The sequence below is a fragment of the Aeromonas sp. s8 genome (assembly GCF_040907785.1).
GTDB lineage: Bacteria > Pseudomonadota > Gammaproteobacteria > Enterobacterales > Aeromonadaceae > Aeromonas > Aeromonas veronii.
This window is the reverse complement of the sequence record NZ_JBFOCL010000049.1, coordinates 1-57671: the sequence shown is the minus strand read 5'-3', so window position 1 is coordinate 57671 and position 57671 is coordinate 1. Positions and strand designations below refer to the sequence as shown.

Here is a 57671-nt window from a genome sequence, read left to right as displayed (position 1 = left end):
GGCGCTGGGGGCCGAGAAGGGGCTCACCTTCGGGGTGAAACTCACCAATACCCTTGGCACCATCAACCGCAAAGGGGCGCTGCCGGGGGATGAGATGTATATGTCCGGCCGGGCGCTGTTCCCCCTCTCCATCAACGTGGCCGCCGTGCTGTCTCGCGCCTTCGAGGGCAAACTGCCTATCTCCTACTCCGGTGGTGCCAGCAAGTTCAATATCGCGGAGATCTTCGAGACCGGTATCCGCCCCATCACCATGGCCACCGACTTGCTGAAACCAGGTGGCTATCTGCGCCAGATCGAGTGCCTCAAAGAGATAGATGCGTCGGACAGCTGGGGCATGAGTCAGGTGGACGTGGCCAAGCTGGAGGCGCTTGCTGCCAAGGCGCTCACCATGGATTACACCCAGAAGGAGTGGAAGTCCGAGGATCGCATCGAAGTGGGGGGCGGCCTGCCGCTGACCGACTGCTACGTGGCGCCCTGCGTCACTGCGTGCGCCGTGCATCAGGATATCCCCGAGTACATTCGCCTGATGGGCGAGGGGGAGTATGTGGCAGCCCTTGAGCTGATTTATCAGCGCAACGCCTTGCCTGCCATCACCAGCCACATCTGCGATCACCAGTGCCAATACAACTGCACCCGTCTCGACTACGATAGCGCGCTCAATATCCGCGAGCTGAAAAAAGTGGCGCTGGAGCGCGGCTGGGAAGGGTACAAGGCCCGCTGGCACAAACCGGCAGGCAGTGGAGACAAGCATCCGGTGGCGGTGATTGGCGCCGGTCCGGCCGGTCTCTCCGCCGGCTACTTCCTGGCCCGTGCCGGTCACCCGGTCACCGTGTTCGAGCGCGAAGCGGATGCCGGTGGCGTGGTCAAGCACATCATCCCCGAGTTCCGCATTCCGGCCGAACTTATCCAGCACGACATCGACTTTGTTGCCGCCCACGGGGTCAAGTTCGAGTTTGGCTGCGATCCGGCGCTCACCGTCGACAAGCTGCATGCCCAGGGCTTTAGCTATGTCTTCGTCGGCATTGGCGCCGACAAGAATGGCGGCATGCGCCTCGAGGGGGGACACGAGCGGATTTACAAATCCTTCCACTTCCTGCGCAGCTTCAATCAGGGCAAACCGCTGCCGCTGGGTCGCCATGTGGCGGTGATCGGTGCCGGCAACACCGCCATGGACTGCGCCCGCGCCGCTCTCAAGGTGCCGGGTGTCAGCGATGTGACCGTGATCTACCGCCGCAGCGAAAAAGAGATGCCCGCCTATCGCGAGGAGGTTCTGGAAGCGGTGGAGGATGGGGTGCGTTTCTGCTTCCTCACCAATCCGGAGCGTTTTGAGAAAGATGGCAAGCTCACCGTGCGGATGATGGCGCTGGGGGATCCTGACGAGCAGGGCCGCCGCCGTCCGGTGCCCACCGAGCAGACTGAAGTGATGCAGATGGATGCCCTGATCACCGCCATTGGCGAGCAGCCTGACTGCGAGGTGCTCAAAGCGATGGGCATTCCTCTTGGCCGCGATGGCTGGCCCGAGGTGGATGGCCAGACCGGCGAAACCAGCCGTCGCAACGTCTTCCTGATCGGTGACGTGCAGAGCGGCCCGTCCTCCATCGTCGGTGCCATCGGTGGTGCCCGCCGCGCCGCGGATCTGGTGCTCTCTCGTGAGCATATCGCCAGCCAGCAGAGTGAAGTGACCATCCAGCCGTCGGGCAAGGATGAGATCTACCGTCGCAAGGGGAGCATCGCCGTCACCATGGTTGACAAGAGCGAGCGCGATGCCTTCGTGGCGCAAGAGGCGCACCGTTGCCTCGAGTGCAACTACCTCTGCAGCAAGTGCGTGGATGTCTGCCCCAACCGGGCCAACGTCGCCATCGCGGTGCCGGGCTTCAAAGACCAGTTCCAGACCCTGCACCTGGATGCCTACTGCAACGAATGTGGCAACTGCGCCCAGTTCTGCCCGTGGCAGGGCAAGCCCTATCAGGACAAGGTCACCATCTTCAGCCTGCCCGAGGACTTCGACAACAGCCGCAACCCCGGGTTCTATCTGGCTGACGGTGGCGAACTGCGGGTGCGTCAGGATGGCGAGACCTATCGCCTGACCATCGACGCCCAGAGCCGGATCAAGGATGCGCCAGCGGCCCTTGGCGACATGTGCCGCATCATCAGCCATGTCCACGCTCATCACCACTACCTGCTGGGGGCCGTCGAGGCCTGAGCGAACCACGAATAAGCGAAGGAGCACACCATGTTTATTCTGAAGAACGTCACCGCCGTCCAGCTTGAGCCGACCCGGGTGCTGGAAGGGGTGGATATCGCCATCGAAGGCACCCTTATCAAAGCGGTGGGGCCCAATCTGCGGGCCCTCTACCCGGAGGCCAACTATCGGGAGATGGGTGGCAAGCTGGTGATGCCGGGCATCGTCTGTGCCCACAACCACTTCTACTCCGGCCTGTCGCGGGGGATCATGGCCAACATCGCCCCCTGCCCGGACTTTATCTCCACCCTGAAAAACCTCTGGTGGCGGCTCGATCGGGCGCTCGATGAGGAGTCGCTCTACTACAGCGGTCTCATCTGCTCGCTGGAGGCGATCAAGAGTGGCTGCAGTACGGTGATCGACCACCACGCTTCGCCCAACTTCATCAAGGGCTCGTTGAATGTATTGCGCAAAGGGTTTGTGGAGGCGGGTCTGCGCGGCATGACCTGCTTCGAAACCACGGATCGCAACGGCGGCCTCGCCGAGCTGCAGGCCGGGGTGGAGGAGAACATCCTGTTCGCCCAACAGATCGATGCGGCCAAGGCCAAGGGGAACGAACCCTATCTGGTGGAGGCCCATATTGGCGCCCACGCCCTCTTCACCGTGTCCGACGAGGGGCTGGCCATGCTGCGCGAAGCGGTGCAGGTCACCGGTCGCGGTCTGCATATCCATGTGGCGGAAGACCGCTACGACATGGCCCACGGCCACCACCACTATGGCAAGGAGCCCATCGCCCGGCTGGACGCGTTTGGCCTGATCGACAGCAAGACGCTGATCGCCCACGGCATCTACCTGAGCCCGTCCGACATCGAGCTGCTCAACAGCCGCGATGCCTTCCTGGTGCACAACGCCCGCTCCAACATGAACAACCATGTGGGCTACAACATGCACCTGCCGGAGTATCGCAATCTGGCGCTTGGCACCGACGGCATCGGCTCCGACATGCTCGAAGAGCTCAAGTTCGCCTACTTCAAGCACAAGGATGCCGGCGGGGCGCTGTGGCCCGACAGCTTTGCCCGCTTCCTCTGGAACGGCAACACCCTGCTGGAGCGCAACTTCGGCGCCAAATTTGGCCGCCTGGAGCCGGGTTACAAGGCCGACCTCACCATTTGCGACTACGACGCACCGACCCCGCTGGCGCCGCGCAACCTCGGCGGCCATCTCGCCTTTGGTATGGGATCGAACAGCGTCAACAGCGTGATGGTGGAGGGGCGCATGGTCTATCAGGATCGCGAGTTCCCGTTCGATGTCGCGCCCATTTACGAGCAGGCCAGCAAGGTGGCGAGCCGCCTGTGGCAACGGATGGATCAGCTGGCCTAAGGCCACCTTCCACAGTTTTGGACCGGATTGCCCGCCCTGTGGATCACCCCGGCGGCGGGCAGCAAGAGTAAGGACGACACATGATTGAGCAATTCTTCCGACCCGAGCAACTGGGTCAGGCTTTGGAACTCAAGGCCAGTTTCGGCAACGACGCCGTCTACATGGGAGGCGGCAGCAAGCTTAACGCCGCTCCGACTCGCACCGACAAGAAGGTCGCTATCTCACTGGACAAGCTGGGACTGAACCAGATTGAGCAACAGCATGGCCAGCTCCATATCGGCGCCACCGTCACCCTGCAGACCCTGAAAGATGATCCCCGTACTCCGGCCGCCCTGTGCGAGGCGCTGGGGTTTGTCTACTCCCGCCATCTGCGCAATCAGGCCACCATTGGCGGCGAACTTGCCTGCCAGCAACAGGATTCCCCTTTGCTGCCGGTACTGCTGGTACTCGAAGCCGTGGTAGTGCTGGAGAACAACCTGCTGCAACCCATCGACGCCTATCTGGCGGGGCAGCGCAATGCCTTGGTGCTGGGGATTGTGCTGCCGGAGCCTGAACTGCGCTGCGCCACCCGCCGCATCAGCCGCAACGCCGATGGCTTGGCGGTAATGACCGCCGCGGTAGCCCTCGACAGCATTGGCGAAATGCGGGTAGCCGTCGCTGGCGTCACCCCGCAGCCGATGCGCCTGCGGGATCTGGAGCGCCGTGAACTGCACGATGCCGCGCTGGAGGCCGCCGTGAGCGAGCTGATCTCGCCCCGTGAGGATCTGGCGGGAAGCGTGAGTTACAAGCGGTATATCACCGGTGTAGTGGTGGCGGATCTGCTGGTGGACTGCCAGCAGCAGGAGGTACAGGCATGATGGAACTCAACTTCACACTGAACGGTGCCCTGCGCACCGTCATCACCCCGGCTGGCGAGAATGTCCAGCGGGTGCTGTTCAACCAGTGCCGGATGCACTCGGTGCGCAACAGCGACGACGGCTTCGGCTTCGCCGGCTCCGACGCCATTCTCTTCAATGGCAAGGTGATCAACGGCTCCCTGCTGATCGCCGCCCAGCTGGATGGATCAGAGGTGCGCACTGCAGAGTCCCTCGGCAGCTGGAACCAGCTCAGTCTGGTACAGCAGGCGATGGTGGACGTGGGGGTGGTGCAGTCCGGCTACAACGATCCGGCTGCCGCGCTCATCGTCACCGACCTGCTTGATCGCCATCCCGAGCCCACCCGTGATCAAATCGACGATGCCCTCTCGGGCCTGTTTCACCGCGATGGCGGTTATCAGCAGTTTTATCAGGCCATCGAGCTTGCCTGTTCACGGATGAAGGATCCCGATTATCTGTGCCAGATCGCCCCGGAATTTCGCGACGATCTGCGCCATATCGGCAAGAGCTGCCCGAAAGTGGACGCCGCCAAAATGGTGCAGGCCAAGCCCTGCTATGTGGAGGATCGGGTCACCGAGGATGCGCTGATCATCAAGATGCTGCGCAGTCCCCATCCTCATGCGGTGATCACCAAACTCGACGTGAGCCGCGCACAAGCGCTGCCGGGCGTCGTGCATGTCATCACCCACCTCAACTGCCCGGATGTGTTTTACACCCCGGGTGGCCAGAGTGCTCCCGAGCCATCACCGCTCGATCGCCGCATGTTCAGCCGCAAGGTGCGCCATGTCGGTGATCGTGTTGCCGCTGTGGTAGCCGAGAGCGAAGCCATCGCATTGGCAGCCCTGAAACTCATCGATGTCGAGTATCAGGTGCTGCCAGCGGTCATGAATATCGATGAGGCGATGGCCCCCAATGCTCCTCTCGTGCACGACGAGCCCATCGTCTACATGGCCGGTGCGCCGGCGGATCTCGAGCAGCAGAACGCCTGCTCGGTGCGTCGCGGCGACGAGCACATGATCATCAACTTCCCCATCGGCTCCCGCCCGCACGAGAACCTGGCCGCCAGCGTCCATGGCCAGATCGGTGATGTGGCCAAAGGCTTTGCCGAGGCGGACGAGATAGTCGAACGCACTTACGAATCGACCCAGGCCCAGCAGTGCCCGACCGAGCCGCACATCTGCTTCACCTACATGGATGGGGAGCGTCTGGTTATTCACGCATCCACTCAGGTGCCGTGGCACGTGCGCCGTCAGGTGGCGCGCATTGTCGGCATGAAGCAGCACCAAGTGCATGTGATCAAGGAGCGGGTAGGGGGCGGCTTTGGCTCCAAGCAGGATATCCTGCTGGAAGAGGTATGCGCCTGGGCCACGAAAGTCACCGGCCGTCCGGTCACCTTCCGCTATACCCGTGAAGAGGAGTTCATCAGCAACACCTCCCGCCACGTGGCCAAGGTGAAGGTCAAAATAGGGGCCAAAAAAGATGGCACCATTACCGCCATCGACATGGATTTTCGCGCCAACACCGGCCCTTACGGCAACCACTCATTGACGGTGCCAAGCAACGGCCCGGCGCTCTCCCTGCCGCTCTATCCGTGCGACAACGTGCGCTTTACCGTCAACACCTACTACAGCAACATCTGTCCGACCGGGGCCTATCAGGGTTACGGCGCGCCCAAGGGCAACTTCGCCCTGACTATGGCCATTGCCGAACTTGCCGAGAAACTGGGCATCGATCAGCTCGACATGGTGGAGCACAACCGGGTGCACGAAGGGGACATCCTCAAGGTGCTCGGTGCCATCGGCGAGGGCAAGATGCCCACTTCTGTGCCCCACGCCGCCAGCTGCGCCCTCGAGCCCATCCTCAAACAGGGTCGCGAACTGATTGCCTGGGATAGCCCCAAACCCGCTGACGGGGATTGGCGCATCGGCCGTGGTGTCGCCATCATCATGCAAAAATCGGGGATCCCCGATATCGATCAGGCCAACTGCATGGTCAAGCTGGAATCTGACGGCACCTTTATCGTCCACTCCGGTGGCGCCGATATCGGCACCGGCCTCGATACCGTGGTGGCCAAGCTGACCGCCGAGGTGCTCGGTTGCCCGCTCAGCGATGTGCATGTGATCTCTGGCGACACCGACCATGCCCTGTTCGACAAGGGGGCCTACGCCTCGTCAGGCACCTGCTTCTCCGGCAACGCGGCCAAGAAGGCGGCCGAGAACCTCAAGGAGAAGATCCTGTTCCACGGCGCCGCCATGCTGGGCGAACCGGTAGCAGATGTTGAGCTGGCGTTTCCGGGTGTGGTGCGCGGCAAGCTGGGGGAGGTGAGCCTCGCCAAGCTGGCCCACAAGGCCGAGACAGGTACCGGCTTCGGCATTCTGGTGGGCACCGCCAGCTACATCACCTCTGAGCTTGCCTTCCCGTACGGGGCCAACTTCGCCGAGGTGGCGGTCAACGTCAGAACCGGCGAGATCCGCCTCGACAAGTTCTACGCCCTGCTCGACTGCGGTACCCCCATAAACCCGGAGCTGGCCCTCGGCCAGATCTACGGGGCGACTATGCGGGCCATCGGCCACACCATGAGCGAGGAGATCTGCTATGACAGCAAGGGCATCCCGCTCACCCGGGATCTGAAGAGCTATGGCGCGCCCAAGATTGGCGACATTCCGCGCGACTTCCGGGCTTTCCTGGTACCGAGTGATGACAAGGTCGGCCCTTACGGCGCCAAGTCCATCTCGGAGATTGGGGTCAACGGCGCGGCGCCCGCCATCGCCACCGCCATCCACGACGCCTGCGGTGTCTGGCTGCGCAAGTGGCACTTCACGCCGGAGCAGATCCTGCGTGAACTGGGCAAGCTGGAGCAAAAAGTGTCGGCATAACAAAAGAAAAGGTGAGGGGCGGGCGCCAGCTCGCCCCCAGCGCCTGACGGCGGAATGAGTACTCCGCCTACATTCTGTGTGATGGGACAAACACGATGTCTAAAACAACACGCAAGCACTCGGATCTCATTTACGAGCTGGAAGACAAACCCCCGTTTTATCAAACCCTGATGGGTGCAGTGACCCATCTGCTGGCCATTTTTGTTCCTATGGTAACCCCGGCGCTGATCGTCGGCGGCGCCCTGGGTCTCTCCACCGAGACCACCGCCTATCTGGTCTCCATGGCGATGATCGCCTCCGGTATCGGCACCTGGCTGCAGGTAAACCGTTATGGCCCTATCGGGTCTGGGCTGCTCTCCATCCAGTCGGTCAACTTCTCCTTCGTCACCGTGATGATCGCGCTCGGCGGCGCCATGAAAAAAGATGGCATCCACGAGGAGCTGATCGTCTCGACTCTGCTCGGGGTCTCCTTTGTCGGTGCCTTTCTGGTGATGGGCTCCTCCTTCGTGCTGCCCTATCTCAAGCGGGTGATCACCCCGACCGTGAGCGGGGTCGTGGTGTTGATGATTGGTCTGAGCCTTATCAAGGTAGGGATCATCGACTTTGGCGGCGGCTTCTCCGCCATGAGCAGCGGCACCTTTGGCAAATACGAGCACATCGGGCTGGGGCTTTTGGTGCTCTGCGTCATCGTCGCCTTCAACTGCAGTCGAAGCCCACTGCTGCGGATGAGCGGCATTGCCATCGGCCTGATGGTGGGTTATGCGGTGGCCCTGATGCTTGGTATGGTGGATTTCTCCGCCCTTGAGAACCTGCCGCTTATTACGGTGCCTATCCCGTTCAAGTACGGTTTTTCCTTCGACTTTCACGCCTTTATGTTGGCGGGCACCATCTATCTGTTGAGCGTGCTGGAGGCGGTGGGGGACATCACCGCCACCGCCATGGTCTCCCACCGGGATATTCAGGGCCCCGAGTTTCAAAAACGGCTCTCCGGCGGCGTACTGGCGGACGGTCTGGTCTCGGTCATTGCCTCGGCACTCGGCTCTTTGCCGCTCACCACCTTTGCCCAGAACAACGGCGTCATCCAGATGACCGGGGTGGCGTCACGCCATGTGGGCAAGTTTATTGCCGTCATTCTGGTGCTGCTGGGGCTTTTCCCCGTAGTAGGGCGCTTCTTCACTACTATCCCGTCACCTGTGATGGGGGGCGCCATGGTCATCATGTTCTCCATGATCGCCATCGCCGGTGGTCGCATCATCATCAGCCACGGTTTCGATCGGCGGGAGACCCTGATTGTCGCCACCTCGCTGGGTCTTGGGCTTGGGGTCTCCTATGACCCGAACGTCTTCAAGGTGCTGCCGGCGGGTATCTACATGCTGGTGGAGAACCCCATCTGCGCCGGCGGCATCACCGCCATCATCATGAATCTGGTGCTGCCGCAAAGCCGCAAGCGCAAGGCAGCCGTCAGGGATGCCGAGGCGGTGGAGGTGATCCAGCTGAGCGACAAGCCGGATGTGATCTTTACCGCCCGCAGTGCGGGCCAGCCATCGGCCAGCAAGGGTGAGGGTTCACCAGAGCCAGTACCCGGGGAGGCGGTGGCGCCACAAGTGGAACGGATCTGACGGTTAAACCGGCAAAAAACGTCAACAGAACAAGAAAAACAGGGAAACGGTTATGAAAAACGACAACTCTGTCAAAGCGGTACGCGGCAGCTTCTTCGATATCACCCGGGTGGTGGATCAGCCCGAGGAGATTGAGTCCAACGCCCGTCTTATCGAGGATGGTCTGCTGATCATTCGCAACGGTTGCATCGACTGGTTCGGTGAGTGGGAGGAGGGGAAAGATCGCATTCCGGCCGAAGTGCGGGTGCGCGATTATCGCGGCAAGATGATAGTGCCGGGCTTTGTCGATACCCACATTCACTATCCCCAAAGTGAAATGGTGGGGGCCTATGGCGAGCAGCTGCTGGAGTGGCTCAACCGCCACACCTTCCCGGCCGAGCGGCGCTACAACGATCTCGAGTATGCCCGTGAGATGTCCACCTTCTTTATCAAGCAGTTGCTGCGTAACGGCACTACCACGGCGCTGGTGTTCGGCACAGTGCACCCCGAGTCGGTAGACGCCCTGTTCGAGGCGGCTAGTCGAATTAATATGCGGATGATCGCCGGCAAGGTGATGATGGATCGCAATGCGCCCGATTATCTGCTCGATACCGCCGAGAGCAGCTATGTGCAGAGCAAGCAGCTTATCGAGCGCTGGCACGGCAATGGTCGACTGCTCTATGCCATCACACCACGATTTGCACCCACCTCGACACCCGAGCAGCTGGCGATGGCGCGGCGACTGCGCGAAGAGTTTCCGACTACCTATCTGCACACCCATCTGTGCGAGAACAAGGATGAGATCACCTGGGTAAAATCCCTCTTCCCGGCGCACAAGGGTTATCTCGATGTCTATCACCAGCACGGCCTCACCGGCCACAACTGCGTCTTTGCCCACTGCGTCCATCTGGAAGAGCAGGAGTGGGATTGCCTGAAGGAGACCGGCTCCACCATCGCGTTTTGTCCCACCTCGAATCTTTATCTCGGCAGTGGTCTCTTCAAGTTGCACAAGGCGTGGCGCAAGCAGGTGAAGGTGGGGATGGGCACCGACATCGGCGCTGGCACCACCTTCAACATGCTGCAGACCCTCAACGAGGCCTACAAGGTGATGCAGTTGCAGGGCGAGCGGCTATCGGCCTATCAGGCCTTCTATCTGGCCACCCTGGGCGGCGCCCATTCGCTGGGGCTTGACGAGAAGATCGGCAGCTTTGCGGTGGGCAAGGAGGCGGATTTTGTGGTGCTCGACCCGGTCGCCACCCCGCTGCAGCAGCTGCGATACGACAACTCCACCACCCTGCGCGACAAGCTCTTTGTGCTGTTGACCCTGGGGGATGACAGATCCATCTACCGCACCTATGTGGATGGCCAACTGGTGCATGAACGGGGGTAGGGGCTGGAGTGGGCTGCCGCGGCGCAGCCCCAACGAATACGGCGGCTGGCGTGCCCCACAGGGGCGCCAGTCTTGCCGCACGACAGGGGATCTCCCCGCATAGAACGTGAAATGGCCCGGTTTTTTTGACCAGCAAGGCAAACGTTTGAGTCAAGGCTGCCTGCCCTGGTCTGTCTGTCGCATCCTCTGCCACCATCGCCTGTTTGTTATCAAACTGGCGCTAGGCAGACCCGCAGATCCTGTCGCCATTTCGTCATGGAACATTCAGGCGCGTGTGAAGGAGTTGGGTATGACCCAAGCAAACAGCAGGACAAACAGCGTGGAACAGCTGGCCAATGATGACGCCAGCCAGAGCGCAGCAAAGCAACAGCCGCTCACGGCTCTTGATCGCTACTTTATGATCAGCGAGCGGGGCAGCAACGTCAGACAGGAGGTGCTGGCGGGCCTCACCACCTTCCTTGCCATGGTCTACTCGGTGATCGTGGTGCCGAGCATGCTCGGCAAGGCGGGCTTTCCCCCCGGCGCCGTGTTTGTCGCCACCTGTCTGGTGGCGGGGTTCGGTTCGCTCTTGATGGGGCTCTGGGCCAAGCTGCCGATGGCCATCGGTTGCGCTATTTCCCTCACGGCGTTTACCGCCTTCAGTCTGGTGCTGGGGCAGCAGATCCCCATTCCGGTGGCGCTGGGGGCCGTCTTCCTGATGGGGGTGCTGTTTACTGCCATTTCGGTGACCGGGGTGCGTAGCTGGATCCTCGACAACCTGCCGATGGGGATTGCCCACGGCACCGGCATCGGGATCGGTCTCTTTCTGCTGCTTATCGCCGCCAACGGGGTGGGGCTGGTGATCAAGAACCCGCTCGAGGGGTTGCCGGTGGCGCTGGGGGCCTTCACCTCGATGCCGGTCATCATGTCCCTGATCGGCCTTGCGGTGATCTTCGGGCTGGAGAAGCTGAGAGTACCGGGGGGGATCCTGCTGGTGATCATCGCCATCTCCATCTTCGGCCTGATTTTCGATCCGGCGGTGAAGTATCAGGGGCTGTTCGCCCTGCCTAGCCTCTCGGACGATCAGGGTAAGTCCCTCATCTTCAGTCTGGATATCATGGGGGCCCTCTCGCCGCTGGTGCTGCCCAGCGTGCTGGCGCTGGTGATGACAGCGGTATTCGATGCCACCGGCACCATCCGGGCCGTGGCGGGGCAGGCCAACCTGCTGGATAAGGATGGTCACATCATCAACAGCGGCAAGGCGCTCAGTGCCGACTCGGTCAGCAGCATCTTCTCCAGTCTGGTGGGGGCGGCCCCGGCTGCCGTCTATATCGAATCGGCTGCGGGCACGGCGGCGGGGGGCAAAACCGGCCTGACCGCGACCGTGGTCGGCGGCCTGTTCCTGCTGATGCTGTTCCTCTCGCCGCTCTCCTATCTGGTGCCCGCCTATGCCACCGCACCAGCCCTGATGTATGTAGGGCTCTTGATGCTGAGCAACGTCACCAAGCTCGATTTCAACGATTCGGTCGGTGCTATGTCCGGGTTGGTGTGCGCCGTCTTTATTGTGCTCACCTGCAACATCGTCACTGGCATCATGCTTGGCTTCAGCTCGCTGGTGATCGGTCGCATCTGCTCGAAGGAGTGGCACAAGCTCAACGTCGGCACCGTGGTCATCGCCCTGGCGCTGGTGCTCTTTTATGCTGGGGGGTGGGCTATTTAGGGATAACCCGCCCGTTTGGGGCCGCACTGGCGGCCCCATTTTTATGCCTGTTATTTTTAGCTCGCCACGCAGGCATCACGCCTAGGCTGTCTCCGCAGTTGGGGGGCATCGCGATACCATTTTGATAAATCCTCCTACCAGATTGATAGGCTCCCACCCTTGCTCTCCTCGCTCTGCCGCTTTTTTCACCGCTGATGTGCCCCGTTTGCTCAGGGGCTGCCCTTGGCTTGTCGCTTCGGGCCAACAAAAGCGGGCTAGATGGGATCCCCTTCACACTTCTCCCCATTGTCCTGACGATGGCGGGAAACAGGCGCATATCTTGCTGTTTTTTATGCCGGTTCCAGATTTTTCCATTCGAAAAAGGACTTGCATATGTCCATAGGATTACCGCTCAAGCGGGTGGATGCCGAGGCCAAGGTGACCGGCAGCGCCCGCTATACCGATGACAACATCATGCTCGGGATGCGCCACGCCAAGTACGTGCGAAGCAATATTGCCCACGGCAAGGTGCTTGCCATCGATGCGACCGAGGCGCTGGCGCTGCACGGGGTCGAAGCCGTATTTACCCATGAGGATGTGCCCACCACCTGTTTTCGCACCGCCGGTCACGCCTGGTCCCTCGATGAGGCGAAACGGGACGTGAAAGACAGGCGCCTGCTCACCGACCATGTGCGCCACTTCGGCGATGGGGTGGCAATCGTAGTGGCCCGCGATCCGCTGGTGGCGGAAAAAGCGGCCGCCCTGGTCAAGGTGACTTACGAACCGCTGCCGGTGATGACGGATGCCCAAAGCGCGCTGGCCGACGGTGCCTATCCCATCCACCCGAGCGGCAATCTGCTACGCCAAAGCCAGCTTCGCGCCAATGACCCGGAGCAGGCCATTGCGGCGGCAGATCTGCAGTTTCAGGGGTACTACCGGACCCCGGTGGTGCAGCACTGCCATCTGGAGACGGTGACCTGCTACGCCTATATGGATCAACCGGACCACATCATAGTGGTCAGCAGCACCCAGATCCCCCAGATAGTGCGCAGCCGGGTGGCCAAGTCCCTCGGCCTGCCCTGGTCGAGCGTGCGGGTGATCAAGCCCTATATGGGTGGCGGTTTTGGCAACAAGCAGGATGTGCTGGAAGAGCCGATGGCGGCGTTTTTGAGCTACAAGCTCGGCGGCGTGCCGGTCAAGGTGACCTTGAGCCGGGAGGAGTGCTTTTTTGCCTCCCGCACACGCCACGGCTTTGCCATCGATGGCAAGATGGGCCTCAACCGCGATGGCATCCTCAAGGGCTATCAGCTCGACGTGCTCTCCAACACCGGCGGCTATGCCTCTCACGGCCACTCCATCGCCAGCGCCGGTGGCAACAAGATCAGCTACCTCTATCCGCGCAGCGCCTTCGGTTATGACGCCAAGACCTTCTACAGCAACCTGCCCACCGCCGGTGCCATGCGCGGTTACGGCGCGCCGCAGGCGATTTTTGCCCTCGAGTGCATGCTGGACGATGCCTGCGCTGAACTCGGGTTAGACCCGCTCGATGTGCGGATCGCCAACGTGGCGCGCGAGGGGGATGTCAATCAGGTCAACCAGAAGACCATCTACAGCGCCGGGTTGCCGGACTGCCTGCTGCGTGGTCGCGAGATGTTCGAGTGGGATCGGCTCAAGTCCGAGTGCTTGGCGCAGGATCCGGCAAGCCGGGTGCGGCGTGGCATCGGGGTGGCCTGTTTCAGCTACGGCTCCAACACCTACCCGGTGGGGGTTGAAATTGCTGGCGCCCGCATGCTGCTCAATCAGGATGGCACCGTCAATCTGCAGATCGGTGCCACCGAGATAGGGCAGGGGTCGGATACCGTCTTTGCCCAGATGGCGGCCCAGACGTTGGGCATTCCGTTTGAGCAGATCCGGGTGGTCTCGACTCAGGATACCGACATCACCGCCTACGATCCGGGCTCGTTCGCCTCGCGCCAGAGTTATGTGGCGGCCCCTGCCATCCATCAGGCGGCGCTGCAGTTGCGGGCCCGCATCCTCTCGCTGGCGGCCCAGCTCTGCCATCAGGATGTAGGGTCGCTGACTCTGATCGATGGCTACGTGGTGTTGGCCGGTGCGCCGGAGAAAGTACTTATCAGCGTTGCCGAGGTGTCGGTCAACGCCTACTACCACCTCACTATCGGCGGCCAGATCACCTCCGAGGTCTCCCACAAGACCACCACCAACCCGCCCAGTTTCGGCTGTACCTTTGTCGATCTCAGCGTTGATATCGATCTCTGCAAGGTGACCATCAATCGCATTATCAACCTGCACGATGCAGGCAAGATCCTCAACCCGCAACTGGCGGAGGGACAGGTGCATGGCGGCATGGGGATGGGGATCGGCTGGTCCCTGTTCGAGGAGATGATCATCGACGCCAAGACCGGTGTGGTGCGCAACCCCAACCTGCTCGACTACAAGTTCCCCACCATGCTGGATTTGCCCGAGCTGGAATGCGACTTCGTGCAGACCTACGAGCCCCAGTCGGTCTATGGCCACAAATCCCTGGGGGAACCGCCCATTATCTCGCCGGGCCCGGCGATCCGTAATGCTATCAGCATGGCGACCGGCGTCGCCATCAACGAGCTGCCCATCACCCCCAAGACCCTGTTCCGGGAGTTTGTCGCGGCGGGTTTGATTGGCGAGGGATCAGGGGAGGAGCAACACCATGTTTGATATTGCCCGTTACTACAAGGCGCACAGTGTGGCCGAGGCGGTCGCCCTGCGTCAGGCTGACCCCGAGGCGCGTTTGCTGGCAGGCGGCACCGATGTGATGATCCAGCTGCATCACCTCAACACCGCCTATCGCCATATCGTTGATATTCACGACTTGCCCGAACTCAAAGGGGTGTGCGAGTTGCCTGATGGGTCGATCCGCATCGGCTCCGGCACCACCTTTACCGAGATCATCGAGAACGAACTGGTGCAGCGCCGCCTGCCGATGCTGGCCGAGGCGGCCGCCACCATCGCCGGGCCGCAGATCCGCAACGTCGCCACCTATGGCGGCAATATCTGCAACGGCGCTACCAGTGCTGACTCGGCAGCGCCGACTGTCGCGCTGGAAGCAGAGCTTGAAATTGCGGGGCCCGATGGCACACGCCGCATCCCCATCGCCGGTTTTCACACCGGCCCCGGCAAGGTGGCGCTGCAACCGGCGGAAATCCTGGTGGCGTTTCATTTCGCCCCGGATTCTCACCCCCATGTGGGCTCCCACTACTTCAAATACGCCATGCGCGATGCCATGGATATCGCCACCATCGGCTGCGCCGCCTACTGTCAGATTGAGGATGGTCACTTCAAGCGTCTACGGCTGGCCTACGGGGTGGCGGCCCCAACGCCGGTGCGCACGCCTCACGCAGAAGCTGCGGCCGAGGGGCAACCGCTGACTCGCGCCACACTGGCCGCCATTGCCGAGGCGGTGGTGGCCGATGTGGCGCCGCGCTCCTCCTGGCGGGCGGAGAAGGAGTTTCGCCTACACCTCATCAAAACCCTGGCGCAGCGGGTGGTCGCCTGCGCAGTCGAACGTGCCGGAGGCAAGATCCTATGATGCAACCGCAAAGCTGTCCTGCAGTGGAGATCCAGTGCGAGATCAACGGCAAACCCTACTCCTACGCTGTGTCGCCCACCATGTCGCTGCTTCATTTCCTGCGCGGGCAGGGGCTTATCAGTGTGAAAGAGGGGTGCAGTGTCGGTGAGTGCGGCGCCTGTACCGTGCGGGTGAATGGCACGGCTATCGACAGCTGCCTCTATCTGGCAGTGTGGGCTGATGGCAAATCCATTCGTACCGTAGAGGGGGAGCGCAAAGGCAATGAGCTCTCCGACGTGCAGCAGGCCTTTATCGACGAGGGGGCGGTGCAGTGCGGTTTTTGCACCCCGGGTCTCGTGATGGCGAGTGCGGCCTTGCTCGACAAGACCGAGCGCCGTCCGCTGACCGATGCGGAGATCCGTCGCGGGCTGTCAGGCAACCTCTGCCGCTGTACCGGTTATCAGAACGTGGTGCGGGCGGTGAAGAGGTGCTGCAAAGGGTGATAGTTCGGGTGCCGTGAGTGGTGCGTGCCGTTGTTTGAAAAAAGGAAATCAAGCCGCCCAAAAACACAGGCCCGCCTCGAAAGAGGCGGGCCTGCTGCTGAGTGTGGTCAGGAGACATCACACTTTTGGCTGGTCGATCACCAATTTGCCATCTTTGACCGGAATGGTGGCGCCCGGGGCTTGCTTCATGCGGATCACCCCCTCCTGACCTGCGAGGCGATAGGTCACGTCATAACCAATGGTGTTGACGCTCGTATCCTGCACCGTCTTGCAGCGCTGCTCGGTGGTGGTATAGGTGTCGCCCGCCTGCATATTGCCTTGCACCTGATTGCCGGCGTAGCCACCCGCAACCGCTCCGGCGGCAGTCGCAACCTTCTTGCCGCTGCCACCGCCAAACTGGTGGCCGAGCACACCACCCAGCGCGGCGCCAACCACGGTGCCAAGGATCTTGTTCTCATCCTGCACCGGTTTGCGGTGGGTGAGCGTGACGTTGCGACACTCCTGTCGGGGAGTCTTGATGGTCTCTGTGACCGGCTTGCTGGCAATCACTTCGGCAAAGATGGGGGTCGGTGTAAAGAGCGAGCCACTGGCCGCTGCCGACAGAGCCAGTGCGGATGCGACGCCAATACCGATACCTGCCATCATGGATCTGTTCATTTTATGGTTCTCCTGCATACCCATACGGGCTGTTCCAATCTGGCGCCATCTTGTCATAACCGGTTGGCCGGACAAGGCGAGGGAGATGGGCCTGCGACAGGCACTGGCAAGGTCAAAAGACAGCCACCATGAAAAAGTGTCTGGCTTTGGCGACAACGGACTAAAAGTGACCGGTTTCCGGCGCATGGCCAGCTTTGTCAGTGTGATAAGGAGCAATTCGAGTCGCAATTTGCAAGGCGCGAGGTGAGCAGAATGCCAGAGTGGCAAAGTGCTGACGGGGGCAGGTCAAGGAAGGTCTTGAACAAGGGCATTATTCGTTGAGATGGCCACGCAAGTGGTTGATAAATGGCTCCAGCCCCATCGGATGTTGGCCGATAAGAGATCACGGCAAGCATTTTGCTTTGCTTGGGTGAAGCAGAGGGTGAACGGGTCGGCAGACAACGGCGTAAGGCCTGAAATGAAGACGTTCACCCGAGATCACCGGATCAACGAGGGGGAGATATGTCAATGTTACCCAGCTGGATCACCCCGGCCATCCAGGCCAACATCATCACGGTGCAGCAGGCCGAACGTCTGCTCTCATCCCTCTACCGACCCCTGGCCGAGCAGGGAGAGGAGCTTCCCGCCGATATCGCCGACATCAGTCTCAAGCTCTACTGCTTTCGCCAGCAGGGGCGGGTGCGCCACTAAGGCTGACAAAAGAACACCCCGCGCCAGGCACGGGGTGTTGTCACTCATGTATCACAGGCCCATCAGGCCAACATCACTTGCGCCACCAGCATCAGGGCGCCAAATCCCAGCACAAAGCCCACCATGGGCAGCACGAACTTGACCCACTTGTTGAACTGGATGCCGAGCATCTGCAAAGTGACCAGCACCAGTCCGGTGGGGGCCAGGAACAGCATGGCGTATTGCCCCCAGTTGTAGGCCGACACCACGATATAGCGGGGGATCATCACAGTATCTGCCAGCGGTGCCATGATGGGCATGGAGAGCACTGCGAGCCCCGAGGAGGAGGGTACCACCAGCCCCAAGAGGGTGAACACCAGCATCTGTGCCACCGCGAACACGGCGCCATGCATGCCGGAGACCAGATCGGAGGCGTAGGCCAGAATAGTGTCCGAGATCATCCCCTGATCCAGTACCAGATTGACCCCCCGCGCCAGCCCGATGATGAGGGAGACGGCCACCAGCTCCGACGCCCCCTGAGTGAAGGCCTCGACCGCCTCTTTCTCTTTGAGACCCGAGATAAAAATGATGATGATGGCGATGGTCAGGAAGGAAGCTGCCATCTGCGGAAACCACCAACCGGCCATGGATACGCCCCACACCATCAGCGGGAAGGCGAGGATAAACAGGGTCAGAATGATCTTGCGGCGCAGGGTGAAGGGCACCCCTTCATCCATGGCGCCCTCTTTGAGAAATCGGGCGCGAAAACTCTCTCTGTCCTCATAGGTGTAGGAGAAGGCCGGATTGGCCTTGATCTTCTTGCAGTACCAGTAGAGATAACCGATCACCACCAGGGTGCCCACCAGACAGCCAATGGCGCGAAAGATCAGCCCCTCGGTAAAGGGAATGCCGGCGGCATTGGAGGCGATCACCACCGAGAAGGGATTGATGGTGGAAAAGGTGGTGCCCATGGAGGCGGCGAGGAAGATGGCCCCTACGCAGACGATGGAGTCATAGCCGAGCGCCAGAAAGATGGGCACCAGTATGGGGTAGAAGGCGACCGCCTCTTCCTCCAGTCCGCAGGTGGTGCCTCCCAGCGCCATCACGAAGCAGACCAGCGCCACAAACAGGAACTCGTTGCCCCGGGTCTTGCGCGATAGCGCCACCAACCCCGCACTGAATGCGCCTGTCTTGTTGATGACGCCGATCAGCCCCCCGAGCACCAGAATAAAGACGATGATATCCGCCCCCTCTATGGTGCCCTTGACCATGCTGACTGCCACGTCACCGAGCCCCTTGGGCGCTTGCTCCAATCGGGCATAGGAGCCGGGAATGGCAATGGGCTTGCGGATGGTGCCGTTGGTAAATTGCTCCACCGCAATATTGATATTGAGTTTTGCCAGGGCATCCTGGGTTGCGGGAAGTCGGCTTATTTCCCCCTGTGGGCTATTGACCATCAGGCTTTCACTGGCCGGATTATAAGAGAGCTTGGCATAGGCGCCCGCCGGAATTATCCAGGTCAGCGCAATGGCCAGTAACATAATAAGAAACAGAATGGTAAATGCAGTAGGGAATTGTCTGCGTGGTGTGGTATTCGGCACGGCACACATAAAATGCTCCTTGATAAAGCAGGTTTGGGCTCGGCGGAATATCGGGTCGATAGGGTTTCTGCGTCATACATCCAAGGTACGCAAACTCACTGTGTATTGCGTAGTGATTGGCGAGAAATCTGGCCTGATATTGAACATCCGGTAGATTGTTTCACGTTGTAACCGTAACCCGTGCGCGGCTGGATGAACATGGCGCCATGCTCGCTTTATGGGATGGCTCACAGAATTTATTTGTTATGAATTTAATGACTGGGGTGAAATAAATGGCGTTATGCAATAACTATTTCAGCTTTTGTTTAACGTGGCTTGCCTTAAATAAATGTTATGAAAATAGTGCGCGCCGAGATGAATGGAGTGGCATATAAAGCAGCTTTGACGGAATAATATTCCACTATCGTCATTTTTAGTTATTCTCCAAAAATAGCCTGTGAAAAAAATGGCACGCTTTCCCGTAATGAAATATTTTTTTTGCAACGAAAACAGGGGGCCCCTGTTGGCAGCAGGCTGCCCCTGTCTAAGACGTTTTGCTAATACCTGCCGCCACAGGCTCGCTGTTAGGCTGTCATCCCCATAAGAGACCTGTGACGGGCAGGATGCCCATGTCGCTTCTTGGCCTCTGAATCATCCCGGAACAGCCCGTTTTGTGCCACCTGTGAGGAAGGAATCCGATGACAGTGCAGAACATCTATGAGCGCGACCTTGCCAAAACCGCCGCCAATTTTGAGGCCCTGACCCCCATCAGCTTTTTGGGGCGGGCGGAGCGGGTCTATCCCGACTATCCGGCGCTGATCCACGGCTCGCTGCGCCAGAGCTGGGGCGAAACAGCCCGCCGTTGCCGCCAGCTGGCCTCGGCCCTGCGGCTTAGCGGCATCGGGGAGGGGGATACCGTCTCCATCGTTGCGCCCAATATCCCGGCGATGTTTGAAGCCCACTTCGGGGTGCCCATGAGCGGCGCCGTGCTCAACACCATCAATACCCGGCTCGATGCCGAGTCGATGGCCTTTATCTTCCAGCATGCCCAGAGCAAGGTGGTGCTGGTGGACAGGGAGTTCGGCGCCGTGGTGCGCAAGGCGCTGGATCTGCTGAAGAGCCAACCGTTGGTCATCGCCATCGACGATCCCCTCTACCGGGAGGGTGCGCTGATCAGTGACCTCGACTATGAGGCGTTTCTTGCAGAGGGGAATGGGGATGAGCCTGGCTGGCTGCCGCAAGATGAGTGGCAGGCCATCTCCCTTAACTACACCTCCGGCACTACCGGCAATCCCAAGGGGGTGGTCTATCACCATCGTGGCGCCCACCTCAATGCCATCAACAATGTGCTCTCCTGGGAGCTACCCAAACACCCCGTCTATCTCTGGACCTTGCCGATGTTTCACTGCAATGGCTGGTGTTTCCCCTGGACGCTGGCGGCCACCGCCGGGGTGAGCATCTGCCTGCGCCATGTGCAGGCGGCCGCCATTTATGAGGCGCTGCACGAGCACAAGGTGAGCCATTTTTGCGCGGCGCCCATCGTGCTCAATATGCTCAACAATGCCGATCCGGCACTCAAGCAGGGGCTGGATCACCCCATCAAGGTGATGACCGCTGGCGCTGCGCCCCCCGCCACCGTGATCGCCGGTATGGAAGCGATGGGGATCGCCGTGACCCACGTCTATGGCCTGACCGAAACCTATGGTCCCTGCGTGTTGTGCGAGCCGCAAAGAAGCTGGCAAGGTCAGGATGCCACCACGCTCTCCCGCCTCAAGGCGCGCCAGGGGGTGGCATCCCCGCTGCAGGGAGAGATGCGGGTCATCAACCCGGTCAGCGGCGAGCCGGTGGCCAAAGATGGCAAAACCATGGGGGAGATAGTGCTGCGCGGCAATGTGGTGATGAAGGGTTATCTCAAGAACCCGGATGCCAGCGCTGAGGCGATGGCGGAGGGGTGGTTTCGCAGTGGCGATCTGGCTGTATGGCACCCGGATGGTTATGTGGAGATCAAGGACAGATCCAAGGACATCATCATCTCCGGCGGGGAGAATATCTCCAGTCTGGAGGTGGAAGATGTGCTCTATCGCCATCCCGATGTGGACGAAGCTGCGGTGATCGCCATGCCCGATGAGAAGTGGGGAGAGGTGCCCTGCGCCTTCGTCAAACTGAAAGAGGGGCGAGAGGCCACCCAGGCGGAGTTGATCGCCTTTTGCCGGGAGCAGATGGCCCACTTCAAGGCCCCTAAACGCATCATCTTTACCCCGCTGCCGAAAACCTCTACCGGCAAGGTGCAAAAGTTTGTGCTGCGCAAACAGCTGGGGTAGTGGCCTGGTCGTAAGGCGCCAGCACAGCCATTCATAAGAGGGAGATTCGAGAGAGCTGGAGGGCTGCTGGCCCTCCCGTTGTATGGCTAGGAAGCCTTGCAGGCGACGCAGTTGCGGCCGCTCTGTTTGGCCTGATAGAGCATCTGATCGGCGCGGGCGTAGAGGCTCTCCATCAGCTCCCCCTCGCCATTTTCCACCAGTCCGGCGCTGATGGTGATGACCAGCTTATCTCCATCTGGCAGGGGCAGCGGGCTTTGCATCACCTGCAGGCGCAGCCGCTCGGCCAGGGATGCGGCGGCCAAGAGGGTGGTGTTGGGCAGCAAGATGGCAAACTCGTCACCGCCGATGCGGGCCAGCACATCTTCGCTGCGCAGCACCGATTGCATCACCCTGCCCAGATGCACCAGCGCGCTATCCCCAAGGGGATGACCGAAGCGATCGTTGATGCACTTGAACTGATCCACATCCAGCACCATCAGCACCGAGGTGAGGTGGTGGCGCATGTCCAGACTGAGGTTCTTCTCGCACATTTCGAAAAAGAAACGGCGGTTGTATAGACCGGTGAGGCCATCGCGCACCGACTGCTGGTGCAGCTGCTCCTTGAGCTGGTGCAGTTCGGTAATGTCGGAGGAGATACCGATCAGGGTGGGAGTGCCATCCCCCAACAGAAAGGGCACCTTGACCGACCAGTAGTAGTGCTGATTTCCCTCGGGATCGGTCAACATCTCTTCCCCGGCTTGCAGCTCGCCGGTTTCGAATACCCGGTTGTCCAGTCGCCACAGCTGGCAGGCGCTGGCCGCGGGGATCACCTCGTCATCGCGCCGGTTGATGATCTGCTCGGCAGGAAGGCCCAGCAGATCGGCGACCTTTTGGTTGACGTAGAGAAAGCGGTGCAGGCTGTCCTTCATATAGATATGGGCATCCACGTTGGCGAGGATGATTTCCAGCAGCTGATGCTGCTCCGCCATGCGGGCCTCAATCAGCTTGTGTTCGGTGATATCGGTGGAGATGCCGCACAGGCCGATCAGGTTGCCGTCCCGGTCATACATGGGCTTTTTAACGGTCCAGTAGCAACGCTTTTCCCCGGTGGTTTTGAGGTAGTTGATCTCCTCCTGGGCGAGGGCGAGCTGCTGCTCCAGTACCAGTTGGTCGTTGCGCTGAATCGCATCCGAGAATTCGAGATCAAAAAAAGCCCGATCATCCTGCCCCTGCAACTCGGCGAGGGTGCAGCCAAAGAGATCCAGCACCGCCTGATTGGCATAGGTGTAACGGCCCGCCAGATCCTTGGTGAACATGTAGGCGTCCGTCTCGTTGAAGATGGCTTTGAGGTGATCCAGCTCATGCTGTAATCGAATGGAGAAGGGGTCATCCTTCATGGAGTTAACCATCCTTGGTTAAGGGCGTCGTTGTATACAGCGCGAATATATGTGCCAACGGTTTAAATTAAGCACTTCACAGGCCATATTTCGCGTTTATTTCCGCAGGATCTGCGCCATGTCACACGATTGTCATCGTTGGTGTGGTCAAAGGAAATCAACTGAGTCCATGGCTGTTCAGATAACTGTCCCACTCATATCGGCCCAGCTTCATGGGCCAGCAGCAAAGAAATTGCCAGGCAGTCAAATATGCCAGCCCGAGCGGCAGAAAGGGCAACAAACAGGTCTTTAATCAAACTATTTTCACTGTGCCCCTGATACCATTGCCGCACTATTTGGCTTGGGGAGTGCAGGATGGCAGAGCGAACAGTATTTGACTGGCAGGAACCGATTACATGGGATGGGCCGGGAACTATTGACGGAGTGGTGGAAAAGTTGGCCGGTGATCGGCTGGATCGCGCCCGCTATGCCGAGTTTCTGACCAACTACCTGGCCGCCGAAGGCAAGCAGCGCAACTATGTGCTTAACCTCAATGCCGAATGGGGGGCAGGGAAAACCTGGTTTATCAAGCGCTGGTATATGGAGCTGAAAGCGCACTATCCCACCGTCTATATCGATGCCTGGCAGCAGGACTTTTCCGATGATCCCTTGCTTACGGTGATTTCATCGATCATTGAACAACTGAAAGCAGAAGCGGGTAGCCCTCAGCTTTCCCCCTATTTGTCGACCAAGCTGGCTTCATTACTGAAAGCAACTGCGCCGATAGTGACCAAGGCTTTGTTTAAAAAAGTCTCTGGCATCAATATCGATGAAGTCCAGGAGGTCATTACAGCTGATGACGCGGGCAAACTGGTTGAATCACTTTTTCAAGATACTCGTAAAAAGACAGACGCAGTACAGTTGCTCAAGCATGAAATAAAACAGTGGGTTGAAGCAATTATTGGCAAGAAAAAGAAACAGGCACCCGCATTTATCCTGATTGATGAACTGGATCGTTGCCGCCCCTCTTATGCGGTAGAGATGCTGGAAACCATTAAGCATATTTTCGATATCCCCGGTGTGGTTTTTGTATTAGCAACAGATACCGAGCAGTTGCAGCATGCTATTAAGGTTATTTATGGGGCTGGTTTTGATGCGCAAAATTATCTTGGGCGTTTCTTTCAACGAAAGTTCACACTGAATGCCATTTCAAAACGCGATTTCATTACTACAAAGCTAGAAAATCGTATCCCTCTGACATCAAGCATTAAAATGTGGCCAGACATTATGGCACCGAATGTGATTATAAATGTGATAACAGCCATATGTGATTATTTTTCTATGAGTTTGAGGCAAGTAGAACAACTTGTAGATAGATTTGTTGCGCTTATGAACATTAATTCACACGATGATGGGCAAATAGGTAGGCTGGATTTCATCTTTCTTGTTTATCTTTTTGCTTTGCATGAAAAAGACTATTCTTATTATAGATTGATTTCAGAGGGCAGAGTAGAAAGGCGTGGAGTTGGTGAACAGCATATAAATTCATTTGATGTGGCCTTGAGAAAACGGCAAGATAAAACCATACAGATTTCTTTATCACCAAGTCTAGTTTTAGGTAAACCTGTAAATGATATATGGAAGGATGGTGAATACAATATTTCACTTATTTCATTGTTATACCATTCATATGAAATGATGATATTGCATGCCCATCATGCTAAATACAAATTAAATAATGACTCCGAATTGAAAAATGCAATGTCTTTACATGTAAGTATTAATCCACTTAGTCACGTCGAAGCAGCTTTACTGGCTAGGCCTGAATTATCTCAGCTCGAACATCGTTTCGAGATATATAGAAATTTTGTGGAGTTGTCTGTTCATTTTGATTAAATAAAGCCGGGATAACCCGGCTATATTTAAAACTTATTTATTATGCCGCTCATAAAGCCGCTGAACGACATCCTGTAATCCCAGCCCCTCGTTTTGCAGCAGTACGGTCAGGTGGTAGAGCAGATCGGCGGATTCGTTGATGAGCTCCTCCCGATCCTTGGCCATGGCGGCCAGCGCCACTTCGACACCTTCCTCACCGACCTTCTGGGCGATGCGCTTTGTCCCTTTGCCGTAGAGGCTGGCGGTGTAGCTGGTGGCCGGATCGGCCCCTTTGCGGGCGGCCAGGATCTGTTCCAGCTCTGCCAGAAAACCGAGTGGTGGCACCGGGTGACCATGGAAGCAGGAGGTTGTCCCTTTGTGGCAGGTGGGGCCGACGGGGTTGGTGGCAATCAGCAGGGAATCCTGATCGCAGTCGGTGCTGATGGCCACGAGTTGGAGCACATGGCCCGAGCTTTCACCCTTGGTCCAGAGCCGCTGTTTGCTGCGGCTAAAGAAGGTGACCTGACCTGTGGTCTGGGTCTTTTCCAACGCCTCGCGGGTCATAAAGCCCTGCATCAGCACCTCGCCGCTGGCGGCGTGCTGGACGATGGCGGGGATCATGCCATCGCATTTTTCCCAGTCGAGCTGCTCGGCAAGGGGGCGCGCGCTGGCGGTTGTTTGTGCATTTTCAGAGAAGTTATTCACGGATGGCGACTCCTTCGGTTTTCAGCCAGCGTTTCAATTCGGGAATGGGGATAAGGCCCTTGTGGAACACGGAGGCGGCCAGCGCCCCATCCACATCGGCGAGGGTGAAGGCATCGCGAAAGTGCGCCATGGCACCGGCGCCGCCGGAGGCGATCAGCGGCACCTTGCAGACGCTGCGCACCAGCTTGAGCTGGTCGAGATCATAACCCTGACGCATGCCGTCCTGATTCATCACGTTCAGCACGATTTCGCCCGCGCCGCGTTTTTGCACCTCCTGCACCCAGTCGAGAGTGTGCCAGGCGGTGGTGCGGGTGCGGCTCTCGTCACCGGTAAACTGTTTGACCTGATAGTGGCCCGTGTCGGCGTCGAAGTAGGAGTCAATGCCCACCACCACGCACTGCACGCCAAAGCGCTCGGCCAGTCGGCTGATAAGCGTCGGGTCGGCAAGGGCAGGGGAGTTGATGGAGACCTTGTCGGCGCCAAATTCGAGGATCTGGCGGGCATCCTCCACGCTTTTGATGCCACCGGCGACGCAGAAGGGGATATCGATCACCTCCGCTACCCGGCTCACCCAGCTCTTGTCTACCACCCGCGCATCGCTGGAGGCGGTGATGTCATAGAACACCAGCTCGTCAGCGCCCTCTTCGGCGTAGCGGCGCGCCAACTCGACAATGCCGCCCATCACCTCGTGGTTGCGAAATTGCACCCCCTTGACCACCACGCCATCTTTCACGTCGAGGCAGGGGATAATGCGTCTTGCCAGCATCAGTTGCCTCCTGTGGTAACGGCCGCGGGGGCTTGCCAGCAGGCGATGGCGTCACCCACCGAGAACTTGCCCTCCAGCAGGGCGCGGCCAAGGATAATCCCCTTGACGCCGGAGCCCTTGAGCGCCTCGATATCCGCGATGCCGCCAATGCCGCCGGAAGCCTGAAAGGCGACGCTCGGGTAGCGGGCGCAGAGATCCCGATAGAGCTCGACGTTGGTGCCAGCCAGGGTGCCGTCACGGCTGATGTCGGTACAGAGCACATGCTTGAGCCCGGCGGGGAGGAAGCGCTCGATCAGCGCTTCAATGGTCACACCGCTGTTCTCCTGCCAGCCTGCCACAGCGATATGGCGATTGCCCTGCTCATCGATATTGACGTCCAGCGCCAGCACGATCTGCTCGGGGCCATATTTCTCCATCCAGCTCGCCACCAGATCCGGGGATTTGACGGCGGTGGAGCCAATCACCACCCGGCTGGCGCCGGCGGCCAGCAGATCCGCCACATCCTGTTCGGTGCGCACGCCGCCACCGACCTGAACCGGTGCTTCGGTGGCCGACAGCAGTTGAGTCAGCAGGGGGAGCTGGCGAGCCTTGGCATCCTTGGCACCGTCCAGATCCACCAGATGGAGCTGCACCGCCCCCTGGGAGACATATTCATCGAAGCGGGCCTGCGGGCTGCTGCTGTATTCGGTCTTCTGCTGGTAGTCCCCCTGATAGAGGCGAACCACCTGACCGTTGATAAGGTCAATTGCGGGAATGATCATGCTAGTCACAGCTCCAGAAAATTTTGCAGCAAACGGGCACCGGCTGCGCCTGAGCGCTCCGGGTGGAATTGGGCGCCGAAGAAGTTGTCACGACCGACGATGGCGGTAAACGGCTGGCCATAGTCGCAGGTCGCCAGCGTCGCTTCGGTCACCTCCAGCGCATAGGAGTGCACGAAGTAGAAGTAGCTGCCGCTCGCGATCCCCGTGAGCAGAGGATGGGTCTCGTCATGCTCAATCTGGTTCCAGCCCATATGGGGCAGGCGCAGATTACCCACCTCCATCAGCCGGATCTTGCCCGGCACTATGCCGAGACAGTCGATGAGATCGCCTTCACTGGCATCGGCACTCATGCTCTCTTCGGAGGCCTCCGCCAGCATCTGCATGCCGAGGCAAAAGCCCAGTAGCGGCTGCTTGGCGGCGCGAATTAGCGGTATCAGCCCGCGCTCGTTGAGGTTTTTCATAGCGGCCACCGCGGTGCCGACACCGGGCAGGATCAGCTTGTCCGCCTGCTCGATATCGGCCGCCACGCTTGAGACCAGCGGCTGCACGCCGAGGCGCTCGAACGCCATTCTGACCGAGGCCAGATTGGCGCAGCCAGTATCGATAATGACCAGCTTCTGCTTGCTCACATCCATCACAGCACTCCCTTGCTGGAGGGAAGCTCGCTCCCTTCCACCCGAATGGCCTGACGCAGGGCGCGGCCAAAGCCTTTGAACAGCGCCTCCACCTGATGGTGGGTGTTGCCGCTGCCCACCTTCATCTGTAAGGTGATGGCCATGGCATCCGACAGCGAGCGGAAGAAGTGGGGCACCATCTCGGTGGCCATCTCGCCCACGTTGTCGCGGCCAAAGCCGCTCGGGCAGTCAAACACGAAGTAGGGGCGACCGCTCAAGTCCAGCGCTGTGCTCACTTCCTGCTCGGTCAGCGGACGCGCATCGATCACCGCTTGCACCTCGTCCATCGCCAGCACAAAGCCGAAGCGGCCGATACCGCGCTTGTTGCCAAGGGCTTGACGCAGCGCCTGACCCAGCGCTAGCCCTACATCTTCTACCGTGTGGTGATCGTCGATATGCAGATCACCGCTGACGTTCAGCTTGAGCTGGAAACCGGCGTGGGTGGCAATTTGATCCAGCATGTGATCAAAGAAACCGATGCCGGTGGCGATCTGGTTGCCGCCGCTCTTGTCCAAGTCAACAGCTACCTGAATGCGGGTCTCCTTGGTATAGCGTTCCACCGAGGCTACGCGCCCCTTAGATAACAGCTGATCACGGATGGCGAGCCAGTCGTGATCCTGCGGGTGGTAGCGAATACCGCCAATGCCCATGTTCTCGGCCAGCTGCAGATCGGTCTGGCGATCGCCAATCACGAAGGAGTTGGCAAAGTCGATGCGACCCGAGGCGAGATACTCCTTTACCAGCCCGAGGTGGGGCTTGCGGCAGCTGCAACCGTCGGTGGGGAAGTGCGGGCAGATCAGCACCTGCTCCCACTTCACCCCTTGCGATTCAAACAGGTGCATCATCAGGTCGTGGGGTGGCTGGAAGTTCTCCAGCGGCAGGCTGGCGGTGCCCAACCCATCCTGGTTGGTCACCATCACCAGCACGTAACCGGCGGCCTGCAACTCGCGCAGCACCGGAATGACCATGGGCTCGAAGCGAAGCTTGGCGAGGCTATCCACCTGCTTGTCGGTCACTGGCTCTTCAATCAGGGTGCCGTCGCGGTCGATAAACAAAAACGGGGTCTTCATCGCTACATCCTTGTCTTACAAAGTGGGAGAGGGCAGATCACGCAATACCGCCAGCACGGCATCCATCTCGCCCTGATAGCCGATGGTGACGCGAATGCTGTTATCCAAGCCGGGTTTGGTCGAGAAATCCCGCAGTATGATGCCAGCGGCCTTCATGGCGGCAAAGACGGCGGCGCCATCAACAAAGCGCACTAGCACGAAGTTGCCCTTGTCCTCGAATACTTCATTCACGCAGGCAAGCGTTGCCAGCTCTGCCTTGAAGGCGGCTTTTTGCTTGTTGAGCTCTATCACTCGCTCGCGCATCAGCTCCAGCCCCATGGGGGAGAGGGCCTGCGCCGCGATCTGGGCGATGGGCTCGGGGATGGGGTAGGGGGCGATCACCTTGGCCAGCATGGCGATCACCTCGGGGCTTGCCAGCGTAAAGCCGCAGCGGATCCCCGCCAGGGCAAAAGCCTTGGAGAGGGTGCGGGTCACCACCAGATTGGGGAAGCGGGCCAGCAGGTCCACCACGGATGCTTCCGGGCAGAACTCGATATAGGCTTCGTCCACCACCACGATGGCGCGATCCCGGGCCTTCTCCAGCAGGGCGATTAGGCCGTCGCGCCCCACCAGATCCCCGGTGGGGTTGTTGGGGGAGCAGAGAAACACCAGTTTCACGTCGGACAGGCGATCGGCAATGGCGGGCCAGTCCGGCTGGCGGCTGGCGGTTAGCGGCTGCTCGACGATGCCGACGCCACAGGTCTCGGCGCTGATGGCGTACATGCCGTAGGTGGGCGGGCAGATGAGGATCTGATCTTCACCCGCTTCGCAGAAGGTGCGAATAAGCAGCTCGATGGCCTCGTCGGCGCCGCGGCTCACCAGCACCTGATCGGGATTAACCCCGGCATAGGCGGCATAGCCGTTCACCACCTCGGCCGGTTGGCACTCGGGGTAGCGGTTGAGGCGGCTTCCCTCGATGGTGAAGGGATAGGCCTGTGGCGCCTCGTTGGCGTTGAGCCAGACGTGGCCCTTGCCGCCGATGCGGCGGGCGGATTGATAAGGGGTGAGGGTCCGCACCACGCGGCGCGCCAGATTGGCAATGCTCATGACAAATCCTTCTGTTGTGCTGTTGGTTGGGGCGCGGCGGCCAGGGCGTTCAATCTGAGGGTGACGGCATTTTTGTGGCCATCGAGCCCTTCGGCCTGAGCAATGCGCTCGACGATAGGGCCAAGGCCGCGAATACCTTCTGCGCTCAGCTCTTGCACCGTGTAGCGGCGCTGATAATCGGCGAGGCCAAGGCTGGAGCAGGTGCGGGCATAGCCATAAGTTGGCAGGGTGTGATTGGTGCCGCTGGCGTAATCGCCGACCGACTCGGGGGTCCATGCTCCCAGAAAGATGGAACCGGCATTCTCAAGCTGGTCCAGCAGCTCGCGCGGGGCGCGGGTCTGCACAATCAGGTGCTCCGGCGCGTAGGCGTTGGAGATGGCACACGCCTCGGCCAGATCGTCACAGAGGATCACCAGACTGCTGCCGAGCGCCTGGGCGGCGATATCTCGGCGGCTCAACTTGGCCAGCTGGCTCTTGATTTCCCCAGCGATGGCATCGGCCAGCAGCGGCGAGGTGGTGACCAGCACTACCTGACTGTCTGGGCCATGCTCAGCCTGGGAGAGCAGATCCGCTGCCACGAAGGCGGGATTGGCGCTCTCGTCGGCAATCACCAGCACCTCGGAGGGGCCGGCGGGCATATCGATGGCGGCGCCGCGCCAGTCGCGGGATACCTGCCCCTTGGCTTCGGTCACATAGGCGTTGCCCGGGCCGAAGATCTTGTCCACCTTGGGGATGCTCTCGGTGCCGTACGCCATGGCGGCGATGGCCTGGGCGCCGCCGATGGCGAACACCTTCTCGACCCCGCAGGCGCGGGCGGCAAACAGGATCTCGTCGCTCGCCGGAGACGGGGTGCAGAGCACCACTTCACGGCAACCGGCGATAGCCGCCGGAATGGCCAGCATCATCACGGTGGAGGGGAGCGGCGCGCTGCCCCCCGGCACATAGAGGCCGACCCGACTGATGGGCTGGGTGCGCAGCTCGCACACCACACCGGGTTGGGTTTCCACCCGCACCACCGGCTGCACTTGTGCGGCATGGAAGGTGCGAATGTTGGCAATGGCTGCTTCGATGGCATTTTTGATGTCGTCATCCAGCCGCGCGCAGGCAGCTTCAATCTCATCTTCGCTAACGCGCAGCTGTTCACGGGGGGCGCGCTCGAAGCGCTGGCTCAGCTCGCGCAGGGCCTCATCGCCACGGCTGCGCACCGCGGCGATGATATCTCGCACCACGAGTCCGATATCGGCCTCGTCATTGAGGGCCGGACGGGTCAGCACGTCGGCCTGCTGGGCGGGGGAGAGGGTCTTCCAGATCAGGGTCTGCATGATATCCCTTCCTTATTCCATCATTTTTTCGATGGGCAGCACCAGAATGGAGCTGGCACCGAGGGCCTTGAGCTGCTCCATGGTCTCCCAGAACAGGGTCTCGCTGGATACGACGTGCAGGGCCACCTGATTGGTGTCACCGGCCAGTTGCATGATGGTGGGGCGCTCGGCACCCGGCAGCAGATCGGTGATGGCATCGAGCTTGTCTTTGGGGGCGTGCAGCATGATGTACTTGCTCTCGCGGGCCTGCTGCATCCCCTGAATGCGGGGCAGCAGTTTGTCGATGAGCTTCTGCTTGGCATCGGACAAGGGGTTGGGGGCCTGTACCAGTACCGCCTTGGAACGGTAGATCACTTCCACCTCTTTGAGGCCATTGGCTTCCAGGGTCGCGCCGGTGGAGACCAGATCGCAGATGGCATCAGCCAAGCCCGCTCGGGGTGCCACTTCCACCGAGCCGCCCAGCATAACGCTCTTGAAGCCGAGCCCTTTTTCGTCGAAGAAGCGCTTGAGCAGCCCGGGGTAGGAGGTGGCAATGCGCTTGCCCGCCAGACTCTGTGGCCCTGTGTAGGTCACATCTTCCGGTACCGCCAGCGAGAGGCGGCAGCCACCAAAGTCCAGCTGCTTGAGGGTTTTGACCTCGAAGGGGAGGCCTTGGGAGGCGCGAATAAGCTGCACCTCTTCCAGCACGTTCTCGCCGATGATGCCAAGGTCGACCACCCCTTCCATCACCAGACCCGGGATGTCGTCATCACGCACCCGCAGGATATCGATGGGCATGTTCTCGACATGGGCGATAAGGCGCTGCTCGCGCAGGTTGATTTTCAGGCCACAGCTCTTGAACAGGGCTTGGGAGTCCTGGCTCAGACGACCGGACTTTTGCATGGCGATACGCAGACGTTGTGTTTCCATTACTCGATTTCCTTCTAGTCAAAAACGAAAAAACCCTCGGAAGTGTGTGCTTCCGAGGGTTTATGAATCTTGCGGTCCTTTTGGAAGTCACCAGTTAAGTGTCTTCCAGCAGTCAACCTCCTGAAAGACTAGTCGGGATGATGATGGTGGTGATGAGTCTTCAGGGTGGTGAACTTCATGTAATCAATCCTTTACAAAATAAGATGTCGTAATTGACGCCTGATTTAAACTACCTGCCTTGACAGAAAATGCAACCCGAAATTGTGATTTGATCGATTAAAGTGGCGAAAACGGTTTTCTGGTCGATAACTAGACAATAACCCCTGCAGGAGTCGCCATCATGCCCAGCCAGGACCTGTTGTTCTCCATTTTGCCCCGGGCGCCCGCTGCGCCCGGCAGCGAAGAGATCAAGCGGGAAGTGAACCAGATCAGCAAAAAGCACCAGCTGCGCAAGACCAGCACTGACAACAGTGACTCCCAGCAGCGCCAGCAGGCATATAACACGCCCGCCAAGCGTGATCAGCCCAAGGCGGAGGAGGACGATCACAAGCCGGACCCCGAGCATCAGATCGATCTGTTCGTCTAGGCAGATTATCTGTCCCGCTTTTGCCGCGCTTTTGGCATAATGGCTGCTTTTGCTGCGGGACGCCCTTTTGACCATCCAGACCCTGTTCAAGCCAGATGGCCCTCTGGCCAGCCATATCGACGGTTTCAAAGCCCGCGCTCCCCAGCTGGAGATGGCCGAAGCGGTCGCACGCGCTATCAAGAGTGGTGGCCGTCTGCTGGTTGAGGCAGGAACCGGTACCGGCAAGACCTACGCCTATCTGGTGCCTGCGCTGGAATCCGGCAAGCGGGTGGTGATCAGCACCGGCTCCAAGAACCTGCAGGAGCAGCTCTTCTATCGGGATCTTCCGACCATCACAGGGGCGCTCTCCTACACCCCGCCGGTGGCCCTGCTCAAGGGTCGCAGCAACTATCTCTGCATCGAGCGGATGAACCGGCTCTTGAGTGAATCCCATCTGCAAAAGCCTGAGATCTTGAACGATCTGGTGAAGGTCAAATCCTGGTCCACCGCCACCGATAACGGCGATGTGGGGGATATTCCGGGATTGCAGGAGAACGCCGAGATCCTCGCCCACGTCACCAGCACCAACGATAACTGTCTCGGTCGCGACTGCCCCTATTACGACGACTGCCATCTGGTGGTGGCCCGACGCCGCGCCATGGATGCCCAGGTGGTGGTGATCAACCATCACCTCTTCTTCGCCGATATGGCGGTGAAAGACACCGGATTTGGCGAGTTGGTGCCACAGGCGCAAGTCTATGTCTTTGACGAGGCGCACCAGCTGCCGGAGATCGCCACCAACTACTTCGGCAAGTCGGTGGGTAGCCGAACGATTCAGGAGCTGGCGCAGGATATCCAGCTGGCCTATCGGGCAGAGGCCCACGACATGGCCCAGCTCGGCAAGGCGGCGGACCGGCTCGCTATCGCCAGTCAGGATCTGCGGCTCGCCTTCGGGGTGGATGGCGGTCGCGGTAATACCCGCGACATGCTGCGCCAGCCGCTCTGGGGGCAGGCTCTGGCTCGTCTTAACGACGCCATCGGGCTCTGCTACGAGGTGCTGAAACTCGCTCTCGGCCGGGGCGAGCAGCTGGATCACGCCTTCGAACGGATCAGTGAACTGCGCACCCGCCTGGGTGAAGTGCTGGCGGTCAACCAGACCGGTTTCTCATACTGGTACGATTGCTCACGGCTTCATTTCACCCTCAATCTGACGCCGCTGTCGGTGGCCGGGAGATTGGCCGAACCGTCTTGTTGCAGGGGGAGGACAACAAGCAGCGGCTGCTCAAGGAGTTTGTCGAGAATGGCCGTGCCGTGCTGGTGGCGACCAGCAGTTTCTGGGAGGGGATCGACGTGCGAGGGGCGGCGTTGTCGTGTGTTATCATCGACAAGCTGCCGTTTGCCAGCCCCGATGATCCGCTGCTCAAGGCGCGGGTGGATGATTGCAAGCTCAAGGGGGGGGATCCCTTCGCTGAGCTGCAGTTGCCCAAGGCGGTGATCGCCCTCAAACAGGGGGTGGGGCGGCTCATTCGTGATCGCAGTGATCACGGGGTGCTGGTGATCTGTGATCCACGGATGGTCAACAAACCTTACGGCGCCACCTTTATCAAGAGTCTGCCCGCCATTCCTCGCACCCGGGAGTTGGGGACGCTGGGGAGCTTTTTCGATCGCGGTGAATAAGTTTGCCGCCAGCTAACAGATTTGAACAACGGGTGAGCATATCTCGCTTGCCGGTTATGTAATTGACTGATTTTATAGAGATTGGAAAGCATGAACGAGTTGAAGATCCTGGCCGTAGATACCGCCACCGAAGCCTGCTCCGCCGCCCTGCTGGTGGGTGACAAGCTGTTCTCCCGCTGGGAGGAGGCGCCACGGGATCACACCCGAAAAATCCTGCCCATGGTTCAGGCTGTGTTAGAGGATGCCGGGATAAGTTTGAGTGACCTCGATGCCATCGCGTTCGGCCGCGGCCCGGGCTCCTTTACCGGCGTGCGGATCGGCATCAGTGTGGCGCAAGGTTTGGCGTTTGGCGCGGGAGTGCCGCTGATTGGCATCTCGACCCTGGCCGCCATGGCGCAAGGCGCCTATCGACTGGATGGCGCCGAGCAGGTGCTGACCGCCATCGATGCGCGGATGAACGAGGTCTATTTCGGCCGCTATGAGCTCATTGATGGCCGCATGCAGCTGGTGGGGGACGAGGTGGTGAGCGAACCCGCGGCACTTGTTGACGTCCGTGGCAAGCTTGCGGGCCTTGTGACCTGCGTCGGCACCGGTTTTGAAACCTATGGCGAGACCCTGAGTGGTCTGGCCGATGAGCTGGCGGTGAGCCAGGTGCGTTTCCCGGCTGCAGAAGACATGTTGCCGCTGGCCCGCGCCGCCTGGCTGGCGGGGGAGGCGGTACCGGTTGAACAAGCAACACCGGTCTATTTGCGTGACAAGGTGACCTGGAAAAAACTGCCGGGTCGCGAATAAGGGCAGGAGCGCTGACGTCATGTCGCTCTTGCCGCTCATCAGCTGCAATAAAAGCGGGTGGCCCGACGGGCCACGCCGGCAACAGGAGAGTGACATGATGCGTAATAGCAGAAGCGACATGATGAAACGCACTATGGTGGTCGGGGCGCTGGCTCTGCTGCTCGGGGCCTGCAGCTCGGTCCCCAAAGAGCTGGCTTATGAGCCCGAAAACCAGCTGGTGGCCTATCAGCCAGCCCTTGGCGGCATGGAGGGCAAACCGGCCCGCTGGAGCGGCGTTATCTCGGCGGTGCACAACAAGGCGGATCAGAGTGTTATTGAAGTAGTCTATCTGCCGCTTAAATCCAACGGTGTGCCGGAGCAGACCGAGCAGAGCCCGGGCCGTTTTCTGGCTATCATGAAGGGTTTTGTCGATCCGACCCTCTACGCCAAGGGGCGCAGTCTGACGGTGCTTGGCACCATAGGCAAACCGGTGGATAGCCAGATTGGCGAGCACAAGTACCGCTTCTCGGTGCTCAATGTGACGGGCAGCAAGCTGTGGCCGCCAGTCAAGGAGGTGGAGGTGCGCTATATGGACCCCTACTTCTACGACCCCTTTTACGATCCCTTCTGGCCGAGACGGCCGCTGCGTCGTTAAGGCTTGCCATGATCAAGAGCATCAAAAGCACTCTGCACGAACGTCTGCTCACCTTGGCAGATGGGCGGCGGGTAGCCCTGCTGGATAACCAGTCTGCGGAGCATGATCAGCAGGGCAAACCTCTGCTGATCGCCCTGCATGGCTGGCTCGACAACAGTGCCAGCTTCTTGCCACTCGCGCCGCATCTGGGGGATTTTCACCTCATTTGTGTCGATCTGCCGGGGCACGGTCACTCCGATCACAAAACCACCCCTTATGTCTTTGTCGACTGGCTCGACGATCTCTACCAGATCGTGCGGGCGGCCGGCTGGTCGCGTTTCACCCTGCTCGGTCACTCTCTCGGGGCGTTGATCGCCTCCGCCTATGCCGGGGTGTTTCCCGAACAGGTGGAGCGGTTGATCATGCTGGAGGGGTTGGGGCCGCTGAGCCAACCCGATGAGGAGGTAGCTGCCCAGCTGCGACGTGCGATTTTAAACCGCAGTCGCACCCGGGAGCGCAATGCCAACGGCTTTGTCTCCATCGATGAAGCTGTCGCCGCCCGTTGCAAAGTGGCGGATATCACGCCGCAGGCGGCGCGTCTTATCTGTGAGCGGCAGCTTGAGATGAGGGCAGGGCGCTGGCATTGGCGCAGCGATCCCCGTTTGCGTGATCTTTCACCCCTGAGAATGAGCGAAGGGCAAGCCCGGGCGCTGATGGCGGCTATCCGCTGTCCTGTGCTGTTGATTCAGGGGGAGCAGGGCTTTGCTGCGCTTGAAGCCCAATGGCAGGCCCGTCAGGATGCCTTCCAGCAGATCGAACGGGTCATATTGGGTGGAAACCACCATTTTCATATGGAAAATTCGGTTGATACGGCCGTTTGTATCGTAAAGTTTTGTCAAGTTCGGTAGAATCGCCAGCTTTCAATAATTCCAGGTTTGTTTTCTCCCTCACATTTTTCTGTTGTTAATTTGCTGTTAATTGATGTTGCGCTGTGTAAATATGTGCGGCATTAGAGCATCAGCTTAAAACAACCGATTAAATGGATGTGAACCGGGACGGAGGCAACACAGTGAGCGCACAGGTGCTAGTTATGCAGGAGAAGTTTGTGGAAAAAGTCTGGCTGAAACGTTATCCGGAAGGGGTCCCCGCCGAGATCAATCCAGACCAATACAGCTCCCTGGTCGAGATGTTCGAATCCTCGGTGACCCAGTTTGCCGATCAGCCCGCCTTCGTCAATATGGGCCAAACCATCACCTACCGCCGACTGGAAGAGCAGTCCCGCGCCTTTGCTGCCTACCTGCAAAACGAGCTGAAATTGGAGAAAGGTGATCGGGTTGCGGTGATGATGCCTAACCTGCTGCAATACCCCATCGCCGTGTTTGGCATCCTGCGCGCCGGCATGATAGTGGTCAACGTCAACCCGCTCTATACCCCGCGTGAGCTGGAGCACCAGCTCAAAGATTCCGGTGCCAAAGCCATCGTTATCGTCTCCAACTTCGCCCATACCCTGGAAAAGGTGGTCTACGACACCCCGATCAAGCACGTTATCCTGACCCGGATGGGGGACAACCTGGGGCTGGCCAAGGGCACCCTGGTCAACTTCGTGGTCAAGTACGTCAAGAAGCTGGTGCCGAAATACAATCTGCCCCACGCCACTACCATGCGTCAGGCCCTCTCCAAGGGGCGTTTCCTGCAGTACATCAAGCCGGAGATCACCAACGACGATCTCGCCTTCCTGCAGTACACCGGTGGCACCACCGGCCTCTCCAAAGGGGCCATGCTGACTCATCGCAACATGATTGCCAACGTCGAGCAGTGCCTCGGCGTCTATGGCCCCATGCTGGAGCGCGGCAAGGAGTTCGTGGTCACCGCGCTGCCGCTTTATCACGTCTTCGCCCTGACCGTGAACTGCCTGCTCTTTATGCGCATCGGCGGTTACAACCTGCTGATCAGCAACCCGCGCGACATCCCGGGTTTTGTCAAAGAGATCAAGAAGTATCCCTTCACCTGCATTACCGGGGTTAACACCCTGTTCAATGCGCTGGTCAACAACGAAGAGTTTCAGGGGATCGCCTTTGACAAGCTCAAGCTCACCATCGGCGGCGGCATGGCAGTGCAGCGCGCGGTTGCGGAGAAGTGGAAGACACTGACCGACACCCCGCTGCTGGAAGGCTATGGCCTGACCGAGTGTTCGCCACTGGTGAGCGTCTGCCCCTACGATCTGACCGATTACAACGGCTCCATCGGTCTGCCGGTCTGCTCTACCGAGATCCGGCTGGTGGATGACAACGGTCAGGTGATCCACGCCCTCGGCACCCCGGGCGAAATGCAGGTGCGCGGCCCGCAGGTGATGGTGGGCTACTGGCAGCGTCCCGAGGCGACCGCCGAAGTGATGCAGGATGGCTGGCTCTGTACCGGTGATATCGCCGTGTGCGACGAGCAGGGCTTCTTCAAGATCGTTGACCGCAAGAAGGACATGATCCTGGTCTCCGGTTTCAACGTCTATCCGAACGAGATCGAAGATGTCGTTGCCCTGCACCCGAAAGTGTTGGAAGTGGCCGCTGTCGGTGTGCCACACAAGGTCTCCGGCGAGTTGGTGAAGATCTTTGTGGTCAAGAAAGATCCAAAGCTGCAGGAGGACGAGATTATTGCCCACTGCCGCAAACATCTGACTGCCTATAAGGTGCCGAAACTGGTAGAATTTCGTGACGAACTTCCCAAGACCAATGTGGGCAAGATCCTGCGCCGCGTACTGCGTGACGAGGAGATTGCCAAGCAGTAAGGCGCTGCACCGGCTTTCTGGTGTGTCGCAGTGATGCAAAACCGTGGGTCATCCCACGGTTTTTTCTTTTTGGCCCTGATCAACCGCGCAGGCACAGATGCACTATCAACTTATCACTCAGCAAGCCGAACTTGAGCAGTATCTCGCTTCTCTGGCCGACGTTCCCCTGGCTATCGATACTGAATTCGTTCGCACCCGTACCTACTATCCCCAGCTTGGCCTGTTCCAGATCTATGACGGCGAGCATCTGGCGCTGCTGGATCCGCTTAGCTTGGATCTCTCCGCCCTCTGGCAACGACTGGGCAGGGAAGGGCAGATCGCCATCCTGCACGCCTCTGGCGAAGATCTGGAGCTTATCCAGCATCAGGCGGGCCACCTGCCCAACCAGATGCACGACACCCAGCTGGCAACCGCCTTTCTCGGTTACGGCGTCTCGGTCGGCTTTGGTGCGCTGGTGAACGAATTCCTTGGGGTTGAGCTGGAAAAAGATCAAGCGCGCACCGATTGGTTGGCCCGCCCGCTTACGCCACGTCAGCTTGAATACGCGGCAGCGGATGTCTTCTACCTGATGCCGCTCTACGAGAAGGTGATGGCCAAACTGCGGGAAAGCGGCAAGTTTGCCTGGTTCGAGCAGGAGTGCCAAAACCACTCCGCCCGCAAGACCCAGGGCAGCGATCCCCGTCAGGCATATCTTGACATCGTCAACGCCTGGCAACTGGGTCGCCGCGAGCTCGCCATTCTGCGCGAGCTGGCCGCCTGGCGCCAGCAAGAGGCGGTGCGCCGAGATCTGGCCCTCAACTTCGTGGTCAAAGAGCTGCACCTGTTCAAGGTGGCAGAGCGTCGTCCTGCCTCCTTGAGGGATCTCAACGAGCTCGGCCTCTCGCCCATCGAGATCAAGATCCACGGCAAGCGGATGCTCGATATCGTCGCCCGCGCGCAGCAGAGCGATCCTGACAGCTGGCCCGAGCCCATTCGTCGGTTGGTGGATTTCCCTCAGTACAAGGCCGAGCTCAAGCGCATCAAGGCCATGGTGGAAGAGAAGGCCAAGGCGAGCAATATTCCGCCCGAGCTGATTGCCAGCAAGAAGATCATTCACCAGTACTTCACCTGGAGCTGGCGGATGAACGACGAAGAGCGGGCCCGCAGCGACAAGCCGATGCTGCTGCAAGGGTGGCGTCATGAGCTGGTCGGTCACCTGCTGGCACAATAAGCCACCAGACGGTTGCACCTATAAATCAATCCTCACCCCCGGGTGGGGATTTTTATTGGGCGAAAGAGACAAACAGGCATGCAGAACTGGAGAACGCAGAGAGGACATGGCTGGCCGGAGTCGAGAATGAAAAAGAGAGCAGAGAAGAAAAGGCAGCGGCTAACACCGCTGCCTTTTTTGATCACCAGATAGGCTGGGTCAGGTAGGGGTTGCTCACCTTCTCGCGACCGAAGGTGGAGCTGGGGCCGTGGCCCGGGATAAAGACGATCTCGTCACCCAGCGGCAGCAGGGTCTCGGTGATCGACTTGATAAGCGTGCCATGATCCCCACGGGGGAAGTCGGTACGGCCGATACTACCGGCAAACAGCACATCGCCAACCCAGGCGAGCTGCTCGGCTTGAGAGAGCAGCACGATATGGCCCGGGGTGTGGCCGGGGCAGAAGTAGACATCCAGCTTGCACTGGCCAAGCTGCACCTTGTCACCCTGCTCAAGCCAGCGATCCGGTGTGAAGGCGGGGGTATGAGCGAAGCCGAACATCTGGCTCTGCTTGGGCAGCATGTCGAGCCAGAAGGCGTCCTCCTTGTGGGGGCCGGTAATGGCGACGCCGGTCTTTTCCCGCAGCTCGGCGGCGGCACCCACATGATCCAGATGACCGTGGGTCAGCAGGATGTGGGTCAGGGTCAGGCCGCGCTTGGCGATGGCGGCCAGCAGTTTGGCCGCTTCGCCGCCCGGATCGATCAGGGCCGCCTGATGGGTCTCGTCACACCAGATGAGGGAGCAGTTCTGGGCGAACTGGGTGACCGGAATCACCTCGAATTTCAACATAGAGTTCCTCTCTTGGGATGGGTCAGCCGCGCAGCGCGCTGGCATGCTGCTCGGCGAAATAGTCGAGACAGGCCTGTTTGTCACCGCGGAATACGATGCGCTCCTGCTTGTTGCCAAGCTGATAGAGATACATGGGGTCGTAGTAGCGGGTCAGCAGCAACGTGATCCAGGCCAGATGCAGCCCGGTATCACCGCTCTTTTCCTGCTCGGTGAGGGCGGTCTGCATCAGGGCATCCAGCTCGCGGTGGGCCTGATCGCCAAGACGGCGCTTGAGGCGGGCCAACGCATCGGTGAGATAGGCGGCAAACAGCGGCCATCCCTCTTCTTGGCCATACATGGCTTGATAGCGCAGCCAGAGATCGTGCACGTAATCTTCGCGGATCTGCTCGGCCCGATCGAACTGCGGCACATCCACCACCACCAGCGGTGCCTGACTCATGGCCTCATGGAGGGAGAGGGGCAGGCAGCAGCGGCCGATCAGGCGACTCTCATCTTCCACCACGAAGGCATGCTCGCCCTGATGGCGGCGCTTGAGCAGCTCGATGGCCATGTTGTTTTCAAAATTGATGTTGCTGGGCTGGCCGCCAGGCAGCTGACCAAATGACGAGCCCCTGTGATGGGCGTGTCCTTCCAGATCGAGCGCTTGGGCCACGTGGTCCAGCATATGGGTCTTGCCGGAGCCGGTCATGCCGGTCAGCACAGTCCAGTGGCACTCGGCAGAGGCCTTGTCCTGGGTGTCGATTAGGAAACGGCGCAGCTCCTTGTAGCCACCGGCGACGCGGGGGCGAGTCACCCCGGCATCAGCCAGCCACTGTTGTACGGTTTGCGAGCGCAGGCCGCCGCGAAAGCAGTAGAGCAGGGCATCGGGCTGCTTGCGCAACTGCGCCAGCCAGCCTTCGAGTCGTTCGGCACGTACTGCTCCCCCCACCAGCTTGTGTCCAAGCTCAATGGCGGCGGCCTGACCCTGCTTCTTGAAGCAGGTCCCCACCTGGGCGCGCTCATCGTCTGTCATCAAGGGCAGGCTGGTCGAGCAGGGGAAGGCCCCCTCCTTGAACTCGATGGGGGCGCGCACATCAATCAACGGCACATCGCCTAAAAAAATCTGGGCGTAGTCCGTGGCCAGTGGCAATTCACTCATTGGACAATCTCGATAAAGCGGGAGCCCTCAAGGGGCTTGATCTGACCGATGGGCGAGAGTTCTAGCCCAGCGTCTTGCGCGATGGCGAGCAGCTCGGCTTCGCTCTCTTTACCCACGGCGACCAGCAGGCCGCCGCTGGTTTGCGGGTCGCACATGATGTTGCGGGTGCGATCGTCCATGGCATCCAGCTTGTGGCCGTAGGAGTCGTGGTTGCGCAGGGTACCGCCCGGTACGCAGCCCTCGGCGAGGTAGTAATCCACCTCATCCAGCAGCGGCAGCGCCTTGAAGTCGAGACGGGCACTGACGCCAGATCCTTCACACATCTCCAGCAGATGGCCCGCCAGACCAAAACCGGTGACGTCGGTCATGGCGTGCACACCCGGCAGCTCGGCAAAACGCTGGCCAATCTTGTTGAGAGTGCACATGGCGTTGGGTGCCAGTTGCTCGTGTTCAGGCTTGAGCTTGCCCTTCTTCTGGGCGGTGGTGAGGATACCGATACCAAGGGGCTTGGTCAGATAGAGGGTGTCACCCACCTTGGCGGTGTCGTTCTGCTTGATGGCGTCCAGGGGCACGATACCGGTTACCGCGAGGCCGAAGATGGGCTCGGGGGCATCGATGCTGTGGCCACCGGCCAGCGAAATCCCCGCTTCGTGGCACACCTGACGGCCGCCGTCGATCACCTGCTGGGCCACTTCGGCGGGCAGGGTATTGATGGGCCAGCCGAGGATGGCGATGGCAACGATGGGCTTGCCGCCCATGGCGTAGATATCGCTGATGGCGTTGGTGGCGGCGATGCGGCCAAAGGTGAAGGGGTCATCGACGATGGGCATGAAGAAGTCGGTGGTGGAGACAATGCCCTGACCGTTGCCGATATCGACCACGGCCGCGTCATCTTTGCTGCTGTTGCCAACGATCAGGGTCGGGTCGTTGAAGCCCGGGATCTGGCTCTTGAGGATGGTGTCGAGTACCTTGGGAGAGATTTTGCAGCCGCAGCCAGCGCCGTGGCTGTATTGGGTCAGACGAATGGAAGACATACTTACCCCTTTTATTTGCAAACAGAGCAGAGGCTCTGTGGAGCCGTCTTGGTCAATGGGCGGTCTTGTAGAGAGAATGACAAGAAGCCGCAAATATGGGTGGCCTCGGTGCCAACAGGGGCAGCGATGACTGGCAGTTATGAAAGACCGCCAGGCCGGACGGGGAAGAAAAGGGCGACAAGGTGCGCCAGCGCAGCCCCGCCAAGGGCCACAGGACGGGGCATTATGCCACATTTGCCCCTTGGGGTTCGAACAGGAATTCACATAAACAGCAGGGAATTGCCCGCACTTGCCTGTCATCGGTCTGGATCCGGCGCTGGCTGATTGATTGCAGTACAGATGCAGCAAAAAGAACGCCAAAGAGACCAACAGCACGCAACTGCCGATCTACAACAGGAGAGCTTAGTGACCACCACATTTTTGGTTAACTACCCCATCACCACGGCGCAGTTTGCGGCGTTGTTGGCGCAGACCTCGCTGGGGGCGAGACGGCCGTTGGACCATCCGGCCACTCTGCAGGGCATGCTGGATAACGCCAATTTGCTGATCACCGCTTGGCAGGGCGAGACCTTGGTCGGGGTGGCCCGCGCGGTGACCGATTTTCATTTTTGCTGCTACCTCTCGGATCTGGCGGTGGCCGAGTCTGTGCAGGGGCAGGGGATTGGCAAAGCCCTTATTCGCGAGACGTTTTTGCAATTGCAGCCGGGCTGCAAGCTGATCCTGCTGGCTGCACCGCAGGCGGTGGCGTACTACCCCAAGCTCGGATTTAGCCAGCACCCGAGCGCCTGGGTGATGAGCAGTCTGGATGAACTGGTACTGGATGAGTTGGCATAAGCCCGTCAACTCATCCAGACAGGGCGAGATTAACTTATCCGGCTTGCTCCAGCGCCGGTTGCTGTGACTTGCCCCAGCGGCGCAGGCGCCGTTGCAGTGGCCGCTCCAGCAGGTTGTAGCTCAGCGCCGAGAGCCCGATCAGCACCGCCAGCATCAGCAAGGTTGCCACAGCCCCCAGCAGCGGGTTGGTCTGGCCATACCACCACTCGGTGAGCCCCGGCGCCAGATAGTGGATGAGTTCGCAGCCGGTGAGCAGCACCAGCGCGTGGAGCAGGTAGATGGAGTAGGATAGATCCCCCAGCCAGTTGGTGAAGCGGTTATCCAAAAGGCGCAGTAGCGGACTTTTGCGCTCCCCCTGAGCTGCGGCAATCCAGATCAGCAGCACGTAGGAGCTGAGCAGCAGCAGGGTCAGCTGCGGCGTCATGGTGAACTGCATCAGCGCGAAGGGCAGCACAAAGGCGATCAGCAGCGGCAGATCACGCTGCATCATGGGCAAGTCTTTCGCGGCCTGGACCCTTGGCAGCAGCCAGAGGCCGAGCACAAATTCACTTACCCCGCGCCCCACTGCCAGCGCCCCGCTGGTGACATCCAGGGTGCCGCGACTGTGCACGATAAAGGCCAGCACCGTCAACGCCAGCAGGGGGGCGAGATGGCTCCAGCGACTGCGGGTCACCGCCAGCGGAATCAGCAGCGGGAACACTAGGTAGCTAATCCACTCTACGCTGAGCGACCAGGCGGCGAAGTTCCAGGTCAACCCGTGATCGGTCACCACCTGCAGCAGCAGGAAGGCGCTCGGCAACGCCTCGGCCGGGGTGAAGGGGGAGCCGAAAGGCGGCATCCCTTCCCACTCCCACATCTTGAACAAGGGGCCGGCATAGAAGCCCACCCCGTGCCGCGCCTTGTAAAGCTCCCAGCTAACCAGCAACAGCAGGGTCACCAGATAGAGGGGGTAGACACGAGTCAGCCGCAGCCAGAGAAAACGGCCATAGCTCACGGTGCGGGGCGTGTGGGTGAAGGCCTCCCCATAGACATGGGCCAGCACCACGCCGCTCAAAATAAAGAACAGGTCGACCCAGAGGTAGCCGTTCTCGATGAGTTGGGTGTGGCCTGCGATCGGCTCCATCCACTGGGGAAAGAGCAATAATCGGGCATGGAACAGTACCACCATCAGGGCAGCGATGCCCCGCAGCGGCGTTAACAGCGGCAATGATTGATTCATATCGGGATCCCTTGTGATGTTCAGCTTGGCCTGACATCTATTTTGTTGTTGTGCCGCCCATCAATCCTGACGGGAGGTTGCCCCGGCTCGGCTGCCGCAGGCGGGATCACACTACGGAAAAGAGAGTCATACGGATGTGATTTAAATCATAAATGTGCAGTTATTGTGCAAAGTAATTTAAACAGAGAAGAAGTGGGGCGCTGGCAGCAAAAGAGGAGGAGAAGGAACGCGAATAAAGCAGAGAGGGTGGTCATCGGGGCGAGCGTCAGGCTCAGGTTTATACGGCGCGATGCAAAACAATCAGGCCCGCAAGGGGCCTGATTGATCACAAGGGGAGGGTGGTTGCCGATCAGCGGGCGCGTACCACCAGACCCTTGAGGTAGAAGCCTTCCGGATAGGCGGTACCGATGGGGTGATCGGAGGCCTGGGAGAGCAGCTCCAGGATCTGGGCATCGCGACCGGCATCGAGCGCTGCATCGGCAACGATCTTCTGGAACAGGCTCTGCTCCATCAGGCCGGAGCAGGAGTAGGTCAACAGCACGCCACCCGGCGCCAGCAGCTGGAACGCCAGCATGTTGATGTCCTTGTAGCCGCGGCAGGCACCCAGCAGTTGGGCCTTGCTCTCGGCAAACTTGGGCGGATCCAGCACAATGACATCGAACTTCTCGCCCTTCTCGCGATATTCCCGCAGCAGCTTGAACACGTCGTGACGGACAAACTTGGTGTTGCTGGTATCCAGCCCGTTCAGCTCGGCGTTCTGGCGGGCGATATCCAGCGCATTCTGGGAGAGATCGACGTTGACCACTTCCTTGGCGCCGCCCTTGAGGGCATAAACGCCAAAACCGCCGGTGTAGCAGAAGCAGTTGAGCACCCGCTTGCCTTCGGTGTACTTGGCGGCAGCCTGACGGTTGTCCCGCTGATCCAGATAGAAACCGGTTTTGTGGCCGTTGCGAATGTCTACCAGGATCTTGACGCCGCCATTCTCCTCGATGACCACCGGTTCGTTCGGGGTCTCGCCATAGATGACGCCGGTGCGCTCTTTCAGCCCTTCCTTCTTGCGCACTGCCACATCGGAGCGCTCATAGATGCTGCACACGGGGTAGAGGGTACGCAGTGCTTGCGTTATCAGCTCACGCTGGAACTCGGCGCCGGCAGAGAGGATCTGGCACACCAGAAAATCGGCATAACGGTCGATGGTCAGACCCGGCAGGCCGTCGGATTCGGCGGCGCAGAGGCGATAGCCGGTGAGGCCCTGACGCTTGATCAGCGGATCGCGAGACTCCTGCGCATATTTGAGACGACGGATAAAGAAGTCGAGATCGACGGTCTCATCCTTGTCGAAGGTCCAGACCCGGGCACGGATCTGGGAGCTGCCTGACCAGGCGCCACGGGCGAGCCACTTGCCATCGTTGGCATAGATCTCGACGGTATCGCCGTCAATGGGGTTGCCCTGAACCCGCTCAATCCCCTTGGAGAAGATCCAGGGGTGGCGACGCAGCAGGGATTTTTCGCGGCCTTTGACGAGATAGATGGAAGCGCTCATGGATGTTTGCCGATGGTAGAAAGAAAAGGGGCCACATTCTATGTGCAATAGTGCGGCTAAGCCAGTCTTTGCTGGTATATTGCAGAGTGACGAATTGTACATCTGGACAACGCCCGAGTGTTGCATATGCAAGATTTGCAGAATCTCAATGTTGGCGTTTCACGCTGTTTATCTTATATGCCACAGTTGGTTGTGCTTGTTTTTTGTTCATCGCTGGTCGCTATGTGTGCGCAATGTAGTCAATAAAGCGTTTTAACCTTACTTTATAGTGATTTTCTCTAAAGAGTCATTTGATGATGTCGATAGTGGGGGAGACCATTTTGAATCTTTCCTGTATCGAGCTGTCCATGTCCCTCTCCATCGCTACCAATATTTCTGCCCTCAATGCTTCTCGCCATCTTGGTCAATCATCCAACATGCTGGATTCGGTATATCGACGACTCTCATCCGGCTTGCGCATCAACAGTGCCGCTGATGATGCAGCAGGCTTGCAGATCAGTAATCGCCTCACCAGTGAAGTGAACGGGACCAACACCGCTATTCGCAACGCCAATGATGGGATCTCGGTGATCAACGTCGCCGATGGGGCGCTTGATGAGTCGGTGAACCTGATGCAGCGGATGCGCATCCTGGCACTGCAGTCGGGAAGCGGTGCCAATACGGCAGAGGATCGCGTAGCCCTGAATGCTGAGTTCAAGCAACTGCAGTTGGAGATGGACCGGATTGCCACAGGTACCCGGTTTGCCGGACAGGACCTGCTGGCGGGGAGTTACGAAGGTATCTTCTTGGTCGGTGCCTATGCAGGACAGAATACCGTCATTACCGATCTCAATGCCCAGACCAAAAATCTGGGGGAGATGGAGTGGCAAGCGCGCAGTCCGGCAGGAAGCAAGCCAGGGGCGTATGACATTGCTGATCTCAAGCTTTCATCTCAGCCTATCACCCTTAATGGCGTCACTTTTGACAAGGACTATTCAACCCTGGAAGCGTTCGTGGCAGATATTAATGGCACCACCTTTCCCAATAATCAGGGGCCGGTACAAGCGCAACAACTGCCATTTTCTGTCGCCTCCACGGTCGATTTATCCGCATTACCCTCCTATATCGATGTGGCGGGTCACTCTGTAGATTTGACCACAGGCATTGATATGACCGGATGGGATCCGGTCAATCCGACAGCAAAAAATAGTGCCATCATGGCAACCGTGGTTCAACGCATCAACAGTACTGCGCAATCGGCAGGTCTGGGTTTTTATGTGAGTGCCTCCAACAACAGCAATCCCGCCAGCAATTCATTGACCATGTATAGCGCTCAGGGCAACAGCCTTGCGCTGGCCAATGGCACAACCCCCCCTCCGCAGCCAGTACCACCGGCGCCTCCGGTGATCAGTAGTTCCTCTCTGAGCTCTCTGTTACCCGATGTTACATCGACGACGTATATCGGTCAGATGGAGCTGCGCTCATCAGGCGACAAGTATTCCAATATTGATATGCAGGGATCCAGCTTGCATGCGCTTGGCTTTTATCAAGAGGACAAGAAGAAATATACCGTTGATAACATTGATGTTCTTAGTGAAGACAACGCCAGCAGGGCCATCAAAACTCTGGATGTGGGTATGAAACAGCTGGGTGTTCAGCGCGCTCGGCTCGGTGCCCAAGCCAACGCGCTGGATTCACGGGTACGCAATCTGGCCAATGCCAATGAGAACCTCAGCGCTGCCCGCTCAAGGATCCGGGATGCCGACATGGCTGTGGAATCGGCGCGCTTGGTCAGCACCCAAATCTTGCAGCAGGCGAGTGCTTCTATTTTGAGTCAGGCAAACAGTCGCCCCAATGCGGCCCTGAGTTTGCTGCAATCCTGAGCGGGACTGCCAGCCGGCATAGCAATTGGTCGCTATCATTCATGGTCACTATCCATAAAGACAAAGAGGCCACCCAATGGGTGGCCTCTTTTCTTATTGCTTCTTGTTGCCGGATGCTATTAGGCAGCGTCAGAGAGTGATCCCCTTGAGTGCCTGGGTCAGCTCGCTGGCGGTGGCTTTAAGTCCCTGCGTACCGGCTACCGAGGCGCTGGCAGACTCCTCCACCTGCGCCGCCTCATGGCGCACTTGATCCAGATTGTGGGTGATCTCGGCGGCGACCGAGCTTTGCTCTTCGCTCGAGGTAGCGATCTGGGTGCTCATCTCCAGCACCGCATCGCTGTGGTTGCTCAGTTTTTCGATATCGAGCCCCACTTCGCTGATGAGCTGCTGGCTGCTGGCGGCGCGCCCTACAGTCTTTTCCATGATCTCGTTCAGCGCGCCAGTACCGGTCTGCAGCTCTTCGATCATCTGCTGGATCTCCACCGTCGCCTGCTGGGTACGGCTGGCGAGGGTACGCACTTCATCTGCCACCACCGCAAAGCCGCGACCCTGCTCACCGGCACGGGCCGCCTCGATGGCGGCGTTGAGGGCCAACAAGTTGGTCTGCTGGGAGATGGCGTTGATGACGTTGACCACCTCGTTGATGCGGTTGGCATTGTGGGTGAGCCGCTCGACCGCGCCGGAGGCGTTGCTAATCTCGTCGGCCAGAGTACGGATCGCTTCGATGGTGCGGGCCACCCGGTTGGCGCCATTGGCTGCCTCTTCGCTCGATTGACGGGTTTGTTGAAGGGTGTCGTTGGCATTGCGCGCCACTTCGCGGATCGCCGCCGACATCTGCTCCATGGCGGTGGCCAGCGAATCCATGTGCTGGCGCTGGGAACGCGCCATGGTCTCGCCTTCGCGGGCATGGTCACGAAACTCGTCGGCGGCCATGGTCAGCGCTTCGGCAGACTCCTCCACCAGTTTGACGATCTGGTGCTGGCGGTCGGTAAAGCGGTCGATGCTGCCCGCCAGGGTGGAGAACTCGTCCCGCACCGGGAAGAAGTTGAGACGGAAGGTGAGATCCCCGTCCGCCACGGTTTGCAGCGCCTTGTTGGTGGAGTAGAGCGCACCGGAGACAAAGGTCATCATGTAGTGGATCACCAGCGCCATCAGGGCGGCCAGCGCGCCGATGAGGAGCAGGGCCGAGCCCTGACCCTCCCACATGGAGAGGTTGCCGGTATCGAGATCACCGGTGACGTAGCCCGCCTGACCCGCTGGCGCGCTAAAGAGGTAGTGATCTCCTTGCTGCTGCAACCCGCTGCTGCCTTGCCGGGTCAGACGCAGATCAGCAGGCAACACCAGAGTGGGCTGCTGGCTGACCAGCTGCGCTGTGGTCTCGACCCGTTGCTGCAACTGCGCTACCCGCAGGGAGATCTCCTGCTGATGGCTGGCCGCCAGCATATACCAGCTGAGAAAGGCGATGATGAAGAGAGGTAACCAGAACGCGATATGGAATTTTTCACTGATGGTGAGGTGAATGAGATAGCGGTCAACCCACCGGAATTTAACTTCTTTCATAATGGAGCTGCATCCTGCAGAGATAGAGTGTCGGGCACATTATCGTCTCGGGAATTTTTTTCTTAAGCGGAAGGTGTGAGAAATGGGAGAGCAATCGTTTGTCATTCGGGTGTGGGGGCAGGTGCAGGGGGTGGGATTTCGCTATTTCACCCGCGAGCGGGCGTTGCAACTGGGTTTGCGGGGCCATGCCTACAACCTGGAGGATGGATCGGTGGAGATCCTCATCAGTGGCCCCGCGCAGGGGGTGCAGATGATGCTGGGGTGGCTGGAACATGGCCCTCGCACCGCCAGGGTGACCCGGATGGAGTATGAAGAGGCGCTGCCGCCCACCGGTCAGGGCTTTCACACCAACTGAAGGGGCGGAGACGAGATGGACGCTGACAAGGAAGGTCTGTTGCTGACTCAGGCAACAAGCTGGGTCGCCCATTATCAGGAGGCGGCGCGGGCGGTGCGCGAAGAGGCCAGCGAACCGGCCGTGCATGGCTACCGTATCGCGGCGCGCCGCTTGCTGGCACTCCTCGCCCTGTGGCGACCACTCATCTATCATCCCGAGCTGGAGCGGCGTCTGCTGCGCTCAGTCGGGCGGCTTTCGGCGCTGCGGGATGCTCAGGTCTACGCCGAGCGTTTTGGCAAGCCGCCTGCCAGCACGGGCAATACTCATAAATCTGCCTGTCGCGTACCCCTGTTGTCACGGCGACTGGCCCGCTGGCTCGCGGCGGTGGTGCAGGTGCAGGATGCGCGGGCATTGGCGTTCTTCTATCAGCAGCATCTGGCCCTGCGCCTTGATGAGGCGCAGAGCGCTCTCGATGAACCTATTCCCTGCGTCGAGAAATCTGCCGGCTCCCGTCAGCAACAGTTTCGCCGCTGGCATCGGCTGCGCCTCGAGATCAAGCAGGCCCGTTATGGCGTGGAACTGTTGCTGGATCTGGGGAGTGGAGATCCCGGCTGGTTGAGCACCCTGACTCACTGGCAGGAGCGACTCGGCCAGTTGCAGGATTGGCGGCAATGGCGGCGGAGGTTGCGAGCAGAGCCGGGGGGCACCCACAAGCAGACGAAATTGCGGCAGCAGTTGAAGGGGAAGATCACCACCCGTTTGCGTCAACTGGACTGCCAGCAGGCGGAGCTGGTGGCGCTCAAACTGGCGATGCAGGCAGGCCACAACATGAATGACATGCCAAGTCGGCTGGTCAGGTATTCAGAACAAAATGCATCGCCCGCGAATCCCGGTGGTGGATAGCCCCGAGGCCGCACGCAATCTGCGGCAGCCATCCGCGATCAGCATCTACAAAAGCTATCCAGGCCAAACAGGTGAGACAAAAAAGAGAGGCCGTTTGGCCTCTCTTCTCTATCTGGCTGTGGTCGCAGTCAGCGATACGCTTACTTGACGCGCATGCCCGGCTGGGCGCCTTCCTGCGGCTCCAGGATCCAGAGATCCTTGCCGCCCGGGCCTGCTGCCAGCACCATGCCTTCGGACATGCCGAAACGCATTTTGCGCGGAGCCAGGTTGGCCACCATCACGGTCAGCTTGCCTTCCAGATCTTCCGGGTTGTAGGCGGACTTGATGCCTGCAAACACCTGACGGGTTTCGCCGCCGATATCCAGTTGCAGCTTGAGCAGCTTCTCGGCTTCCGGTACCGCTTCGGCCTTCTTGATCAGCGCGACGCGCAGGTCAATCTTGGCAAAATCGTCATAGGTGATGGTTTCGCTGATGGGGTCATCAGCCAGCGGGCCGCTCACTTTCGGTGCCTGCTCTTTGGCCAGGTCTTCCTTGGAGGCCTCGATCATGGCTTCAATCTTCGCCGGCTCGATGCGGGAGAAGAGGGCTTTGAACGGTGCAACGGTGTGATCGACCAGCGGCATCTCGATGCCATCCCAGCTGAGGGTTTCGGCCAGGAAGGCTTCGGCACGCTCGGCCAGCAGCGGCATGACGGGCTTGAGGTAGGCCATCAGCACGCGGAACAGGTTGATACCGACCGAGCAAACCGCTTGCAGCTCGGCGTCAGCCCCTTCCTGCTTGGCGATAACCCAGGGCGCCTTGTCGTCCACGTAGCGGTTGGCCTTGTCGGCCAGCGCCATGATTTCGCGGATGGCGCGGCTGAATTCGCGGCTCTCATAAGCCTCGGCAATGGCGGTACGGGCATTGGCGAATTCGGCGTAGAGCTCGGGTTCGGCGCAGGTTGCCGCCAGCTTGCCGCCAAAACGCTTGGCAATAAAGCCGGCGTTGCGGGAGGCAAGGTTGACCAGCTTGTTGACCACGTCGGCATTGACGCGCTGCACGAAATCTTCGAGGTTCAGGTCCAGATCATCGATGCGGCTGTTGAGCTTGGCTGCGTAGTAGTAACGCAGGCACTCCGGATCCAGGTGGTTCAGGTAGGTAGATGCCTTGATAAAGGTGCCCTTGGACTTGGACATCTTGGCGCCGTTGACGGTCACATAGCCGTGCACGTTGACCTTGGTCGGCTTGCGGAAGTTGGCACCTTCCAGCATGGACGGCCAGAACAGGCAGTGGAAGTAGGCGATGTCCTTGCCGATGAAGTGGTAGAGCTCGGCGTCGGAGTCCGCTTTCCAGTAGCTGTCAAAGTCGATGTCGCCACGCTTGTTGCACAGGTTCTTGAAGGAAGCCATGTAACCGATGGGGGCATCCAGCCAGACGTAGAAGTACTTGCCCGGCGCGCCGGGAATTTCGAACCCGAAGTAGGGGGCATCACGGGTGATGTCCCACTGTTGCAAGCCGCTTTCGAACCACTCCTGCATCTTGTTGGCCATCTCTTCCTGAATGGCGCCGGAGCCACGCACCCACTCAGAGAGCCATTTTTCAAACTGCGGCAGGTCGAAGAAGAAGTGCTCGGAGTCCTTCATTACCGGAGTCGCGCCGGAGACGGCAGATTTCGGATCGATAAGCTCAGTCGGGCTGTAGGTAGCGCCGCAGCTGTCGCAGTTGTCGCCATACTGCTCCGGAGATTTGCACTTGGGGCAGGTACCCTTGACGAAACGGTCCGGCAGGAACATCGATTTTTCCGGATCGAAAAGCTGGGAGATGGTGCGGCTCTTGATAAAACCACCATTTTTCAGGCGGCCGTAGATCAACTCCGCCAGCTCGCGGTTTTCATCGCTGTGGGTGGAGTGATAGTTGTCAAAGCTGATGTTGAACCCGGCGAAGTCGGCCTGGTGCTCCTTGGAGACAGCAGCAATCATCTCTTCCGGGGTGATCCCCATCTGCTGTGCCTTGAGCATGATCGGGGTGCCGTGGGCATCATCGGCACAGATGAAGTGCACCTGATGGCCGCGCATTCGCTGATAACGAACCCAGATATCGGCCTGGATATGTTCCAGCATGTGGCCAAGATGGATGGAGCCATTGGCATAGGGGAGGGCGCAGGTTACCAGCATTTTACGAGGATCAGTTGCCATATTACGTTCTTGATGTGCTTGTTGGGATGATAGAGTGCCGTGCATGTTACCCGAATTGGGGGTAGCCTGCCTAGGGTTGTGGCTATGCCAACCTTGGCAGCACCTGCTGTTACGATGGCAGGCAAGCCACTGATTTGTGTGCGGTAACCGTTCACCTCAAGATAATGACAAGATAATGAGGAGTTAATGGTGATTGATTCAGTAAAACAGATCCTCGCCGAATTTAAGCCAGCAGGCTGGCACAAGGATCTGGTGGATGCCGGATTCGTTCGCGAGATCATCAATCAGGGTCAGGGGCTTACTATCCGGCTGGTATTGCCGTTTGCCGGTCTCTCGCTGCTCGATCAGCTCAAAGAGAACTACGATGCCAGGCTGCGCAGCGCCACCGGCGCCGCCCGTATCGACTGGGCACTGGAGATTGACGTCGCCAGCATGCCACGGGCCCAGGGCCTCAATGCCGTGCAGGGCATTCGCAACATCATCGTGGTCGCCTCCGGCAAGGGGGGGGTGGGCAAATCCACCACCGCGGTCAACCTGGCGCTGGCGCTGCAAAAAGAGGGGGCGCGGGTCGCCATTCTCGATGCCGATATCTATGGCCCTTCCATTCCCACCATGATGGGCACCCTCACAGAGCGCCCGGTCAGCCATGACGGCAAGCTGATGGAGCCGGTGATGGCCTGCGGCCTCAAGAGCAACAGCATCGGCTATCTGGTCTCCGAGCAGGATGCCACCATCTGGCGTGGTCCGATGGCGAGCAAGGCGCTGGCGCAGATCCTCCACGAGACCCGCTGGGGCGAGGTGGATTATCTGGTGGTGGACATGCCGCCGGGCACTGGTGATATCCAGCTCACCATGGCCCAGCAAGTGCCGACGTCGGCGGCGGTGATCGTGACCACCCCGCAAGATGTGGCGCTGGCCGATGCCCGCAAGGGGATCGCCATGTTCAACAAGGTCAATGTGCCGGTGCTTGGCATCATCGAGAACATGAGTTACCACGTCTGCAGCGCCTGCGGTCACCATGAGCCGTTGTTTGGTACCGGTGGCGGCCAGAAGATGGCAGAGCAGTATCAAGTGGCGCTGCTTGGCCAGTTGCCGCTGCACATCGACATCCGCCAGCACATGGATGATGGCTGCCCGACGGTGTTCGGCGCACCGGAAGGGAGCCTGGCTCAGGCCTATTTGAAGCTGGCTCGCAGGGTAGGGGCTGAACTCTTTTTCAGCGCAAAACCGATTGCGACCCCCCTCTATGCCATGGCGCTGGATGAATAATCGGCGGTCGGTCACTTGAAAGGGAATTGAGGGTGGGCATGACCCACCCTTTTTTATATAATGGATCGGTTTAAACCATCCCCACTGCTCTTCTCTTTTAGGTATTTGTCATGTCTGATACTCAACATTCGTGTGTGATCATCGGTATTGCGGGCGCATCTGCGTCTGGCAAAAGTCTTATAGCCCAGACCATTTATGAAGAGCTGGTGGCCGAACTGGGCGCAGGTCAGATTGGTGTGATCACCGAAGATTGCTACTACCGTGATCAGACCCACCTGACCATGGAAGAGCGGGTCAAGACCAACTATGACCACCCCAACGCGCTGGATCACGACCTGCTGGTACAGCACCTGAGCCAGCTGGTCAAAGGTGACGCGGTTGCCATTCCCCAGTACTCCTACACCGAACACACCCGGATGAGCGAAGTGACCCCGTTTGCGCCGCGCCGGGTGATCATTCTGGAAGGGATCCTGCTGTTGACCGACAGCCGTCTGCGGGATCTGATGGATGCCTCCATCTTTATGGATACCCCGCTCGACATCTGCCTGCTTCGCCGTCTGGTGCGTGATGTGCAGGAGCGTGGCCGTACCATGGACTCCGTGCTCAAGCAGTACCAGAAGACAGTGCGTCCGATGTTCCTGCAGTTTATCGAGCCGTCCAAACAGTATGCCGATGTGATCGTGCCCCGTGGTGGCAAGAACCGCATCGCCATCGACATGCTCAAAGCGCGTATCCGCCACATGTTGATTGGTTAAGATGAAACAAGCCGGGTGATGCCCGGCTTTTTTAAAAGCACAATTTGTCAGGAGAGTCGCCCAATGCGTCTGTGTGATACCGATATTGAACGCCATCTGGATGAAGGCAAGATCGTCATTGAGCCACGGCCCGGGGTAGAGCGGATCAGTGGTGTCAGTGTCGATGTGCTGCTGGGTAACGAGTTTCGGGTGTTTCGCGATCATACCGCGCCCTATATCGACCTGAGCGGCCCGAGCAGCGAGATGGCCGATGCCATCGATCGGGTGATGAGTGACGAGATCCACATCCCCGATGGCGAAGCCTTCTACCTGCACCCGGGTCAGCTGGCACTGGCGGTGACCTACGAATCCGTTACTCTGCCTGCCGATATCGTCGGCTGGCTGGATGGCCGCTCTTCATTGGCGCGCCTGGGTCTGATGGTGCACGTGACCGCGCACCGGATCGATCCGGGTTGGTCCGGTCGCATCGTGCTGGAGTTCTACAATGGCGGCAAACTGCCGCTGGCACTGCGCCCGAAGATGAAAATTGGCGCCTTGAACTTCGAGATGCTCTCCGGCGTCGCGGCCCGCCCCTACAACAAGCGGGAAAATGCCAAGTACAAGAGCCAGCAGGGCGCCGTTGCCAGTCGTATCAATCAGGACTGATAACTGGCAACACGGCAACGATTCAAGGGAGCACAAGGTGCTCCCTTTTTGCATCTGGAATCAAACGGATATGGGGTTGATGTTGCTGGTCGGATGAGATTGGTGGAACAGGGACATTTTATCACCACTTTCGCCCGTTTCTCTGTCATAAAAACGTCATAAAAATGAAATTATTGGCTTAATTGTCAGCTATTTTTGCCCTTTCCCGCAATCATTGATGGCTTTAATTAATCGATGGCAAGCCGCATGAAGACTGGCTCTAGGATATTTTTTTCCAAAAAGCTCTTTTTTTTTATGGCTGAAATATTTCAATGGTGGCTATGGTGTTGGCCGCCATCTGGCATAATCCGCCGCAACTCATAAACAGGCTTTTTTTTATGTTTGAAATGTTTAGTGGTTTGGGTTTGTGGTGGTCAATCGGTTTGGTATTGGCCGTTTTTTTTGTGCTTGCCTATGAATTTATCAACGGCTTTCACGATACCGCCAACGCGGTAGCAACGGTTATCTATACCAAGGCGATGCCAGCTCACCTGGCGGTCGTTGCATCGGGGATCTTCAACTTTTTTGGCGTCATGTTCGGCGGTCTGGGTGTGGCCTATGCCATTGTCCATCTGCTGCCCATCGACCTGCTGCTTGGGATGGACTCCACCCAAGGGTTGATCATGGTCTTCTCCTTGCTGTTTTCCGCCATCGTGTGGAACCTGGGCACCTGGTTCTTCGGGATCCCGGCCTCCAGTTCACATACCTTGATCGGTTCCATTCTGGGGGTAGGCGGCGCCTATGCCTGGATCACCCATAAACCGGTGACAGAAGGGATCAACGTGGGCAAAGCGATCGACATCATGCTTTCCCTCATCATCTCTCCCACCATCGGCTTCATCATCGCTGCGCTGCTGCTGCTTGCGATGAAGCGCATCTGGACCAGTAACAAGATCCACAAAACACCGGAAGAGCGTCAGCTGGTGGATGGCAAGAAGCACCCGCCATTCTGGGCGCGTCTGACCTTGGTGGCCTCGGCCATGGGCGTCAGCTTCGTACACGGCTCCAACGATGGCCAGAAGGGCATCGGTCTGGTGATGCTGGTGCTGATCTGTATGGCGCCAGCCTATTTCGCACTGGACATGAACAGCCGCGCCTATGATCTGGACCGGACCCAGGATGCCAACCAGCGCATCATGGAGATCTACCAGCGCAACCAGTCCGCCCTCTCTGGTGTCATCAACTTCTCTGCACCGGCAACGGCTCAGGAAGAGCTGATGACCCACTGCTCCGCAGATGGCGTGCTGCAGGCGATGGCCACCCTGGATGCCCGTCTGGGTGCCGTGCGTACTTATGATCAGATGAGCCTGACCGACCGCCGCGAAGTGCGTCGTCTGCTGCTCTGTATCGATGACACCGCCCGCAAGGCTGCCAAGCTGCCGCTGCCCGCCAAGGAGCTGACCGATCTGGCCAAATGGCGCAAGGATCTGACCGCGACCGCTGAATACGCACCGACTTGGGTGATCGTTTCCATCGCGCTGGCGCTTGGTTGCGGCACCATGGTGGGCTGGCGTCGTATCGTCCATACCGTGGGCGAGAAGATCGGCACCACCGGCATGACCTACAGCCAGGGCATTGCAGCCCAGATCACGGCTGCAACCTCCATCGGGGTCGCCAGTCTGACCGGTATGCCGGTGTCCACCACCCACATCCTCTCTTCTGCGGTGGCGGGGACCATGGTAGCCAACAAATCCGGCCTGCAGAGCCAGACCATCAAGACCATCCTGATGGCTTGGGTGCTGACTCTGCCGCTGACCATGCTGCTCTCCGGTGGCCTGTTTATCGTCAGCCACCATCTGTTTGGCGGATAACATCGTTACCTTTCTAAGGGCCTGCGGGCCCTTTTTTCATATCTGCGATTCTCTTTAATATGCCAACAAACAAGGTTGTACATTAAAATTATCAATAGGTGTGATGCTAAAAATTAACGCTTTGAATGAACTTTCTCAGAGATATCCAAAACGCAAACACAGGAGAAAGCAGGGCGTTTTCCTGTAGCAACACTCCCTTCAAAATCCCGTTCACCCGCTCCGCCAACGCATTCTGGTAACAGTCATACCCATCCGTCATCGAGCATTTCACCCCGTACCGTTCATGTAGTGA

The 57671-nt window shown here is 59.3% G+C and carries 46 protein-coding genes, 1 pseudogene and 1 other annotated feature (1 of these 48 running past the window's edge); of the genes and pseudogenes, 28 read left to right on the top strand and 19 right to left on the bottom strand.

From position 1 onward, the window contains the following. The 10 genes from ygfK to xdhC form a co-directional block, all read left to right on the top strand. A protein-coding gene (gene ygfK, locus AB5Y86_RS18045) for a putative selenate reductase subunit YgfK (RefSeq protein WP_368193680.1) crosses the window boundary here: on the top strand, positions 1-2203 show its 3' portion. 908 nt of this gene lie to the left of the window's left edge; 2203 of the gene's 3111 nt are visible here — the last part of the coding sequence; the start codon falls outside the window, past its left edge; its stop codon occupies positions 2201-2203. A gap of 30 nt (positions 2204-2233) precedes the next feature. Next, on the top strand, positions 2234-3562 hold the full coding sequence (gene ssnA, locus AB5Y86_RS18040; RefSeq protein ID WP_368193678.1) for a putative aminohydrolase SsnA: 1329 nt from the start codon (positions 2234-2236) through the stop codon (positions 3560-3562). Between the two features lie 80 nt (positions 3563-3642). Next, a complete protein-coding gene (gene ygfM, locus AB5Y86_RS18035) occupies positions 3643-4419 on the top strand; it encodes a molybdopterin-dependent oxidoreductase FAD-binding subunit (RefSeq protein ID WP_368193676.1) in 777 nt (258 codons plus the stop codon). Then, positions 4416-7313 carry a molybdopterin-dependent oxidoreductase Mo/Fe-S-binding subunit gene (locus tag AB5Y86_RS18030; protein ID WP_368193674.1) on the top strand — a complete coding sequence of 966 codons (2898 nt, stop codon included), beginning with the start codon at positions 4416-4418 and terminating at the stop codon, positions 7311-7313. Before ygfM ends, AB5Y86_RS18030 begins: the two co-directional genes overlap by 4 nt. A gap of 95 nt (positions 7314-7408) precedes the next feature. Further along, positions 7409-8932 carry a nucleobase:cation symporter-2 family protein gene (locus AB5Y86_RS18025; protein WP_368193672.1) on the top strand — a complete coding sequence of 508 codons (1524 nt, stop codon included), beginning with the start codon at positions 7409-7411 and terminating at the stop codon, positions 8930-8932. Between the two features lie 52 nt (positions 8933-8984). Next, positions 8985-10301 carry a guanine deaminase gene (gene guaD, locus AB5Y86_RS18020; protein ID WP_368193671.1) on the top strand — a complete coding sequence of 439 codons (1317 nt, stop codon included), beginning with the start codon at positions 8985-8987 and terminating at the stop codon, positions 10299-10301. 397 nt (positions 10302-10698) lie between these two features. Beyond that, a complete protein-coding gene (locus AB5Y86_RS18015) occupies positions 10699-12000 on the top strand; it encodes an NCS2 family permease (RefSeq protein WP_227343057.1) in 1302 nt (433 codons plus the stop codon). 372 nt (positions 12001-12372) lie between these two features. Continuing rightward, positions 12373-14691: a xanthine dehydrogenase molybdenum-binding subunit XdhA gene (xdhA, locus tag AB5Y86_RS18010; RefSeq protein WP_368193670.1), complete on the top strand. Its 2319-nt coding sequence runs from the start codon at positions 12373-12375 to the stop codon at positions 14689-14691. Further along, positions 14684-15562: a xanthine dehydrogenase FAD-binding subunit XdhB gene (gene xdhB, locus AB5Y86_RS18005; protein WP_368193668.1), complete on the top strand. Its 879-nt coding sequence runs from the start codon at positions 14684-14686 to the stop codon at positions 15560-15562. Before xdhA ends, xdhB begins: the two co-directional genes overlap by 8 nt. Then, positions 15559-16044 (top strand): xanthine dehydrogenase iron sulfur-binding subunit XdhC, encoded by a 486-nt coding sequence (gene xdhC, locus AB5Y86_RS18000; protein ID WP_198506172.1) that lies wholly within the window; start codon positions 15559-15561, stop codon positions 16042-16044. The genes xdhB and xdhC overlap by 4 nt, the downstream gene beginning before the upstream one ends. Positions 16045-16161: 117 nt before the next feature. Here the strand turns inward: xdhC and AB5Y86_RS17995 are convergent, their stop codons facing one another. Further along, positions 16162-16701 carry a glycine zipper 2TM domain-containing protein gene (locus tag AB5Y86_RS17995; RefSeq protein WP_368193666.1) on the bottom strand — a complete coding sequence of 180 codons (540 nt, stop codon included), beginning with the start codon at positions 16699-16701 and terminating at the stop codon, positions 16162-16164. A gap of 501 nt (positions 16702-17202) precedes the next feature. On the opposite strand from AB5Y86_RS17995, the gene AB5Y86_RS17990 reads away from it, so the two are divergent. Continuing rightward, complete coding sequence (locus tag AB5Y86_RS17990) at positions 17203-17391, top strand: hypothetical protein (RefSeq protein ID WP_005345660.1); 189 nt, start codon at positions 17203-17205, stop codon at positions 17389-17391. Positions 17392-17453: 62 nt separating this feature from the next. On the opposite strand, the gene AB5Y86_RS17985 is transcribed toward AB5Y86_RS17990, so the two are convergent. Beyond that, complete coding sequence (locus AB5Y86_RS17985; protein WP_368193665.1) at positions 17454-18980, bottom strand: YfcC family protein; 1527 nt, start codon at positions 18978-18980, stop codon at positions 17454-17456. 668 nt (positions 18981-19648) lie between these two features. Here AB5Y86_RS17985 and AB5Y86_RS17980 point away from each other — a divergent pair. Continuing rightward, positions 19649-21271, top strand: coding sequence for an acyl-CoA synthetase (locus AB5Y86_RS17980; protein ID WP_368193664.1), 1623 nt, complete (start codon positions 19649-19651; stop codon positions 21269-21271). 86 nt (positions 21272-21357) lie between these two features. Here AB5Y86_RS17980 and AB5Y86_RS17975 read toward each other — a convergent pair whose 3' ends face one another. Then, a complete protein-coding gene (locus AB5Y86_RS17975) occupies positions 21358-22647 on the bottom strand; it encodes a diguanylate cyclase (protein ID WP_368193662.1) in 1290 nt (429 codons plus the stop codon). Between the two features lie 354 nt (positions 22648-23001). Between AB5Y86_RS17975 and AB5Y86_RS17970 the strand changes: the two genes are divergently transcribed. Further along, positions 23002-24522: a P-loop NTPase fold protein gene (locus AB5Y86_RS17970; protein WP_368193661.1), complete on the top strand. Its 1521-nt coding sequence runs from the start codon at positions 23002-23004 to the stop codon at positions 24520-24522. Positions 24523-24555: 33 nt separating this feature from the next. Here the strand turns inward: AB5Y86_RS17970 and hisIE are convergent, their stop codons facing one another. Genes hisIE through hisG form a run of 8 tightly spaced genes read right to left on the bottom strand, consistent with a single transcriptional unit; the run spans position 24556 to position 31794 of the window. Next, positions 24556-25206: a bifunctional phosphoribosyl-AMP cyclohydrolase/phosphoribosyl-ATP diphosphatase HisIE gene (gene hisIE / locus AB5Y86_RS17965; RefSeq protein ID WP_139741939.1), complete on the bottom strand. Its 651-nt coding sequence runs from the start codon at positions 25204-25206 to the stop codon at positions 24556-24558. Further along, positions 25199-25972 carry an imidazole glycerol phosphate synthase subunit HisF gene (gene hisF / locus AB5Y86_RS17960; RefSeq protein WP_005345639.1) on the bottom strand — a complete coding sequence of 258 codons (774 nt, stop codon included), beginning with the start codon at positions 25970-25972 and terminating at the stop codon, positions 25199-25201. Before hisF ends, hisIE begins: the two co-directional genes overlap by 8 nt. Continuing rightward, positions 25972-26733 carry a 1-(5-phosphoribosyl)-5-[(5-phosphoribosylamino)methylideneamino]imidazole-4-carboxamide isomerase gene (gene hisA / locus AB5Y86_RS17955; RefSeq protein WP_139741940.1) on the bottom strand — a complete coding sequence of 254 codons (762 nt, stop codon included), beginning with the start codon at positions 26731-26733 and terminating at the stop codon, positions 25972-25974. The genes hisF and hisA overlap by 1 nt, the downstream gene beginning before the upstream one ends. 5 nt (positions 26734-26738) lie before the next feature. After that, the gene (gene hisH, locus AB5Y86_RS17950) at positions 26739-27368 is read right to left on the bottom strand and encodes an imidazole glycerol phosphate synthase subunit HisH (protein WP_368193659.1); all 630 of its coding nucleotides are present in this window, start codon (positions 27366-27368) and stop codon (positions 26739-26741) included. Further along, a complete protein-coding gene (hisB, locus tag AB5Y86_RS17945) occupies positions 27368-28477 on the bottom strand; it encodes a bifunctional histidinol-phosphatase/imidazoleglycerol-phosphate dehydratase HisB (RefSeq protein WP_368193658.1) in 1110 nt (369 codons plus the stop codon). Before hisB ends, hisH begins: the two co-directional genes overlap by 1 nt. A 15-nt stretch (positions 28478-28492) precedes the next feature. After that, positions 28493-29563, bottom strand: coding sequence for a histidinol-phosphate transaminase (hisC, locus tag AB5Y86_RS17940; protein ID WP_368193656.1), 1071 nt, complete (start codon positions 29561-29563; stop codon positions 28493-28495). Then, on the bottom strand, positions 29560-30885 hold the full coding sequence (gene hisD / locus AB5Y86_RS17935) for a histidinol dehydrogenase (RefSeq protein ID WP_368193655.1): 1326 nt from the start codon (positions 30883-30885) through the stop codon (positions 29560-29562). The genes hisC and hisD overlap by 4 nt, the downstream gene beginning before the upstream one ends. A 12-nt stretch (positions 30886-30897) precedes the next feature. Beyond that, positions 30898-31794, bottom strand: a complete 897-nt coding sequence (gene hisG, locus AB5Y86_RS17930; protein ID WP_005352174.1) for an ATP phosphoribosyltransferase — start codon at positions 31792-31794, stop codon at positions 30898-30900. Between the two features lie 28 nt (positions 31795-31822). Further along, positions 31823-31947, bottom strand: a sequence feature (His leader region). 187 nt (positions 31948-32134) lie between these two features. Between hisG and AB5Y86_RS17925 the strand changes: the two genes are divergently transcribed. The 7 genes and pseudogenes from AB5Y86_RS17925 to rnd all read left to right on the top strand — a co-directional run bounded on the left by AB5Y86_RS17925 (position 32135) and on the right by rnd (position 39433). Beyond that, on the top strand, positions 32135-32380 hold the full coding sequence (locus AB5Y86_RS17925; protein WP_368193653.1) for a hypothetical protein: 246 nt from the start codon (positions 32135-32137) through the stop codon (positions 32378-32380). 67 nt (positions 32381-32447) lie between these two features. Next, positions 32448-34036 (top strand): annotated as a pseudogene (locus tag AB5Y86_RS17920) (ATP-dependent DNA helicase). A gap of 90 nt (positions 34037-34126) precedes the next feature. Continuing rightward, positions 34127-34828, top strand: coding sequence for a tRNA (adenosine(37)-N6)-threonylcarbamoyltransferase complex dimerization subunit type 1 TsaB (tsaB, locus tag AB5Y86_RS17915; RefSeq protein ID WP_204483576.1), 702 nt, complete (start codon positions 34127-34129; stop codon positions 34826-34828). 118 nt (positions 34829-34946) lie between these two features. Beyond that, positions 34947-35462 carry a Slp family lipoprotein gene (locus tag AB5Y86_RS17910; protein ID WP_021230054.1) on the top strand — a complete coding sequence of 172 codons (516 nt, stop codon included), beginning with the start codon at positions 34947-34949 and terminating at the stop codon, positions 35460-35462. An 8-nt stretch (positions 35463-35470) separates the two neighbouring features. Then, positions 35471-36349 (top strand): alpha/beta fold hydrolase, encoded by an 879-nt coding sequence (locus tag AB5Y86_RS17905; protein WP_368193651.1) that lies wholly within the window; start codon positions 35471-35473, stop codon positions 36347-36349. A 197-nt stretch (positions 36350-36546) separates the two neighbouring features. After that, the gene (fadD, locus tag AB5Y86_RS17900) at positions 36547-38223 is read left to right on the top strand and encodes a long-chain-fatty-acid--CoA ligase FadD (RefSeq protein ID WP_368193725.1); all 1677 of its coding nucleotides are present in this window, start codon (positions 36547-36549) and stop codon (positions 38221-38223) included. A gap of 97 nt (positions 38224-38320) precedes the next feature. After that, complete coding sequence (rnd, locus tag AB5Y86_RS17895) at positions 38321-39433, top strand: ribonuclease D (RefSeq protein ID WP_368193648.1); 1113 nt, start codon at positions 38321-38323, stop codon at positions 39431-39433. A 181-nt stretch (positions 39434-39614) separates the two neighbouring features. Here the strand turns inward: rnd and AB5Y86_RS17890 are convergent, their stop codons facing one another. From AB5Y86_RS17890 to selD, 3 genes are read right to left on the bottom strand one after another with little or no spacing between them, the layout of a single operon-like run. Next, entirely contained in the window at positions 39615-40259 is a 645-nt protein-coding gene (locus AB5Y86_RS17890) for an MBL fold metallo-hydrolase (RefSeq protein ID WP_368193647.1), read from the bottom strand. Between the two features lie 22 nt (positions 40260-40281). Beyond that, positions 40282-41397: a tRNA 2-selenouridine(34) synthase MnmH gene (gene mnmH, locus AB5Y86_RS17885; protein WP_368193645.1), complete on the bottom strand. Its 1116-nt coding sequence runs from the start codon at positions 41395-41397 to the stop codon at positions 40282-40284. Next, positions 41394-42431: a selenide, water dikinase SelD gene (gene selD / locus AB5Y86_RS17880; RefSeq protein ID WP_139443683.1), complete on the bottom strand. Its 1038-nt coding sequence runs from the start codon at positions 42429-42431 to the stop codon at positions 41394-41396. The genes mnmH and selD overlap by 4 nt, the downstream gene beginning before the upstream one ends. Before the next feature lie 405 nt (positions 42432-42836). Between selD and AB5Y86_RS17875 the strand changes: the two genes are divergently transcribed. Further along, on the top strand, positions 42837-43265 hold the full coding sequence (locus tag AB5Y86_RS17875) for a GNAT family N-acetyltransferase (RefSeq protein WP_368193644.1): 429 nt from the start codon (positions 42837-42839) through the stop codon (positions 43263-43265). 34 nt (positions 43266-43299) lie between these two features. Here AB5Y86_RS17875 and AB5Y86_RS17870 read toward each other — a convergent pair whose 3' ends face one another. Together AB5Y86_RS17870 and AB5Y86_RS17865 are read right to left on the bottom strand one after the other, a co-directional pair. Beyond that, positions 43300-44484: an acyltransferase family protein gene (locus AB5Y86_RS17870; RefSeq protein ID WP_368193642.1), complete on the bottom strand. Its 1185-nt coding sequence runs from the start codon at positions 44482-44484 to the stop codon at positions 43300-43302. A 349-nt stretch (positions 44485-44833) separates the two neighbouring features. Continuing rightward, the gene (locus AB5Y86_RS17865) at positions 44834-46027 is read right to left on the bottom strand and encodes a class I SAM-dependent methyltransferase (protein WP_368193641.1); all 1194 of its coding nucleotides are present in this window, start codon (positions 46025-46027) and stop codon (positions 44834-44836) included. A gap of 293 nt (positions 46028-46320) precedes the next feature. On the opposite strand from AB5Y86_RS17865, the gene AB5Y86_RS17860 reads away from it, so the two are divergent. Beyond that, positions 46321-47889, top strand: coding sequence for a flagellin (locus AB5Y86_RS17860; RefSeq protein ID WP_368193640.1), 1569 nt, complete (start codon positions 46321-46323; stop codon positions 47887-47889). Between the two features lie 129 nt (positions 47890-48018). Here the strand turns inward: AB5Y86_RS17860 and AB5Y86_RS17855 are convergent, their stop codons facing one another. Then, positions 48019-49449 carry a methyl-accepting chemotaxis protein gene (locus AB5Y86_RS17855; protein ID WP_368193639.1) on the bottom strand — a complete coding sequence of 477 codons (1431 nt, stop codon included), beginning with the start codon at positions 49447-49449 and terminating at the stop codon, positions 48019-48021. An 82-nt stretch (positions 49450-49531) separates the two neighbouring features. Here AB5Y86_RS17855 and AB5Y86_RS17850 point away from each other — a divergent pair, with 82 nt between their 5' ends. Beyond that, positions 49532-49804: an acylphosphatase gene (locus AB5Y86_RS17850; protein WP_005345583.1), complete on the top strand. Its 273-nt coding sequence runs from the start codon at positions 49532-49534 to the stop codon at positions 49802-49804. A 15-nt stretch (positions 49805-49819) separates the two neighbouring features. Continuing rightward, positions 49820-50686 carry a CHAD domain-containing protein gene (locus AB5Y86_RS17845; RefSeq protein WP_368193638.1) on the top strand — a complete coding sequence of 289 codons (867 nt, stop codon included), beginning with the start codon at positions 49820-49822 and terminating at the stop codon, positions 50684-50686. Between the two features lie 140 nt (positions 50687-50826). On the opposite strand, the gene metG is transcribed toward AB5Y86_RS17845, so the two are convergent. Continuing rightward, on the bottom strand, positions 50827-52860 hold the full coding sequence (gene metG, locus AB5Y86_RS17840) for a methionine--tRNA ligase (RefSeq protein WP_041202234.1): 2034 nt from the start codon (positions 52858-52860) through the stop codon (positions 50827-50829). A 186-nt stretch (positions 52861-53046) separates the two neighbouring features. Between metG and apbC the strand changes: the two genes are divergently transcribed. The 4 genes from apbC to AB5Y86_RS17820 all read left to right on the top strand — a co-directional run bounded on the left by apbC (position 53047) and on the right by AB5Y86_RS17820 (position 57379). Next, positions 53047-54129, top strand: a complete 1083-nt coding sequence (gene apbC / locus AB5Y86_RS17835) for an iron-sulfur cluster carrier protein ApbC (protein ID WP_005352136.1) — start codon at positions 53047-53049, stop codon at positions 54127-54129. Between the two features lie 110 nt (positions 54130-54239). Further along, positions 54240-54884 (top strand): uridine kinase, encoded by a 645-nt coding sequence (gene udk / locus AB5Y86_RS17830; protein ID WP_005345570.1) that lies wholly within the window; start codon positions 54240-54242, stop codon positions 54882-54884. A gap of 63 nt (positions 54885-54947) precedes the next feature. Next, positions 54948-55529: a dCTP deaminase gene (gene dcd, locus AB5Y86_RS17825; protein WP_005336719.1), complete on the top strand. Its 582-nt coding sequence runs from the start codon at positions 54948-54950 to the stop codon at positions 55527-55529. Between the two features lie 377 nt (positions 55530-55906). Further along, complete coding sequence (locus AB5Y86_RS17820; RefSeq protein ID WP_047439689.1) at positions 55907-57379, top strand: inorganic phosphate transporter; 1473 nt, start codon at positions 55907-55909, stop codon at positions 57377-57379. A gap of 106 nt (positions 57380-57485) precedes the next feature. On the opposite strand, the gene AB5Y86_RS17815 is transcribed toward AB5Y86_RS17820, so the two are convergent. After that, positions 57486-57671 (bottom strand): hypothetical protein (locus AB5Y86_RS17815; protein WP_368193731.1); only part of this gene is annotated, 186 nt, incomplete at its 5' end.

What these genes read in the sequence shown, in the direction of transcription:
- ssnA (WP_368193678.1), top strand. Translation starts at nt 2,234, where the DNA reads ATGTTTATTCTGAAGAACGTCACCGCCGTCCAGCTTGAGCCGACCCGG.
- ygfM (WP_368193676.1), top strand. Translation starts at nt 3,643, where the DNA reads ATGATTGAGCAATTCTTCCGACCCGAGCAACTGGGTCAGGCTTTGGAA.
- AB5Y86_RS18030 (WP_368193674.1), top strand. Translation starts at nt 4,416, where the DNA reads ATGATGGAACTCAACTTCACACTGAACGGTGCCCTGCGCACCGTCATC.
- AB5Y86_RS18025 (WP_368193672.1), top strand. Translation starts at nt 7,409, where the DNA reads ATGTCTAAAACAACACGCAAGCACTCGGATCTCATTTACGAGCTGGAA.
- guaD (WP_368193671.1), top strand. Translation starts at nt 8,985, where the DNA reads ATGAAAAACGACAACTCTGTCAAAGCGGTACGCGGCAGCTTCTTCGAT.
- AB5Y86_RS18015 (WP_227343057.1), top strand. Translation starts at nt 10,699, where the DNA reads ATGATCAGCGAGCGGGGCAGCAACGTCAGACAGGAGGTGCTGGCGGGC.
- xdhA (WP_368193670.1), top strand. Translation starts at nt 12,373, where the DNA reads ATGTCCATAGGATTACCGCTCAAGCGGGTGGATGCCGAGGCCAAGGTG.
- xdhB (WP_368193668.1), top strand. Translation starts at nt 14,684, where the DNA reads ATGTTTGATATTGCCCGTTACTACAAGGCGCACAGTGTGGCCGAGGCG.
- xdhC (WP_198506172.1), top strand. Translation starts at nt 15,559, where the DNA reads ATGATGCAACCGCAAAGCTGTCCTGCAGTGGAGATCCAGTGCGAGATC.
- AB5Y86_RS17995 (WP_368193666.1), bottom strand. Translation starts at nt 16,701, where the DNA reads ATGAACAGATCCATGATGGCAGGTATCGGTATTGGCGTCGCATCCGCA.
- AB5Y86_RS17990 (WP_005345660.1), top strand. Translation starts at nt 17,203, where the DNA reads ATGTCAATGTTACCCAGCTGGATCACCCCGGCCATCCAGGCCAACATC.
- AB5Y86_RS17985 (WP_368193665.1), bottom strand. Translation starts at nt 18,980, where the DNA reads ATGTGTGCCGTGCCGAATACCACACCACGCAGACAATTCCCTACTGCA.
- AB5Y86_RS17980 (WP_368193664.1), top strand. Translation starts at nt 19,649, where the DNA reads ATGACAGTGCAGAACATCTATGAGCGCGACCTTGCCAAAACCGCCGCC.
- AB5Y86_RS17975 (WP_368193662.1), bottom strand. Translation starts at nt 22,647, where the DNA reads ATGAAGGATGACCCCTTCTCCATTCGATTACAGCATGAGCTGGATCAC.
- AB5Y86_RS17970 (WP_368193661.1), top strand. Translation starts at nt 23,002, where the DNA reads ATGGCAGAGCGAACAGTATTTGACTGGCAGGAACCGATTACATGGGAT.
- hisF (WP_005345639.1), bottom strand. Translation starts at nt 25,972, where the DNA reads ATGCTGGCAAGACGCATTATCCCCTGCCTCGACGTGAAAGATGGCGTG.
- hisA (WP_139741940.1), bottom strand. Translation starts at nt 26,733, where the DNA reads ATGATCATTCCCGCAATTGACCTTATCAACGGTCAGGTGGTTCGCCTC.
- hisH (WP_368193659.1), bottom strand. Translation starts at nt 27,368, where the DNA reads ATGGATGTGAGCAAGCAGAAGCTGGTCATTATCGATACTGGCTGCGCC.
- hisB (WP_368193658.1), bottom strand. Translation starts at nt 28,477, where the DNA reads ATGAAGACCCCGTTTTTGTTTATCGACCGCGACGGCACCCTGATTGAA.
- hisC (WP_368193656.1), bottom strand. Translation starts at nt 29,563, where the DNA reads ATGAGCATTGCCAATCTGGCGCGCCGCGTGGTGCGGACCCTCACCCCT.
- hisD (WP_368193655.1), bottom strand. Translation starts at nt 30,885, where the DNA reads ATGCAGACCCTGATCTGGAAGACCCTCTCCCCCGCCCAGCAGGCCGAC.
- hisG (WP_005352174.1), bottom strand. Translation starts at nt 31,794, where the DNA reads ATGGAAACACAACGTCTGCGTATCGCCATGCAAAAGTCCGGTCGTCTG.
- AB5Y86_RS17925 (WP_368193653.1), top strand. Translation starts at nt 32,135, where the DNA reads ATGCCCAGCCAGGACCTGTTGTTCTCCATTTTGCCCCGGGCGCCCGCT.
- tsaB (WP_204483576.1), top strand. Translation starts at nt 34,127, where the DNA reads ATGAACGAGTTGAAGATCCTGGCCGTAGATACCGCCACCGAAGCCTGC.
- AB5Y86_RS17910 (WP_021230054.1), top strand. Translation starts at nt 34,947, where the DNA reads ATGATGAAACGCACTATGGTGGTCGGGGCGCTGGCTCTGCTGCTCGGG.
- AB5Y86_RS17905 (WP_368193651.1), top strand. Translation starts at nt 35,471, where the DNA reads ATGATCAAGAGCATCAAAAGCACTCTGCACGAACGTCTGCTCACCTTG.
- rnd (WP_368193648.1), top strand. Translation starts at nt 38,321, where the DNA reads ATGCACTATCAACTTATCACTCAGCAAGCCGAACTTGAGCAGTATCTC.
- AB5Y86_RS17890 (WP_368193647.1), bottom strand. Translation starts at nt 40,259, where the DNA reads ATGTTGAAATTCGAGGTGATTCCGGTCACCCAGTTCGCCCAGAACTGC.
- mnmH (WP_368193645.1), bottom strand. Translation starts at nt 41,397, where the DNA reads ATGAGTGAATTGCCACTGGCCACGGACTACGCCCAGATTTTTTTAGGC.
- selD (WP_139443683.1), bottom strand. Translation starts at nt 42,431, where the DNA reads ATGTCTTCCATTCGTCTGACCCAATACAGCCACGGCGCTGGCTGCGGC.
- AB5Y86_RS17870 (WP_368193642.1), bottom strand. Translation starts at nt 44,484, where the DNA reads ATGAATCAATCATTGCCGCTGTTAACGCCGCTGCGGGGCATCGCTGCC.
- AB5Y86_RS17865 (WP_368193641.1), bottom strand. Translation starts at nt 46,027, where the DNA reads ATGAGCGCTTCCATCTATCTCGTCAAAGGCCGCGAAAAATCCCTGCTG.
- AB5Y86_RS17860 (WP_368193640.1), top strand. Translation starts at nt 46,321, where the DNA reads ATGATGTCGATAGTGGGGGAGACCATTTTGAATCTTTCCTGTATCGAG.
- AB5Y86_RS17855 (WP_368193639.1), bottom strand. Translation starts at nt 49,449, where the DNA reads ATGAAAGAAGTTAAATTCCGGTGGGTTGACCGCTATCTCATTCACCTC.
- AB5Y86_RS17850 (WP_005345583.1), top strand. Translation starts at nt 49,532, where the DNA reads ATGGGAGAGCAATCGTTTGTCATTCGGGTGTGGGGGCAGGTGCAGGGG.
- AB5Y86_RS17845 (WP_368193638.1), top strand. Translation starts at nt 49,820, where the DNA reads ATGGACGCTGACAAGGAAGGTCTGTTGCTGACTCAGGCAACAAGCTGG.
- metG (WP_041202234.1), bottom strand. Translation starts at nt 52,860, where the DNA reads ATGGCAACTGATCCTCGTAAAATGCTGGTAACCTGCGCCCTCCCCTAT.
- apbC (WP_005352136.1), top strand. Translation starts at nt 53,047, where the DNA reads ATGGTGATTGATTCAGTAAAACAGATCCTCGCCGAATTTAAGCCAGCA.
- udk (WP_005345570.1), top strand. Translation starts at nt 54,240, where the DNA reads ATGTCTGATACTCAACATTCGTGTGTGATCATCGGTATTGCGGGCGCA.
- dcd (WP_005336719.1), top strand. Translation starts at nt 54,948, where the DNA reads ATGCGTCTGTGTGATACCGATATTGAACGCCATCTGGATGAAGGCAAG.
- AB5Y86_RS17820 (WP_047439689.1), top strand. Translation starts at nt 55,907, where the DNA reads ATGTTTGAAATGTTTAGTGGTTTGGGTTTGTGGTGGTCAATCGGTTTG.